This is a genomic window from Streptomyces sp. NPDC048496 (assembly GCF_043200055.1).
Lineage (GTDB): Bacteria > Actinomycetota > Actinomycetes > Streptomycetales > Streptomycetaceae > Streptomyces.
In genome coordinates, this window is the sequence record NZ_JBICXB010000005.1 from 109,968 (window position 1) to 167,257 (window position 57,290).

Below are 57,290 nucleotides of genomic sequence, written 5' to 3' on the forward strand. Positions count from 1 at the left end.
CCGGGTGTAGTCGCCGGGCACCTCGTCGAACTTGGCGGCGTCGGCGTCCCGCACGATCACATGCCGGACCCGGCCGCGCTCCACCCGGTCGCGCAGGTCGACGGGGCCGAGGAGCGGGGTGGCGGGGATGACGACGGCCCGCAGCTTCATCGCGGCGAGGGCCGTCTCCCACAGTTCGACCTGGTTGCCGAGCATGACGAGGATCCGGTCGCCGGCGCGTACCCCTTGGGCGCGGAGCCAGTTCGCGGCCCGGTTGGAGCGGGCGGACATCGCGGCGAAGGACACCTCGGTGCGGCGGCCGTCCTCCTCCACGATGTGCAGGGCGGTGCGGTCGTTGTTCTCCGCGATGGCGTCGAACCAGTCCAGCGCCCAGTTGAAATGGTCGGCCCGGGGCCAGCGGAAGCCCTCGTACGCCGTCGCGTAGTCCTCGCGGTGCTGCAGCAGAAAGTCCCGGGCGGCCCGGAACGATTCCGTCGCGCTGGTTGCCGACATGTGCCCTCCTTATTGCGGACCGGACCGGTCCCTTTAACATCATGTAAACAGTGACCCAGGTCTCACCACCCCCGAACGGGGGTACGCAGGCAGGGCAGAGAGGCGACAGCGTGCCGGAACCGGTCGATGCGGGCGAGATGCAAGCGGCCCTGCTGCGGTTGCGCCGGACGAGCGGGCTGCCCGTGGCGTTCGGCGGACTGCTGTCGGATGCGCGCCACGCCAGGATCGCGGAGCTCAACGGGGCGCAGACCGCGGCGCTGCGCGGCCTTGTCATCACTGCGGGCAGCGGACTCGGCGGCAAGGCGATCGCCCTGTCCCGACCGTGTGCGGTGACCGACTACCCGTCGTCGCGGCACATCAGCCACGAGTACGACACCGCGGTCGCCGCGGAGGGGCTGCGCTCGGTGGTCGCGGTGCCCGTCGTCGTACGCCGCAAGGTACGGGGCGTGCTGTACGGGGCGCTGCGCGAGCCCCTCACCCTCGGGGACCGTACGTTCGACGCGGCCGTCGCGGCCGCCCGCGACGTGGAACAGACGCTCGCCGTGCGCGACGAGGTACAGCAGCTCCTGGCCCTCACCCGGGACCAGGTGACGGACCCGCGGGCGGCGCCGGGTGCTTGGGAGGACGTCCGCGAGGCGCACCGTGAGCTGCGCGCGCTGGTCCCGAGGGTGGCCGACCCGGTGCTTCGCGAGGAACTCCTCTCGGTGTGCGGGCGGCTGGCCTCGGCGTCCGGGACAACGGTGCCGGGCGCCCGCGGGGTGCAGCTGGCGCCGCGCGAGATCGATGTCCTCGCCTGCGTGGCCGCGGGCGCGACGAACGCGGTGGCGGCCGATCGGCTGGGGCTGCGGCCGGAGACGGTGAAGGGGTATCTGCGCGCGGCGATGCGGAAGCTGGGGGCGCACACCCGGCTGGAAGCGGTCGTGGCGGCGCGCCGGGCGGGGCTGCTGCCGTAGGTGCGCGCCGGGCGTCCGCCTCGGCGCGCACCTGACGTCCGCCGGGGTCTCTGCCGTACGGTCGGGGCCAGGGGGTGACGGACATGGTGTCCACGCATCAATATCTTGCCTTCGCGGCGATGTCCCTGCTGGTGATCGTGATCCCGGGGCCGAGCGTCCTCTTCGTGATCGGCCGGGCGCTGGCCCACGGCCGCCGCACCGCGCTGACCACGGTGCTGGGCAATGTCGCCGGTTCGTACATCCTGGTGGTGGCGGTTGCGCTGGGCATCGGTTCGCTGGTCGAACGCTCGATGATGGTCTTCATGGCAGTGAAGCTGGCGGGTGCGGCGTATCTGGTCCTCCTGGGGGTGCAGGCGTTCCGGCACCGCAAGGAGTTGACGCTGGGGGCTGTCGAGGCGTCGCCGGAGCGGCCCGCGCACGGTGATCTGCGGACGCTGGTGGACGGTGTGGTCGTCGGCGTCACCAACCCCAAGGGCATCGTCTTCTTCGCCGCGGTACTCCCCCAGTTCGTGGACCCGTCGACCGGTCATCTCCCGGTGCAGATGCTGCTGTTGGGGCTGGTGCCGATCGCGATCGGGCTGGTGACGGACACGCTCTGGGGGCTCGGCGCGTCGGCGGCCCGGAGCTGGTTCGCCCGGTCGGACAGGCGGCTGTCGCTGATCGGCGGGGCGGGTGGCTTCGCGATGATCGGTCTGGGTGTGACGGTGGCGGCGACGGGCCGCGCCGACTGACGGCCTCCCCCGCGACAGGGAGTGGATCAGCGAGCGGCGTCATGCGGCTTCGATGGCAAGGCGGAGGACGGAGTCGACGCGGAGCGTCGGTGGCCGACGACAACGCCGAAGGGGGCCCCTCCCTGCTCGAGCGAAGCCGAGAGCTCGGGGGAGGAGTCGCAGGACGTCGCGAGCCCACTCCCTGTCGCTGGGGAGGCCGTAAGCCCCGCTCCCGGTCAGTCCCCGAAGTCGACGAACGGGGCGAACCGGATGTCGTGTGCGGCCGGGTCCGCGGGTCGCATCGTGGCGAGCATCCGCAGCCCTTCCTCCGTGACGGCTTCGCGCTCCGCCGGGCTCAGCCTCCCCAGCGCCTGCACGGTGACGGTCCCCTCGCCGCCGGGCTTCTGCCCGGGCGCGCCGAACCGCCAGATCGCCGCGAGGAAGCCGTCGACGAGCACGGCTCCGTACGCCTGATTGCCGTTCCCGTTGCGTCCCTTGAACCGCGACGGGATGACGCGCGTGCGGTCCGCATGGCCGAGCAGGACATTGTCGAACTCGGGCAGGAAGCGCGGCGGGGCGGGGGTGTCCGGGTCGGGACGCGGGGCGTCCGGCAGGTCGAAGAGTTCCACGCCGTGCTCGTCGCGGAAGGTGGTCAGCCGCGGCCGCAGCCGCTCGAAGACTTCCCGCAGCCGGGTCAGTCCGGCCCACATCTGCATGTCCTTCACGGAGGCGGGTCCGAAGGCGCCGAGGTAGCGCAGCACGGTTGCGTCGGGCGTGGGTGTCGGCTCCGACGGCCGGCCGAGCCAGTGCTCGACGGTGGTCAGCGCGACCTGTCCGCTCCGTCCCCAGAGCCCGCGCGGGGTGACCTGGACCAGGGGCAGGGTGCAGCGGACGGCCACGGTCAGGGCCTGCGGGTCGGCGTCCGGCCACTGCGCGAGCAGTGCCTCGCGGAGTTCCTTCGGGGTGCGCGGGCGCTCCTCGACGAGCTCTCTGCCCATCGCCGCGAGCCGGTCCAGGTCCACCCCGCCGAGCCCCTGCCGGAATATCTTCAGCTCCCGGCTGCGGGCCGGCTGGACCAGCGGACGCAGGGTCAGCGCGTCGTCGGCGGTGTGGGTGTGGATGGTGGAGCGGAGGGTGACGATGCGGACCAGCTCGCGGGACCCCATCAGTGCGGAGAGCTCGGCCGGGTCGAAGCCTTCGAGCCGGGCGAAGAGCTGGTAGTACGGCGGCTTGGTGTTCTGCGCCTGGAGCCCGACGAGATGCCCGACGGCTTCCTTCGCGGACATCGGGGTCCGGCGCAGGAGCAGTTGGCGCTCCAGGGTGGCCCGGCCCAGTGCGCGGGGCGTGAGCCGCGGGGGCTGGGCGGATGCGGCTCGTGCGGCGGGCTTCGTCTTCGCGGTCATGAACGGCACGGTACGCGGATATGCGGACAACTCCCGTCCGCAATCGCATCTTCTCGTTCCTTCCCGCGGTCGCCGCACCGCAGGGCGGCAGGACCCCGGATTGCGCGCGGGCCGCCCGCATCATGGTCGGGTGATCAGCGTCCTGTTCGCCATCCTGACCGCACTCAGCAACGGCGCCGCGTCCGTACTGCAACGCCGTGCAGCCCTCGCCGTACCCGACACGAAGGCGATGCGCCTGTCGCTGATCGGCCATCTGCTGCGCCAGAAGGTGTGGCTGGCCGGAATCGGGCTGGTGATCGTCGCCGCCGTCTGCCAGGCCGTCGCGCTGGCCACCGGGCCGATCGCGGTGGTCCAGCCGATCTTCGTCATCGAACTCCCGGCTGCGCTGCTGCTGGCCGGGATCGTGATGCGGGTCCGGGTACCGGGCGGAGTCTGGTACGGCGTGGCTGCCGTGACCGTCGGGCTGGCCCTCGGCATGACCTCCGCCGCTCCGGGCGGCGGCAGCACGTCGGTGCAGGGCGCGGTCTGGGTCCCGGCGCTGATCCTGACGGGGATCTTCGAGGCCGCGCTGATCACCGGCGCGATGAAGACCCGCGGGAACCCCCGGGCGGCGCTGCTCGGGCTCGCCGCCGCGTGTGGTTACTCGCTCACCGCCGCCCTGATGAAGGACGCCATGGGGCGGCTCGGTGACGACGGGGTGACCGCGCTCATGACGTCCTGGCAGCTGTACGCCACCGCCGCCGCCGGGGTGGGCGCGCTGTTCCTCCTTCAGAACGCGCTCCAGGCGGGCACCCTGGTCGCCGTCCAGCCGATGCTGACACTGGGCGACGCGCTGATCAGCGTCCTGTACGGGGTGACGCTGTTCGGCGAGGAGCTGCGCACGGGCTGGTGGCTGCTGCCGGAGCTGGTCGCGATCGCTCTCATCGCGCTGGGCTGTATCGAACTGTCCCGTTCGCCGCTGGCGTCCGGGAACGCCGTACCGCCGCGGCGCAGCACCCGCGTGACGTGACGGCCCGTACCGGGCCCCGGGGTCGGGCGTCCGGGTTCCGGTGCGCCGGCGAGGTCGACGTCGGGGTGGCCGGCGAACAGCACGACGGCGATCGGGCCGAAGAGGTGGCAGGCGGTGCACGCGGTGGCGGCGTGGCCCTGCTCCGTGCTCACCTGTTCGGCGGAGAGCCCGCCGAGTCCGGCACGACAGGGAGAGCGCGTGTTCCGGACGGTCCCGGACGACGCCCGTCCGCCCCTGCGACGCTCGCCCGGCGCGCGGAACCGGCCCGGGGAAGGAATCCCGCGGGCCGGTTCCTGCCGAGTCGCTTCAGGCGGTCTGCCCGGATCCCGAGCCGGTCAAGGCCGCCGCCTTGATCCCCTTGGTGATCTCGTCCATCACCGAGAGCGCGGGCGCCTTGGGGCCGGCGTCGAAGCCGGACCGTACGACGACCAGCATGTCCGCGGAGTGCGGGGAGGCAAAGGCCAGCGACTGGACGTAGCCGTCGTCGCCCTCCTTCGTGACCACCTTCCAGCGCACCAGATAGCCCTTGCGGCCCGCGACGGTGACCGCCTCGGACTTGAGCTGCTCGTGCGAGGTGATGGCGCCGTAGGCCTTGCCGCCGTACGACGACGTGGCGTTGACGGAGATGTCCGCCTTCGCCGCCGCCTCCGCCGTCTTCGCGGTGATCTTCAGCGCCTGGGCCGGGGCGACGAACGCTCCTCCGCGCTCGCACTTCTGCGAGGCGTCGGCCGGGCATGTGTACGATCCCGTGCTCACCGAGGCACCGATCAGGGCCGACTGGCCGGTCCAGCCGTCGGGCACCGGCAGGCTGACACCAGTGCTGGCGTCCGTGGCATACCCCTCCTCGGACGGCGGCTGCTGCTGGTCGGGCGCCGGACTCCGGCCACCGGGACCACCGGGGCCGCCCTGGCCGTTCCGTCCCCCGGGGGAACTGGGCGTCGGCGACTCGACACCGCGGGAGTTGTTCTCGGAACGGTGGGTTCCATCAGCCAGCAGGACGGCGCCACCCGCGATCGCGGCCAGCACCACCACACCCGCGGTGACGCCGACGCCGATCCGGATCCGACGGCGCCGGACGGCTGCGGGCGGCATCCGGAGCTGATCCGTCCACTGACTCCCGTCCCACCAGCGTTCCTGGACAGGGCCTGTTCCTGTATACCCGGGGTCCGTATGCCAGCCGGGAGGGCTCATCTCGGTCACGACGCCCACCGTAGAGGCGCTCCGTGAAAATCGCATGAAACGGTGCGTTGAACCCGCTCAGGGTCGCCGGCAGTGCGCGGACCACCGAATGGGGGCGTAATGGGCTAGAACCTCTCTTTTCGGATCAGGCTGCGACCAAGGAGTACGGGCAGGACCCGGCGTGCCGGGCACGGTCCGAAGAGAGGCCCCAGGAGCCCGGACCACGACGGGACCGGGCCGTGCGATGGGAGAGCCATGCCGTACATCACCGTTGGCGAGGAGAACTCCGCCGGCATCCATGTGTACTACGAGGACCACGGGACGGGGCAGCCCGTCGTCCTGATCCACGGGTTCCCGCTGAGCGGCGCATCCTGGGAGATGCAGCTCCCGGTCCTGCTGCGCGCCGGATACCGGGTGATCACGTACGACCGGCGCGGCTTCGGCCGCTCCTCGCAGCCCACCACGGGGTACGACTACGACACTCTCGCCACGGATCTCAACGCCGTCATGGAGAAGCTCGACCTGCAGAACACCATCCTGGTCGGGTTCTCCATGGGCACCGGCGAGGTCGTCCGTTACCTGGGCAACTACGGATCCGCACGGGTCGACCGGGCGGCACTGATCGCCCCGATCCCGCCGTTCCTCCTGAAGACCGGGGACAACCCCGAGGGGGTCGACCAGAGCGTCTTCGACGGCATCATGAGCGCCATCGCCTCGGACCGTCCCGCGTATCTGACGACCTTCCTCCATGACTTCAACAACGTCGACAAGCTCGGTGGCACCCGGATCAGTGACCAGGCACTGCAGCTCCAGTGGACGGTGGCCGCCGGTGCGTCGGCCCACGCCACGCTGGCCTGCGTGCCGGCCTGGCTGACGGACTTCCGCGACGACCTGCCCAGGATCGACGTGGAGACGCTGATCGTCCAGGGCGACGAGGACCGCATCCTGCCCATCGAGTCCTGCGGGCGGCGGCTGCCCGGCCTGATCAAGAACAGCCGTCTCGTCGAGATCCCGGGCGGCCCGCACAACATCGGCTGGACCCATGCCGAGGAACTCAACGCGATTCTCATGGGGTTCCTGGGCCGGACAGCCTCCTGAGCGCCGCACGCCGCCGGGGCGTCCGGCCATGACCCGCGAGGTAATCGACGCTTCTTCCCGCGTCGGACATCGTGTTCCTCACGAGCCGCACAGGAGCCCGGCCGCAGGGCCGGGACCGTGACCGAGAGGACAGCACGATGACCGCATACGAGGACGCCGTTCAGCGCTACTTCGCCGCCTGGAACGCGGCCACCCCCGAGGATCTGGCGAAGGCCGTCGCAGCGGCCTTCACCGAGGGCGCCACGTACACCGATCCGCTGGCCTCAGTGCGGGGCCACGACGAGCTGGTGGCCGTGATCAGCGGTGCCCATCAGCAGTTCCCCGGCTTCGAGTTCAAGCTGACCGGCGCCCCCGAAGGACACCACGACATCGTCCGCTTCGGCTGGGACCTGGTCTCCACCTCCGACGGCTCGGCGCCCGTCGCCGGGTCCGACGTCGTCACCCTCGACGAGGACGGGCGCATCACCTCGGTCAGCGGCTTCCTGGACCGGGTCCCCGGAGCGTGACCGGTGCGGATTTCCGGCGCGCCCGGTAGTCGGGCAGTTCGATGTCCGTGACCTTCCTCCCCTCTTCCGGCATCCGGTTGAGGACGAATGTGCGGCTGAGCATCCAGTTGCGCATGCGCAGCGCGAACGCGGAGCCGGGGGCGAGGAAGGGGCCGGTCCGGTCACCGCTCTTCTGGCAGCCCTGCGCGTAGGTACGCAGCAGGCTCTCGTAGCGGGCGAAGGCGGCGGCGTGGTCGCCGCGGTGGGCGGCCAGCTCCCCCGCGAGCACGTACGCGGCGACGATCGCGGTCCCGGTGCCCATGCCGCCGATGGTGGCCCCGCAGGCGGCGTCACCGAGGAGGGCGACGCGGCCTGGTCGAAATGCTCCGCCGTCACCCCTGGCTACTGGAGGCGACGCTCGGCCCGCGTCTGATGGGCCCGAAGGAACTCGGCTGGATGGAGCGGGCCCTCTCCGCACTGGACGGCACCGGGCTGACCGCATCCTGGACGGCCTGGAGGTCCTGATCGCCGAGCGCGCCCGGAGCTGATCCACGCGAGGGCCCGCAGCAACACGGCTGCCGCAGGGCCGTGACGGGCGGATGTCTTCCATACGGTCTTCGGCTACCGCGACCCCGAGCCCTGCACCGGCGGACACGTCGCGTTCCGCACCGTCCTCAGCCACATCAGGACCAGTGACGTCAAGGTCAGCGAGCTCGCGGTCCGGCCGTAATCCGAGTTCGGGCCCGGGGATCGTCGGAGCGTTTTCTGGAATTAACCTCTGATCCCTTGTCACAGCCAGGTCTACGCGCATAGCTTGTGGCCCCTCATCACACTTTGAGGGGCAGTTCATCGTGCACATATCCCGACCCCGTTCCATCCTGCTGGCCGGCGCGGTCGCCGTGACCCTCTCGGCGACCGCGCTGCCTGCCGCCTTCGCGGCCCCGTCCTCGACCGCCGTGATCTCCGAGGTGTACGGGGGCGGGGGCAACTCGGGTGCGACGCTCACCCGCGACTTCGTCGAACTGGCCAATGCCGGCTCGGCCGCGTACGACCTCTCGGGCTTCAGCGTCCAGTACCTGCCCGGCACACCGTCCGCGGGTTCGCTCTGGCAGGTCTCCGCGCTGACCGGGTCCGTCGCGCCCGGCGGCCGCTACCTGGTCGCCCAGGCCGCGGGCACCGGCGGCACCGTCGCTCTGCCCACCCCGGACGCCACCGGCACCGTGGCGATGTCCGCGACCAGCGGCACCGTCGCCCTCGTCTCCGGGACCACCCCGCTGACCTGCAAGACCGCGGCCGACTGCGCCGCCGACACCCGCATCGTGGACCTCGTCGGCTACGGCTCCGCGGTCGTACGGGAGGGCAGCGGCCCGGCGGCAGGCGCCTCCGCCACCGCCTCCGTGGCGCGCGGTACGTCGCTCGCCGACACCGACAACAACAACGCCGACCTGGCCGCGGGCGCCCCGACACCGGTCAACTCGGCCGGTGAGACGTCCGGTGGAACGGGACCCGGCGACCCCGGCAACCCGACCGAGCCCGGCACCGTGCGGGTGCACGACATCCAGGGCACCACCCGCGTCTCGCCGCTGAACGGCCAGTCGGTGACCGGGGTCCCCGGCGTCGTCACCGGCGTGCGGACCACCGGTTCGCGCGGCTTCTGGATCCAGGACACCACGCCGGACGCGGACCCCCGTACCAGCGAAGGTGTCTTCGTCTTCACCGGCTCCACCGCACCGGCCGTCGCCGTGGGCGATTCCGTGCTGGTCAGCGGCAAAGTGGACGAGTACTACCCGTCGGCCACCACCCAGTCGATCACCGAGATCACCGCCCCCAAGGTCACGGTCCTGTCGTCGGGCAACGCGCTGCCCGCGCCGGTCGTGCTCGACGCGGCGTCCGTGCCCGACACGTACGCCCCCTCGGCAAGCGGCGGTTCGATCGACGCGCTGGCCCTCGACCCGACGAAGTACGCGCTCGACCGGTACGAGTCGCTCGAAGGTACCCGTGTGCAGATCGCCGACACCCGGGTCACGGGTGCGACGACCGCGTACGACGAGGTCTGGGTGACGGTCAAGCCGAACGAGAACCCGACGCAGCGCGGCGGCACACTCTACTCCTCGTACACCGACCAGAACACCGGTCGCATCAAGGTGATGTCGCTGGACACCACCCGCCCCTTCCCCGTCGCGAACGTGGGCGATGAGCTGTCCGGCACCACCACCGGTGTCATGGACTACGCCTCCTTCGGCGGCTACAACCTCCAGGCGACCGAGCTGGGCACGGTCACCGACCACCACCTGCGGCGCGAGGTCACCCGGAAGCAGCGGGACAAGGAGCTCGCGGTCGCCACGTACAACGTGGAGAACCTGGACGCGCTCGACGAGCAGGCCAAGTTCGACACGCTCGCCGCGGGCGTCGCGGTCAACCTCTCCTCCCCCGACATCGTGTCTCTGGAGGAGATCCAGGACGACAACGGTGCGGTGAACGACGGCACGGTCGGCTCCGAGGCGACGCTCAAGCGGTTCACCGACGCGATCGTCGCGGCGGGCGGTCCGCAGTACGCATGGCGCTACATCGCCCCCGAGAACGGCAAGGACGGCGGCGAGCCCGGCGGCAACATCCGTAACGTCTTCCTCTACAACCCCGAGCGCGTCGACTTCGTGGACCGCGCGGGCGGCGATGCGACCACCGCCGTGACCGCAGTCAAGACAAAGAAGGGCGTCGCTCTCTCGGCATCGCCCGGCCGCATCACCCCGGCCAGCGACGCGTGGGCGGACAGCCGCAAGCCCCTGGTCGGCGAGTTCCGCTTCCACGGGAAGACGGTGTTCGTCATCGGCAACCACTTCGCCTCCAAGGGCGGCGACCAGCCCCTGCACGGTCGCTACCAGGAGCCGAAGCGCAGCTCGGAGACGAAGCGCGTCAAGCAGGCGGCGGAGGTCAACACCTTCGTCAAGTCGCTGCTGGCGGCGGACAAGTCGGCGCAGGTCATCACCCTCGGGGACCTCAACGACTTCGCGTTCTCGCCGACGATGGACGCGCTGACCGACGGCCGGGTACTCAAGCCGCTGATCACCACGCTGCCGGTGGGCGAGCAGTACAGCTATGTGTACGAGGGCAACTCGCAGACGCTGGACCACATCCTGACCAGTCCTGGCGTGCTCCGCTTCGACTACGACGTGGTGCACATCAACGCGGAGTTCGCCGACCAGGCGAGCGACCACGACCCGCAGATCGTGCGCGTGGACGTGAACGCACCGCACTGATCGCGTAAAGCAGGAGGGGGCCGCCCGGTCGACGGGCGGCCCCCTCTGTTCGACCGGTCGTATCGCTGTCGCCCCCGCCCATGAGCGCCGGACCGATACGCCCGAGCAGCACCGCGCACACCGTGCTGCACCCCGTCACCCCTGCCCGGATCAGCGGCGGCTTCCGGGCCGCCCGTCGCCGTACCGACGCGGAGGCGAGCATCCCGCAGGGGCCCCGCAGGCTCGAAGAGGCCGGAATCCTGGGGAACCTGCGCGTGGCCGCGACCGGGAACGGCGCCTTCACCGGGGACTTCCCGTTCCAGGACTCCGACGTCCACAAGTGGCTGGAGGCAGCGTCCTGGCGACGGCCAACTCACCTCCGATGTGGACCGGTTGACAGCTTCCGGTGGGGTGGCCGCGGGGCAACTTCGGGCCGGTAAGGCGGCGCCCGGTGGCCGACGTCATCCACCGCGAACGCTGGTAGGAACGGCGAACGGCCGCCCCCCGCGCCCGTGCCGGCCGGGGCGGGACCTGCCGACAGAGCCTGCGATCGCTTGCACCGGACGACGCTCCTCATGGGGCAAACATTGCCGGTCACGGCACCTAGGATTGCCGGGTGAACGACAAGCCGGTTCCCGACAAAACCTCCTCCCGCACCACCGGGTCCCAGGCCCTGGCCCGGGGCCTGAGCGCGCTCGGACTGGTGGCCGGGACGCCGCACGGGCTCGCGGTGCAGGACGTGGCGGACCGCCTGGGCGTGCATCGCACCATCGCGTACCGCATCCTGACCACCCTGGCGGAGTTCCGGCTGGTGTTCCGGGGCACGGACGGCCGCTACCGGGCGGCGTCCGGCACCGCCGCGCTGGCGCGTGGCTATGCGGCCGGGATCCGGGAGGCATCGCTGCCGGTGCTGCGGCGGGCCGCAGACCAGCTGAGGGCCACGGTCGCGCTGATCGCCGCGGAGGGCGACGACGCGGTGGCGGTGGCGGTGGCGGAGCCGCAGTCGGTGGACTACCACCTCTCCTACCGGGTCGGCAGCCGCAACCCGATCGGGGTCGGCGCGGCCGGTCTGGCGCTGGCCTCGTTCCGGCCGCCGTCGCCGGACGATTCGGCCGAGCTCGCCGAGGTGCGCGAGCGCGGGTACGCCATGACGTTCGGGCGGGTGGAGCCGGGTGCCTTCGGGGTGGCCGTGCCGCTGCGTTCGGCCGATCCGGCGATGCAGCTGTGCGTCAACCTGATCACCACCCGGGAAGAGGTGGCGCGCGCCTCGGTCACCGGCATGCTGGCCGCCGCCGAGGAGCTCTCCCGTAGCGTCTGACCTTCTGTTCTCTTCACCCTGAGGGCCCCTTGCGCAGCCGCGCGAGGGGCCCTTTGCCCACCTGTTCGCTGACCGGGGGAGGTCGCCCGGCCGTTCGTCCCGCGGCTGCCGTACACCGACCGGGCGGCGATCACGCAGGGGGCTCGTCGCGGAGCGGGAGCGCGGTGCCATGCACATCTGACGCCTTGCCACGCCGCCCGGCGACCGGTCGCGCCGTCGCCTGGGAGCTTGCCGTATCGCCTGTCAATTCTGCGGGAGTGAAAGGGAGTTCGACACGCAGGTAAATGTTTTTCATGCCCTGGACGCATGGATAGCCTGAGCCCGCTTCGCGGCCCTCGACCCACCCCACTCGGGTCCGGGGCCGTTCTTTCTCCCCCACACAGCAGGAGCAGGTATGCCCAGACGCGCCGCAGCCCACACGAGGGGCCGCGCATCCGTGCTGGCGGCTCTCACCGCCACCGCGCTCGCCGCGACCGGCACGCCGGTCCTCGCCGCACCCCCTCCGGTCGCCGCCGACTACTCCATGAACCAGGCGTTCGCGCAGGCGGCACGGAAGTTCGACGTACCGCGCGACCTGCTCGCCGCCGTCGGCTACGGCGAAACGCACCTCGACGGCCACGCCGGGCGCCCCAGCCAGGCGAACGGGTACGGCGTGATGCACCTGGTCAGCAACCCCAGGAACCACACGCTGGAAACGGCGGCCGCACTCACCGGCGCGCCGCTGTCGAAGCTCCGACGGGACACCGCGGCCAATATCCTCGGCGGCGCGGCCGTGCTGCGCGCGTACGCGGACCGCATCGGCCTCGACGGCGACGAGCGCGGCGACATCAACGCCTGGTACCCGGCCGTGGCGCGGTACAGCGGCACGACGGACCGCGCCGCCGCCCTCTACGCCGACACCGTCTACACGTTCCTCGCGAACGGGATCGTCACCACCGTCCCCGGCGGCGAGCGGGTCTCGGTGACCGCCCGCCCGGTCGCCCCGGAGAAGGGCACCTTCCCCGGCAGCGGGGTACGCACCCAGAGCCCCGACTACCCGTCGGCCCTGTGGGTCCCGGCCGACCCGAACAACTTCGCCAAGGGCCGTTCGGCGCCGATCAACAAGGTGATCATCCATGTCACGCAGGGCTCGTACTCGGGCTCGGTCAGCTGGTTCCAGGACCCCACGTCCGAGGTGAGCGCCCATTACGTGATCCGCTCCTCCGACGGGCAGATCACCCAGATGGTCCGCAACAGCGACACCGCGTACCACGCCCGGGGCGCGAACGCGTCGGCGCTCGGCATCGAGCACGAGGGATTCATCGACGACCCGTCCTGGTTCACGGATGCGATGTACCGCTCCTCGGCCGCCCTGACCAGCGCCCTGTGCGACAGATACGGCATCCCGAAGGACCGGGCGCACATCATCGGCCACAGCGAGGCAGCGGGCAGCGACCACACCGACCCGGGCCCGTACTGGGACTGGGCCCGCTACATGAGCTTCGTCGGGGGCGACGACAGCGGCGGCAGCAGCAGCAGCAGCAGCAGCAGCAGTGACGGGCTGAGCTTCGCCTCGTACGCCACCCAGCAGAGCGGATCGACGGGCGCCCAGGTCACGGCGGTGCAGCAGCTGCTGACCGCGCAGGGCTTCGACGCGGGCGCAGTGGACGGGAGATTCGGCCCGGCCACACTGACCGCGGTCAAGACGTTCCAGACGGCCCGGGGACTGAGCGCCGACGGCATCGTCGGCGCGAGGACCTGGACGGCGCTGCTGTCGGCCGGGACCGTTCCGACGCTGGAGCAGGGGGGCTCGGGCGCGGACGTGAAGCGGCTCCAGCGCTCGCTGACCGCGGCGCTCGGCACGACCGTGGACGCCGACGGCACCTTCGGCCCGGAAACGGTGACGGCGGTGCGCACCTATCAGAGCGGCCGCGGGCTGACGGTGGACGGGATCGTCGGCAGCGGCACCTGGGCGGCGCTGCAGGCAGGACGCTGATCTGACAGGACGTCAGCAGACGCCGGTACGGGCGGTGCGGCGAGGATTCCGCCCGCACTGCCCGTCCGCATGTCACGCCCGGCCGAGATGGACAGTGCCATGACCAAACCGTGCGGGTGAGATGTGCGATGCCCACTCTGCCCTGAGTGTGCCGCTCGCCGGCCTCCTGCTAAATTTGCACGCATGTTCCTCCTCTGTGCCTAGGACCCGCACCGACCGCGCCCGTCACACCGGGTGCGGCGCTCCGGTGTCCCTGCACGCACACAGCGCGCCAGGTCCGCGCTGCCTTCCCGAGGAACGATCCTCATGCTTTCGCCTTCGCCCACGCCCTCCCACACTCCCTCCTACGCAACGGTCCTGCGCACCCGTCATGCCTCCCGCACCTTCGGCGCCGCGCTGCTGGGACGGCTGTCGTACGGGATGATCTCCCTCTCCCTGACGCTGGCGGTCAAGGACGCCACCGGTTCGTACTCCGTGGCGGGCGCCGTCATGGCCCTGTTCGGGGCGACCAGCGTCTTCCTCTCCCCCGCCCGTGCCGCGCTGATCGACCGGTACGGGGCACGACGCGCGCTGCCGCCCCTGGCCATCGCGTATGCGCTGCTCCTCTCGGTCCTGGCCCACGTCACCTGGCAGCCCGGTGCCTCGGGTTTCCGGCTGGGCGTGTGGGCCGTGCTCGCCGGTGCCTGCACACCACCACTGGGGCCTGTGATGCGGACCCTGTGGAGCAGCCTCCTGCCCGACCGGGAACTGCTCCAGCGCGCCTACAGCCTGGACGGCGTGGCCGAGGAACTCCTCTTCGTCACCGGGCCCTTGCTGGTGGGGCTGCTGGTGAGGTTCGCCGAACCCGCGGCCGGTGTGGCGGTCAGTGCCGCGCTGGTGCTGGTCGGGGCGTTGGCCCTGGTGACCTCTCCGGCGGTACGCGGTACGGGCCCACGTCCGCCGAGGACGAAGCCGCTTCCCGCGGCACCGTCCGCGAAACCACTGCTCTGCGTGGCCGGGTTGCGTCACGCGGTGGTGTGCATGGCCGGGGTGGGGCTGTGCCTGGGGGCGCTGGATCTGCTGGTGGTGGCCTTCACCGACCGGCACGACCAGGATGCGGCCGTGGCCTGGGTGCTGGCGGCGCTCTCCGCGGGGAGCGCGGTCGGTGGCCTGGCCTACGGCGCCGTCTCGTGGCGCGCGTCGAGTCGGCTGCGACTGACGGCACTTGCCGTCGCTCTGGGGCTGTGCCTGCTCGCGGCCGGGCTGTCACCGAACCTGTACGTGCTGGTCGGCACGGTCGCCGTCGCCGGGCTGTTCGTCGCCCCGGCCATGACCACGGCGTATCTGATCGCGGACGAGTCCGTCGGCGCGGGCAGCCGTACGCAGGCCGGCGCATGGGTCAACACCGCCATCAATGCCGGGTCCTCGATCGGAACAGCCGTGGTCGGTCCGGCGCTGGGGCATCTGCCGCTCGCGGCGTGCTTTGCCCTGGCCGCGACCCCGGTGCTGCTCTGCGCGGCGTTCACGGCCCGCGGCGACCGCCGATGAGGTCCGCCGCCCGGAGGCACGCGTCGAGTTCGTCCGCCGGATAGGGCACGAGCACGCCGGACGCCTGTCGGTGAGGTGACCGGAGACATGAGGAAAGGTGGCTCCACACCCCTGTCGGGGATGCGGAGCCACCTCGTGGAAGCCCTCCGGAGGAATCCTCAGGAGGAACTGTCAGCAGGTCGGTTCAGGCAGCAGGTCACTTCAGACCGAACGCCCGGACGATCTCCTGGTCGATACCGAGCCCGTTCCCGTCCTCGGCGTGCGCCTTGAGGGAGACGAAGCCGCCGGCCTTCTTGGGCGTCTTGAACCTTGCGGTCCAGTTGCCCTCGGAGGTCCTGCGCAGATCCGTCGTGCTCCACGTCCTGCCGTCGTCGTAACTGACCGACAGTGACGCCTTCTTGGCCTTCACCGCACCGTCGAGCCACTCCTGCGTGCCGGCGGAGAGACCGACCTCCGTCCACTTGCCTGACTCGACGTCACCGGAGAGGTCGGTGTCGACCTTGTAGTCCAGCTGGAGCAGCGGGAGGTCGGCCCGCCAAGGGCCGTTCTGGTCCATCTGGCCCGAGACGAAGTTCCACTCCGTGTGCGTGCGGGTGGATGTCTTCCACACGTCGCCGTCGCGGGTGGAGTCGAGGACGAAGCGGTACGGCAGCTTCTCCGGCGCCAGGTTTCCGATGTATCCGGCCCGGCCGGCGACCTTCCGGATCAGCGTGTCGCCCTGGTAGAAGGCGGTGGTGGTGGTGTCGTACTCGTCCTCCGGCATGGCTCCCGAGTGGCCCGCGCCCGAGTCCGTCCACGGGGTGAAGTTGAACTGCATGTCGTTGTAGACGGTGCGGAACGGACCCCAGTAGCCGGTGCCCAGCCGCGGACGACTGACTGGCGCGAACCACTCGGCGGGGTAGGTGCGACCCGCGGTGTAGTCCAGGTCGCCGCTGCGCATCTCGTGCGCGAAGCCGGTCTCCGTGGCGTTGAAGACCGAGTGATCCTCGTACCAGAAGGAGGCGCCCGGGAGCGGGGTGACCCACTCGTCGCGGGTGCTGGGGAACTTCTCGTACTCCGCGAGGCCGATACCGAAACCGTAGTCCGGAATGTCGTAGCGGTAGCCCCCGCCGAGCATGGCCTTGTGGCCGTAGAAGGTGTTCTCCACCTTCGCCAGCTGGGAGGCCGTCGGAGCGAACGCGAGCGAGCGGTCCGGGACGGTATCGTTGTGGCGGTCGACCAGGTCGTACAGGTACCGGGCGAACCTGCGCTGGGTCATGGTGAGCTTCTCGCCCCGCGTGGCCTCCTTGATCAGGGACTCGCCGGCCAGCTGCTGGACCGAGGCGACCGGGATGGTGGTCGTGGTGCCGTACTCGGTGTACCACTCCATCGCCACACCGCGACCGTCGTTGACGACGAAGAGCGCCTTGGCGCCCGCGGCAAGCGCGTTGGTGAGCCGCTCGGCCGCGGAGACCGCGTCGCTGCGGCGGACCACGACAGCCTTGCCCTTGACGTCCAGGCCCTGGTAGTCGGCCTCGGCACCGTTGCCCGCGAAGACACCGGTCAGTTTCTGGCTGCTGTCCTCGGCGACGGGCGAACCGCCCTGCACGGCGACCGGCACATCACGGCCGTCGACCGACAGGTCGATCCGCTTCTCGCCCTGGCGCCAGCGGGTCAGGAAGCTGAAGCTGCCCTGGGTGACCTTCTGGGTGGGGCTTGCCCACAGCTGGTCGTACGCCACCGGGATCGTGTACGCGTCGCGCTGGACGACGCCGTTCGGTGCGGTGCGCGCCATGTCGAACCGCAGCTGTCGGGTCTCGGTCGCCTTCGGCGTCTTCACGCTGACCTTGTGGGCCTTGGACGCGTCGAGAGTGATCGTGGTCGGCTTGTCGAGAATCGTCTCGGGGGCCGCGAGGAAAGCGATGGCCTTCGAGTCGGCGCGGTCACCGGCGATGTCGGCGGTGGACCAGGCGGTGTAGTTGCCCGGGGGCAGCCGCAGCGTGATGTCGCCGGACACCGCGACGACGTTCAGGCTCTGGTGGCCCAGCAGGCCGAGGACGACGTAGCCGTCCGTCGGCTCGCCCGCGCGGTCACGGAGCTTGAGGGTGAGGTCGTAGAGCTCCTGCTCCTTGTTCAGGGCGAAGCCGGTGTGGGCGACGGTCGTACCTGCCGCGTCCTTGGCGATGACCTGACCGGAGAACGTGGTGTTGCTCGGAACCTTCGCCGGGTCCAGCGAGAGGACGGCCTCGGCGGTGGAACCGGCCGGGACAGTGAGCTCGGACGTGGAGAGCGTGTACGCGGCCGAGTCCGTGTCGGTGGCCAGCTTCAGCGTGACGTCCTTGGTACCGGTGTTGCGGTACGTGATCTTCCGCTCGGCGACCGGGTCGGAGGCGCTGTGCGGCCAGTCGTACGCGGCGACGGCGACGGAGCCGGTGGCCTCGATCGTCGTGTCGATCGCCGCCTTCACGTCGAGCCGGCCGGTGCCCTGCTGGTACGGGGTGTAGTCGGGCAGCTGCCTCGACGAGGTCATCAGCGCGTCCTTGATGCGCTGACCGGACCAGTCGGGGTGACGCTGCTTCAGGATCGCCGCGCCGCCCGCGACATGCGGGGTCGCCATTGAGGTACCGGACATCTGCTGGTACATGCCGCTGATGCCGGGGACCGCCTGCGAGGCGGCGGCGTTGATGTTCACTCCGGGTGCGGACAGGTCGGGCTTCAGCCCGTACGACCGGGTCAGCGGGCCCATGGAGGAGAACTCCGCGCGACCGTCCCGTTTGTCGACGGCGGCGACGGTGAGCGCCTTGTCGGCAGAGCCGGGCGAACCGATGGTGCCCGCACCGTACGCGTTGCCGGCGGCGATCACGAACAGCGGACCGCCGTCCGCCGAGAGGGCGTCGACCGCCTGCGACATCGGATCGGTGCCGTCGTCCGGGATGCTGGAGCCGAGACTCATGGAGACGACGTCGGCGCCTTCGGCCTTCGCCCACTCCATGGCGGCGATGATCCCGGAGTCCGCGCCGGAGCCCTCGTTGCTGAGGACCTTGCCGATGATCAGGTCCGCGCCCGGGGCGACCCCCTTGTTGACACCGTCCGACGCGGCGCCGGAGCCCGCGATGGTGGAGGCGACGTGGGTACCGTGGCCGTTCCTGTCCAGGACTTCCTGACCGGGCACGAAGCTCTTGGACTCGAGGATGCGGTCCTTGACGTCCGGATGGGTCGGGTCGATGCCGGTGTCGAGGACGGCGACCTTGGTGCCCTTGCCGTCGTACCCCTCGGCCCACGCCTGCGGGGCGTTCACTTGCGGCACCGAGTCCTTGAGCGCTGCCTCGGCACGGCCGTCGAGCCACAGCTTGGCGATGCCGTTGTCCAGGGAGCGCGCGGTGGGCGTACGCGCGATGTCGTTCCAGAAGGAGCGGGTGGTGTCCTTGTCGGCCTTCAGCGCGACGCCGTGGATGCTGTCGAGCTGACGGACCGTCTTGGCACCGCGGGGCGCGGCCGGCAGCGAACGGGCCTTGCTCGCCGGGTAGGTGGCGATCAGCGGGATGCCGCCGGTCTTCTTGTCGTCGTAGCCCATCGTGGCGAGGGTCGAGACATTGAAAAGCCGGCGGTCCAGCTTCCCGGCGGCGATGAGCGCGGTCGCCTCGTCGGGCAGGACGTAGATGTCGTCGCCGGCCTGCTGTACATGCACACCGCCGACCGCTCCGTCGGGTCGGTCCACGGTGACGGTGTCCTGCTTGCCGACGCCGTCGGTGTAGTGGACGACATCACCGGTGACCAAGGTGATGTCGTACTGCTGGACGGGGGTCCCGGGGTGTCCGGTGGCAGTGGGTACGGCCTGGGCTGCCGATGCGGAACCTGCCGCGGGCAGCAGGGCGCCACTCACGAGAGCGACCGAGGTCGCTATGAGCAGGGCCCTGCGTCCCGCGCGCGCGGGTCTCGCACGGCCGGAAGCGGAGGAGGCTGTGAATGTCATGAGGTTGATTTACCGGCACATTCGCACCCACGTCTGCGTCTATTTCTGGCGGGATGCCGCCGTGGCGGCATCCCGCCCCTTCAGGAGTTCCGGCGGAAACCCAACTGCACCTGTTTCAGTCGGTTTCACCCGGCCGTCGAGCTACGGCTCCCGCTCACTCGCCGGCGTCGCGCCACGTTCCGGTGAGCCCGCACGCCTTCGTGGTCCGAGAGCCGGTCAGACCACCGAGGAGATGCGGCCGGCCACCGGCCGGCCGCCCTCGTGGTGGATCGGGGTGTGCGCGCCGGTGAGCGGGACACCGCTGCCGCCGCGCCGGTCGGCGACGATCTCGGCGGCGATGGAGAGCGCGGTCTCCTCGGGGGTGTGTGCTCCGAGGTCGAGGCCGATCGGCGAGTGCAGCCGGGCCAGTTCGAGTTCGGTGACGCCGACCCCGCGCAGCCGGTCGTTGCGTTCGAGATGGGTGCGGCGCGAGCCCATCGCGCCGACGTACGCGACCGGAAGCTTCAACGCCCTTTCCAGCAGCGGAACATCGAACTTGGCGTCATGAGTGAGCACGCAGAGCACGGTGCGCGCGTCGACGGCGGTCGCCGCAAGGTAGCGGTGCGGCCAGTCGACGACGATCTCGTCGGCGTCGGGAAAGCGGGCCGCCGTGGCGAAGACGGGACGGGCATCGCACACGGTGACGTGGTACCCGAGGAATTTGCCGGCCCTGACCAGGGCGGCGGCGAAGTCGATGGCCCCGAAGACGATCATCCGGGGCGGCGGAACGCTCGATTCGACGAGCAGGGCGAGAGGGCGGCCGCAGCGTGAGCCCTCGGCGCCGATGGTGACGGGGCCGGTGCGGCCCGCGTCCAGCATGGCGCGGGCCTCGGCAGCGGCTGTGCGGTCCAGCCCCGGATGTCCGCCGAGCCCACCCTCGTACGAACCGTCGGGGTGGACGAGTTGGGGGCGGCCGAGGAGTTCGGCGGGGCCGTCGGTGATCCGTACCATCGCCGCCGCCCGCCCTGCCGCCGAGGCGGCGAGCGCGGCGGCGAACACCGGGCGTGCGGGGTCGTCCGCGCGGACCGGTGTCACCAGGATGTCGATGATGCCGCCGCAGGTCAGACCGACCGCGAAGGCGTCCTCGTCGCTGTAGCCGAACTGCTCCCGTACGGTGATGCCGTCATCGAGGGCCTGTTGGCACAGCTCGTACACCGCACCCTCCACACACCCGCCGGAGACCGAACCGATCGCGTTGCCGTCGCGGTCGACGGCGAGGGCGGCTCCCGGCTGCCGGGGCGCGCTCCCGCCGACCGCCACGACCGTGGCGACGGCGAACTCGCGTCCCTGCCCGACCCACCGGTGAAGCTCTTCGGCGATGTCCAGCATGGCGTATCTCCTTAGACCGACCGGCAAATGGGGGCGGCGGACGTGCGACGTTCCTGGAATGCACGCACCGCCCGGAGAATTCGGCGGGAGCTGTCGGTCAGGTGCCGGTGAGGTGCTCGGGGCGCACCGGCGTCCTGTTCAGCTCCAGACCCGTCGCGTTCCGGATCGCCGCGAGGACGGCCGGTGTCGACGACAGGGTCGGGGCCTCGCCGACGCCACGGAGCCCGTACGGGGCGTGGCCGTCGGCGAGTTCGAGCACATCGACCGGGATGGTCGGCGTGTCGAGGATGGTGGGGATCAGGTAGTCCGTGAAGGACGGGTTGCGTACCTTCGCGGTCTTCGGGTCGACGATGATCTCCTCCATGACGGCGATGCCCAGGCCTTGGGTGGTGCCGCCCTGGATCTGTCCTTCGACGGACAGCGGGTTGAGGGCCTTGCCGACGTCCTGGGCGCAGGCCAGTTCGATGACCTTGACCAGGCCGAGTTCGGTGTCGACCTCGACGACCGCGCGGTGTGCGGCGAAGGAGTACTGGACGTGGCCGTTGCCCTGGCCGGTGCACAGGTCGAACGCCTCGGTGGGCCGGTGGCGCCACTCCAGCTCGATGTCGACCGCCTCGTCCTCCAGTACGTCGACCAGATCGGCGAGCACCTCGCCGCCGTCGGTGACGACCTTGCCGTCTTCGAGGAGCAGCTCGGCAGTGGCCCAGGCGGGGTGGTATGTACCGAACTTGCGGCGGCCGATCTCCAGGACGCGTCCGCGGACGGCCTCGCAGCAGTGCTTCACGGCGCCACCGGTGACGTATGTCTGCCGGGAGGCCGAGGTGGATCCGGCCGAGCCGACCTGGGTGTCGGCCGGGTGGATGGTGACCTGGGCGACGCCGAGCTCGGTGCGGGCGATCTGGGCGTGGACGGTGACGCCGCCCTGCCCGACCTCCGCCATCGCGGTGTGCACGGTGGCGACCGGTTCGCCGCCGACGACCTCCATGCGGACCCGGGCGGTCGAGTAGTCGTCGAAGCCCTCGGAGAAGCCGACGTTCTTGAGGCCGACCGCGTAGCCGATGCCGCGTACGACGCCTTCGCCGTGGGTGGTGTTGGACAGGCCGCCGGGCAGCGCCCGTACGTCGGGCTGCTCGCCGGCGACCTCCCACTGGCGCTCGGGCGGCAGCGGTCTGGCCTTGACCCGGCGCAGCAGCTCGGCGACCGGGGCGGGCGAGTCGACGACCTGCCCGGTCGGCAGGAGGGTGCCCTGCTCCATGGCGTTGAGCTGCCTGAACTCGACCGGATCCATGCCGAGTGCGGCGGCGAGCTTGTCCATCTGCGCCTCGTACGCGAAGCACGCCTGGACCGCGCCGAAGCCGCGCATGGCGCCGCACGGCGGGTTGTTGGTGTAGAGCGCGATCGCTTCGATGTCGACGTCGTCGATGACGTACGGGCCGACGGAGAGCGAGGAGGCGTTGCCGACGACGGCCGGGGAGGCGGAGGCGTAGGCGCCGCCGTCCAGCACGATGCGGCACTTCATGTGGGTGAGTTTGCCGTCGCGGGTCGCGCCGTGCTCGTACCAGAGCTTCGCGGGGTGGCGGTGGACGTGTCCGAAGAAGGACTCGAACCGGTTGTAGACGATCTTGACCGGCTTGCCGGTGCGGAGCGCCAGCAGGCAGGCGTGGATCTGCATCGACAGGTCCTCGCGGCCGCCGAAGGCGCCGCCGACGCCGGAGAGCGTCATGCGGACCTTGTCCTCGGGCAGGCCGAGGACGGGGGCGATCTGGCGGAGGTCGGAGTGCAGCCACTGCGTGGCGACGTACAGATCGACACCGCCGTCCTCGGCGGGGACCGCCAGGCCGGACTCGGGGCCGAGGAAGGCCTGGTCCTGCATGCCGAAGACGTACTCGCCGCTGACGATCACATCGGCGCGGGCCGCGGCGGCGTCCGCGTCACCGCGGACGATGGGCTGGCGGTGGACGATGTTCGGGTGCGGGACGTGTCCGGCGTGGTGGTCGCGCCGGCCCTCGTGGACGAGGATCGCGTCGGGCGCCGTGGCGGAGGCCTCGTCGGTGATGACGGGCAGCTCGCGGTAGTCGATCCTGATCTTCGCGGCGGCTCGGCGGGCGGTCTCCGGGTGGTCGGCGGCGACGAGCGCCACCGGTTCGCCGTGGTGACGGACCTTGCCGTGGGCGAGGACGGGGGTGTCCTGGATCTCCAGGCCGTAGTTCTTCACCGAGGTCGGCAGGTCGTCGTAGGTGAGCACGGCATAGACGCCGGAGGTGGCGAGCGCCTCGGAGGTGTCGATCGAGACGATCTCGGCGTGCGCGACCGTGGAGCGCAGTGTGTGGCCCCAGAGCATGTCCTCGTGCCACATGTCCGAGGAGTACGCGAACTCGCCGGTGACCTTCAGGACGCCGTCGGGGCGGAGCGTGGACTCGCCGATGCCGCCCTTGGTGCGGGTGCCCTGGTTGATGTTCGTGGGGGTGCCGGTAACGCCCATCGTCAGACCGTTTCTTCCGCACGGGCGGCCGCGAGGCGGACCGCGTCGAGGATCTTCTCGTAGCCGGTGCAGCGGCAGAGGTTGCCGGAGAGCGCCTCGCGGATGTCCGCGTCGGACGGCTCCGGGTTGCGCTCCAGCAGCTCATCGGCGGCGACCAGCAGACCCGGCGTGCAGAAGCCGCACTGGACGGCGCCCGCGTCGATGAACGCCTGTTGGATCGGGGCGAGTTCACCGGTGTCCCGGGGCTGCTCACCGGTCGGCTCGGCCTCCCACCGGCGGGCCTGGTCGAGCGTGGTCCCGCAGGCGCCGGAGGCGCAGCCACTGCCGGGGTGCGCCTCGGAGCGGTGGGCGGCGAAGTCGGCGAGGCCCTCCACGGTGACGACCTCGCGGCCCTCCACCTGACCTGCGGCGACCAGACAGGCACAGACCAGGACGCCGTCCAGGCGGACCGTGCAGGAGCCGCATTCGCCCTGCTCGCAGGCGTTCTTGGAACCGGGCAGGCCCATCCGCTCGCGCAGCACGTAGAGGAGGGACTCGCCCTCCCAGACGTCGTCGGCCTCCTGCATGCGTCCGTTGACCGTGAAATTGACGCGCATGATCAGGCAGCTCCTTCGGTGCTGCGGCCGTGGCCGCGGTACGACTCCCAGGTCCAGCCGAGGGTGCGGCGGGCCATGATCCCCACCGCGTGCCTGCGGTAGTTGGCGGTGCCGCGCACATCGTCGATCGGGTTGCAGGCGCCGGCGGCGAGCGCGGCGAACTGCGCGGCGATGGACGGTGTGATGATCGTGCGGCTGTCCCAGAACCCGCCCTCTTCGAGCGCGGCGTTCAGAAATTCCTCGGCCTCCTTCGCCCGGATGGGTGTCGGGGCGGCGGAACCGATGCCGGTACGGACCGTGCGGGTCTCCGGATGCAGGGCCAGGCCGAAGGCGCAGACTGCGATGACCATCGCGTTGCGGGTGCCGACCTTGGAGTACTGCTGCGGCCCGTCGGCCTTCTTGATGTGCACGGCCCGGATCAGCTCGTCCGGTTCGAGGGCGTTGCGCTTGACGCCGGTGTAGAAGGCGTCGATCGGGATCATCCGGGTTCCGCGTACCGACTCGGCCTCGACCTCGGCGCCCGCGGCGAGCAGGGCCGGGTGGGCGTCACCGGCGGGCGACGCGGTACCCAGATTGCCGCCGACGCCTCCGCGGTTGCGGATCTGCGGGGATGCGACGGTGTGCGAGGCGAGCGCCAGGCCGGGCAGCTCGGCCCGCAGGTGCTCCATGATGTGGCTGTACGGCACGGAGGCGCCGAGCCGCACGTTCTCCTGGCCCACCTCCCACTCGGACAGCTCACCGATGCGGTTCAGGTCCAGGAGGTACTCGGGCCGCCGGTGGTCGAAGTTGATCTCGACCATCACATCGGTGCCGCCCGCAATGGGCACAGCCGTCGGGTGCTCGGCCTTGGCGGCGAGCGCCTCCTCCCAGCCGGCGGGGCGAAGGAAGTCCATGAGTGGCTCTCTTCTTCTCATTCGAGTCGTTCGCTGGGGCTGGGGACGGCCGGCCCTCGATCGGCTTGTCCATGTGCTGTTAAGACCGACCGGCACATGGGCGGTGGGTCTCACGCGATGTGTGACCCAGTACACAACCGGGACTCCACACGGTGCAGTCACCGAAACCATGAAGGAGTTGGCTGGTCGCCGTCCTCGTCTTGTAGATTCGAACGAATAGCGGGGATCAGTAACCTCACCGCAATACCCAGTTTTCACCCGCACCAACGAAAGAGATCGGCGGCAACGAGATGCGGCTGCGCGCACTGCTGGAAACCGATGCGCTGGGTCTGCGGCTGCTCGGTGGCGAGGACGAGCTCGACCGGTCCGTCCGCGGCGTCATGACCACCGACCTGCGGGACCCGAGCCGCTACCTGGCCGGCGGGGAGCTGGTCCTGACGGGCCTGGCGTGGCGCCGGGACGCGGCGGACTCGGAACCGTTCGTACGGATCCTGGCGGGCGCCGGGGTCGCCGGACTCGCGGTCGGCGAGGCGGAGCTCGGTGACATCCCCGACGATCTGGTCGAGGCCTGCGCGCGGCACCGGCTACCCCTCTTCGCCGTTCATGAGACCGTCGCATTCGCAACGATCACCGAGCATGTGGTGCGCCAGGTGTCCGGCGAGCGGGCGGGCGACCTGGCGGCGGTCGTGGACCGGCACCGCAGGCTGATGACCTCGGGTCCGACCGGCGGCGGCCCGGAGGTGGTCCTCGATCTGCTCGGCTCGGACCTCGATCTGCACGCCTGGGTTCTCTCCCCCACCGGCCGGCAGATCGCGGGCGCCGGTGCGCCGCTGCCCGGCCGGGTCCGCGCGGTGCTGGCCGGCCGGCATCTGGCCGCCACCCGCACCGGCCGCCGGGGTCCACACCGGGCCACGGTCGACGGCACCACGTATTCGCTGTTCCCGATCCGGAACACCGGCAGGGGTGCCGCCCCCGCGTCCCGCGATGTCCGCGAGTCGTTCCTCTCCGACTGGCTGCTCGCGGTGGAGGCCGACGCGAGCGACTGGCCGACTGCCCGGCTGGATCTGCTCCAGGGCGTCACCCAGCTGATCGCGGTCGAACGGGACCGGCGCGACGCGGCCCGCACGGTACGCCGCAGGCTCGCCCAGGAGGTCCTGGAGCTGGTCCAGACGGGTGCCGCGCCCACCGAGATCGCGGCCAGGCTGCGGGTCGCCGCCCCCGTCCTGCTGCCCGGCCTCGGCACCGCCCCGCACTGGCAGGTCGTCGTCGCCCGGGTCGACTGGGACGTGGAGGGCGCGCCGGGCTCCGCGGGCGGCGCGGCCACATCCGGCATCGCGGGCGGTCCCGTCGCCCAGGCGCTGCTGGAGGAGATTCTGGTCGACCCGGCGGTCACCGGCCCCGACTCCGCCGACCGGATCGCGGTCGCGTACACGGGCGACGAGGCGGTCGCCCTCGTACCGCTGCCCGCTGCCGCCGGGCCGGTGCCGGACCTCACGGACGCCGAGAACCCGGACGCCGGGGACGCCGCGGCCGGCGCCGAGGACGACCCGGCGCTGCACGCCGACGCGCTGCTCGCCGCCGTCAGCGAACCGCTCTCCGCGGGCCTCGCCGACGACGGCCGCCTGACACTGGGTGTCAGCGCCGCCGTGCACTCCCCCGAGGGGTTGCGCGGCGCCCTGGAGGAGGCCCGGCACGCCCGCCGGGTGGCGGCGGCCCGTCCGGGCCGGGTCTGCGCGGCCGGCCACCACGAGCTCGCCTCGCACGTCCTGCTGCTGCCGTTCGTCCCGGACGATGTGCGCCGCGCGTTCACCGCACGGCTGCTCGACCCGCTGCGCGACTACGACCGGCGCCACCGGGCCGAACTGATCCCGACCCTGGAAGCGTTCCTGGACTGCGACGGTTCCTGGACCCGCTGCGCGACCCGATTGCATCTGCACGTCAACACCTTGCGCTACCGGGTCGGGCGAATCGAGCAGTTGACGGGGCGTGACCTTTCGCGCCTCGAGGACAAGCTCGATTTCTTCCTCGCCCTGCGTATGAGCTGACTCCACGCGTCTACCACAGCCCTCCCCGCGACCGGCCGATTGTGAATTCATTCACCTGACCCCTTGGCCCGGCGTGCCATTCCGTGCTGAGATGCCGCCAGACTCAATGCCTGTCGTCGAACCCGGGTCGGGCCCCGGTTCGAGGACAGGTCCTCAACAGCTCAATGGCGCGCTCGGGGAGGGCAATGTGGCGTATACCGCCATGTCTGGTTCCGGAACGACAGCAGATGACGATCCGCCGCTCCAGACAGCGGTATGGCGGCTGCGGTCACGCGCCTGCTGGACGGACGCCGCCGCTCTGCTCGAACGCGACGCCACGACCGATCCGGCCGCGGCACTCCAGCGGACGGCTCTGCTGATCGAACGCTGTCTGTACACCGGCGACGGCTGGACCGACGCCGAGGACGCCCTGCGCACCGCCGAGGCCCTCGCCCACGACGACGCCGAGCGCGGCGCCGCTGCCTGCGAACGGGGCCATCTGGCATACGCGTCGACCCTCCTCGGGGTACGGGACCGGGCCGACGAGGCCCGGGTCGCGCTGAGCCGGTCCGCCGCCCTGCTCTCCCCCGCGGCCCCGGGCCGCCCGCTGCTCGACTTCCGCCGCGGCCTGATCGCGCAGAACATCGCCGACTCGCCGCAGGCCGCCCGTGCCGCGTACCGCAGGGCACACGCCGGCGCGACGGCCCAGGGCGACGAGCTGCTGCTCTCCTCGACCTGGCGTCAGCTGGCGCTGCTGTCGCTGCGCGAGGGCGAACTGGCCGAGGCCCGGCACGGGTTCGCCGAGTCGCTGCGGATAAGGGAGGAACTGGGCTATCTGGTCGGCACGGCCCCGGCGCTCATCGCTCTGGCGGACACCGAACCGGAACCGGAGGCGGCGGCGCGGCTGCGCGCCGAGGCGGGACGTCTCTTCCGCCTCCTGGGCGGCGTACCGACCTGGCTGGCCCCGCACCTGGAGCCGCCGGCTCCCGGAACTGCCGAGGTGAACTGACGGCCTCCCCGCGACAGGGAGTGGATCGGCGAGCGGCGTCGTGCGGCTTCGATGGCAAGGCGGAGGACGGAATCGACGCGAAGGGGGTCCCCCCATGCCTTTCGGGCTATGGGGGAGTCGGTGACCGACGACAACGCCGAAGGGGGCCCCTCCCTGCTCGAGCGAAGCCGAGAGCTTGGGGGAGGAGCCGCAGGACGTCGAGAGCCCACTCCCTGTCGCGGGGGAACCCGTGAGCACGGGTCCGCCGCGGAGGGCCGTCAGGTACGGTCCTCGACCGGATCGCCGGGCTGCCGTCCCGCGTCGCTCAACTCGGGGGTCGGCGTCGGACGCGGCGGTCCGTGGAGCTGACGGCGGCCCCGACCGCGGTGTCAGCGGTCCGCGCCCGCGAAGTGTTCGCGTACGAGCGACTGCACGACGACGAGATCCTGGGCGATCAGCGCGTCGAGCAGCGCGGTGTGCTCCGCGGCGTCGGCGAGCAGATCGGCGCGGCGGGTGGCCGGGTTGTGCTCCAGGGGCCACTGGGAGCGCCGGTGCAGATCGTCGGCGACCATCACGAGCTGCTGGTTACCGGAGAGCGTGAGGACCGCACGGTGAAAGGCGCGGTCGGACTCGGCATAGCTCGCCCGGTCCCCCACCGCGGCGGCCGCGACGGTGGCCTCGGCCAGCGGACGCAGGGCGGCCCAGCGGGCCTGCTCCACGGTGCGGGCCAGCCGCAGCATGACGGGCACCTCGATCAGGGCGCGCACCTCGGCCAGCTCGGCGAGCTCCTGCGGGCCGCGCTCGGCGACCCGGAAGCCGCGGTTCGGCACGACCTCGACGGCACCCTCGATCGCCAGCTGCTGCATCGCCTCACGGACCGGCGTCGCCGACACGCCGAAGCGGGCGCCGAGGACCGGGGCGGAGTAGACCTGTCCGGGCAACAGCTCGCCGTCGACGAGAGCGGCGCGCAGGGCGTCCAGGATCTGGCCGCGCACGGAGTGCCGCTGCACCACGACGCGGGGCGCGGGCGGCTCGCTGTGGGTGTGCTCGCCACGCACCGGCTCGGCACCGGCCCGCTCGGCGCACGGCTGATTGCCGCGCCCCTGGTCCGGCATCCGGACGGGCGGTACCGACGGCGGCGTGGTCGCGGACGAGGACGCGGCGGACGTGTACGGCACCCGCGCCTGCTCACGCGCCCTGCCCTGCTCCACTCGGACCTCCTCGGCCGGCCGTGGGCCGGCTCCCATGCGCCATGCCCGTTGTGCACGATAAGCGGACGAGGCCGCAGTTCAAACACCGATCAGTTCGGATAAGGTAAGGCTTACCTGCAAACGATCGCGATTCGGTGGTCCCTGCATGACACTCCCCGCACTCCTCCCCGGCACCACCGCGTCCGCCGTGACGGACGCGTACGCGCGCCTGGCCGAGGTCTTCCCCGGGCTGCGCGCAAGAGTGCTGGCGGACGACGAGAGCGCCCCCAGCGGCGTGGGTTGGGTGGGCGCGGACGAGCTTGCGGCGGGTGGCCCCGCACTCGACGCCTTCCTCGCCTGGGACCATGCGCAGGTGCTGCGGGACTACGGTCAGCAGCCCCGCCCCGATGTGGCCGCCGGCTTCGGGCTGCACCGGTACGCCTGGCCCGCCTGTCTGCTGGTGACAGTGCCCTGGTTCCTGCACCGGCGGGTGCCCCGGATCCCTGTCGGCGACGTGGCCTTCCAGCGGGCACTGGGCCATCTGACCCTGCGCGTGCGGGAATTCGCCTGCCTTCCCGACGATCCGGCAGCCGGACTGCCGGGCGCCCGGGTGGTCCCCGACGAGGCGGCGCTGCGGGCCCAGGTGCTCGCCGCCGTGGCCGACCACATCGGCCCGGTCCTGGACGGCTTCGGACCGCGGATGCGGCGCGGCAGGCGGGCGTTGTGGGGCATGGCGACGGACGAGATCGTCGAGGGCCTCTGGTACATCGCCCATCTGCTCGGCGAGGAGCGGCGGGCGATGGCCGAGCTGGAGGCGCTCCTGCCCGGCACCACGAAGCCGTACGTCGGCACGGCGGGCTTCCGTGAACTGACCGGACCGAACGGCGAGTCACTGCCCACGCGCGACCGCACCAGCTGCTGCCTCTTCTACACGCTGCGGCCCGAGGACACCTGCGTCACCTGCCCGCGCACCTGTGACACCGAGCGGGTACGGAAACTGACGCCCACTCACTGACCCACACCGCTCGTACGAGTAGTACTATTCGAACGCAGATCATTGGCCGTGTACGGATACTCGATCAAATCCCGGCTATCCGTATGCCTTGCCAACCCAATGGCGTTCTCTTGCCCCGAAACCCCCTGAGCGTGACGGGGTTTCGGCAATCATGGCGCCCGAAATGCCCTACGCGATGCAAGGGACCGCGCATGAGACTGACCGACATATCGCTGAATTGGCTGCTTCCGGGCGCCGTGCTGCTCGTGGGGGTCCTGGCGGCGGTGGCGGTGGTCGCACGCGGCAAGCGCGCCGCTGACAATCCCGCGGCCGAAGACAGCTGGGAGCGCAGCGAGGAGCGTCGCAGACGTAAGGAGGCGCTGTATGCCACCGCCTCGTACGTCCTGCTGTTCTGCTGCGCGGCGGTCGCCGCCGCCCTCTCCTTCCATGGGCTCGTCGGCTTCGGCGAGCAGAACCTCGGCCTCTCCGGGGGCTGGGAGTATCTCGTTCCGTTCGGCCTCGACGGGGCCGCGATGTTCTGTTCCGTACTTGCGGTGCGCGAGGCCAGCCACGGTGACGCGGCGCTCGGATCACGGCTGCTCGTATGGACGTTCGCCGGCGCGGCCGCCTGGTTCAACTGGGTGCACGCACCCCGCGGAATCGACCACGCGGGCGCTCCCCACTTCTTCGCGGGGATGTCGCTCTCGGCAGCCGTGCTCTTCGACCGGGCGCTGAAGCAGACCCGCCGGGCCGCACTGCGCGAGCAGGGCCTGGTGCCCCGTCCGCTGCCGCAGATCCGGATCGTACGGTGGCTGCGCGCCCCCCGTGAGACCTTCGGCGCCTGGTCACTGATGCTGCTGGAGGGCGTACGCACCCTGGACGAAGCGGTCGAGGAGGTACGTGAGGACCGGCGGGAGAAGGAGCAGAACCGTCTCCGCAGGAAGGACCAGGAGAAGCTGGACCGTGCCCACATCAAGGCGCTGAACCGGCAGAACCGGGCCTGGCGCCGGGTCGGCCGGGGCGGCACCCAGGTGGACGTCCAGGCCATCGCCCCCTCGGCTGTCTCCGCGCAGTCCGCCGTGGAGCCCGCCATATCCGAGCCGGGACAACTGCCCTTGCGCCCCCGGCCATCCCTGCAGGCCGTGACGGGGCCGAGTTCGAGCGCCTCGGACCGGAACCCCAATGAACCGTTCACCGTCGACCTCACCGCCGAGGACGACACCCAGGCACTGCCCCGGCTCGATTCACTGGAGCGGAAGCTGAAGGACCTGGAGCAGCAGTTCGGCTGATCCGTCGCAAAAGGCCCTGAGGCCCGGTCCCTTCCGGGCTCTCAGGGCTTTTCGCCGTCCAGCTCGAACCAGACCACCTTGCCCAGCGCGTGCGCCGTCACCCCCCAGGCGTCCGCGAGAGCATGCACCAGGACCAATCCCCTGCCGTGCGTACCGTCGTCGGCGTTCGGTACGTACGACATGGGCAGTCCGGTGACGAAGTCCCGGACCTCGACGCGCAACGTCGCCGGCGTCACCTTCACGGTGACGACCGCTCCGTGATCCGTGTGGACCAGTGCGTTGGTCACCAGTTCGCTGAGCAGGAGCTCCGCCACTTCGACTGAATCCTCCTGCCATCGATATCGCAGGAACTCCCTCAGCGCACGCCGCACTTCGGCCACGGCCGACAGGTCGCTGCGAGCCAGTTTGCGGCGCAGCTGAACATCGTGCTGACGCTCCATCGTCTCCCCCGCGTGCACAGTCGATCGCCCCCTTCTCGTCGAACATCCTCCCGGGATGCATGCCCCGCACAGGGGCTGTCACGCTTGTCGACTCATCAATATGTGCACAGGGGGCGGGCGCACTACGGATTCGCGTGACACCCGGCTGCTGCATTCGCACCGGTCCGGTCAACTTCCACAACATTCACAAGGGTTGGCATTGACGTGACCATGTCTACGCGCGTCATCATGGTGGACATGCGAATCCCCCCACGGATCACCATGTTCGGCGGCGTCGCCGCCCTCCTGTCCGTCCTCTTCGTCGGCGGCCCGGTCACGGCGTCCGCCACCGCCGCGGCCACGTCGGTCGGCAGCATCTGCTACTCGGACCTGCCGCCCCAGGCGCACGACACCCTCGATCTGATCGAGGCGGGCGGACCCTTCCCGTACTCGCAGGACGGCGTCGTCTTCCAGAACCGTGAACGCGTGCTGCCCAGCCGGAGCACCGGGTACTACCACGAGTACACGGTCATCACCCCGGGCTCCCCGACCCGCGGCGCGCGGCGGATCGTAACGGGCGAGGCATCCCAGGAGGACTATTACACCGCCGACCACTACGCGACGTTCGACCTCGTCGACCACGGCTGCTGAGTCCCGGCGGCCCGCGCACGTAAGTCCGCACGACGCGCTGACCGCCGACGGGGTTCGCCGGCACACGGAGATTCACCCAGACAAGGGCCACATGGTCGACCTCGCAAGCCCCGAGATGTCGGACGGCGCCTTGGGCGCACCATCTGTTGCGCCTACTGTTTCGGCCATCTGTTGCGCCAAGGGTTGCGCCAGCCACGGCTCCGCGGCCCGCCCGAAGACAGAGGGCGCCATCCCGCTGACGGTCCGCTTCGACCCGAGCGAGTCCCTGGAGATCGGCCGGTGGATCCTGGAGCTGAGGGTTCAGACCGGCATCCGCTGGGACAAGGCCGAAGTGGTGCGTGAACTGCTGCGCATGGCGCGCACGCCCGAGCATCTTGCGCGACGTGCTGACCGCCCGCGCCAAGAGGTTCGGCACCTGAGACAGCGAGGGGGTCCGTGCCGACTCCGGCACGGACCCTCGCATGGTCTCTGACGTGGCTACGCCGCCGCCCACTCCAGTCCGAGGTCGGCAAGCTGCCGGAGTTTGTCCGCGGTGGATGCCGACCAGCTCGTGTACGACCCAGAGGCGGACTGGCGCGGCGAGCGGATCACCAACCTGAAGAAATTGCTCACCCTCGTCTGTCCGGGACCCGGCGCAGCTGTCCATGCGATGACCGCGTGATCGTCGGAGAGGCCGCCCCGCCCGTGCGGCGGACCAGCCCCTCCAGGTGGTCAGCGCACTACTCGGGTGACGTTCAGCTCGGCGGCCGTAGTCCACGGTCCAGCGTGAGAGGACGTGGCGACGAGCTTGAGGTAGCGGGCCGGCGTGCCGTTCAGAGTGACGGTCTGCTCGGCCGTGGTGTTCGCGAAGGTCCCGGTGGCGACCTTGGTCCACGCGGTGCGGTCCGTGCTCACCCAGACCTCGCATCCGGCTATCCGGCCGTTGGCGCTCTGCTGGCGGGGCAGGTAACGCAGGTCGGCGACCTCGAGATTTTCACCGAGGTCGAGCACGATGTGGTGAGGCAGCGGGTCGGTGCCTCCGTACCAGCGGGTGTGCCAGAAGGTGGCCGGGTCACCGTCCAGGACATTCGCTGCACCGCCGTCCTCCCCGACGGTCTCCTCGCTGTCGACCTCGACCACCCGCATCTGCCCTTGAGGGACTATCGCCGGGTGGAACGTGGTGCCGGTGCCCTTGTCGGTGCTCTTGGCGTTCTTGTAGGTGGCCTGTGCGGACAGTGTGTAGGCACTGGGCTTTGCGTCCGCGGGTGCGGTGACCGCCCAGGTGGTCTTCACCGACTTGTCGGGCTCGACCTTTCCTGAGCGAGGTGGGGGAAGCAGTGGCGGAGCGTAAGAGACCTCTTGTATTGGCAAGCGCGCTCCTGCTGGCGGCAACTGTGGTCACCGGCTGATCCCCGGACCGCCGAGGAGTTACCCTGCGCCCATGACCGTGACCTATGTGATCGAAGGCTCCGAAGTCACCGGCCTGGAGCGATTCTGGCAGGTGATCGGCGAGGCGGTGAACGGTCCCGGCGGCTACTTCGGCCGCAATTTCGACGCCTTCGCGGACTGTCTCGGCGGCGGGATGGGCACTCCGGACGACGGCGACTTCGTCTTCGAGTGGCGGGACCACTCTCTTTCCGCACAGGCATTGGGCCACGAGGAGACAGCGCGGTATCTGCGGCAGAGCCTGAGCCGGGTGCACCCCACCAACCGACCGGCGGTCCAGCGGCGGCTCGACGACGCCCTGGCCGGGCGGGGACCGACACTGTTCGACCTGCTCGTGGACGCCCTGACGAGCGGAACGGCGCCCGGCACACTACGGCTGATGTGAGAGCCTGTCGGGTGACCTCTGATCGGGCGGCCACGCCCTGGCACGCACGCTTCCCGCGTTGCGGATATCGGCCGGTGAGGCGCTCGACGCCGACAACGGTTTCTACCGCCGGTACACGCTCTGCAGCAGCGGCCACATGCTCGGCATGGATCTTCACGACTGCGCCCAGGCGCGCGCCGACAGGTACCTGGACGGGCGTCTGGAAGGCGACCCGCTTCCGCCGGCCGTCCCCGCGAGGGCGGCCGACGGAAGGCGGAGAACCGTAGGGCTGCAGTCGGAGGGCGGAGAACAGTGAGGCGGAAGGGAAAGAGCGGAGCGACTTCCGGGCCTCCGGGACGGGGTCGGTGGTTCAGGCCTCTGCGACCGGCAGCGACACCCTTCTGATCCGGGCACCTCCAGCGCCCGTGTCGTCGCCCTCCTCCTCGGCCCAGAGCGACCTGACATGTGACATATGGGCCAGCATGCAGGTCTCGGCCCGCTGGGCGTCACCGGCGATCAGAAGGTCGAGCAGTTGCACATGCTCCTCGGCCGATGTGACCAGCTGTCCCTGCTCGGCAAGTCGGTTCAGCCCGAAGAGGCGCGATCGCTTGCGCAGGTTGCCGACTTCCTCCACCAGCCTGCGGTTGCCGGCCAGTCCGAGCAGTTCGAGATGGAAGCGACGGTCGGCCTCCAGATAGCCGATGATGTCGTGCTCGGCAGCGGCGGCGACGATCGCCAGGGCGAGCGGCCGCAGCGCCTTCAGCTCCCCGGTCTTGCCCATCCGTGCGATGCGGCCGACGGTGGGGACCTCGATCATGGCCCGGAGTTCCGTGAAGTCGTCGAGGTCCTGATCGGTCAGCTCAGTGATCCGAAAGCCCTTGTTGCGGACCGCTTCGACCAGGCCCTCACGCGCCAGGTCGAGCATGGCCTCACGGACCGGGGTGGCGGACACGCCGAATTCGGCGGCGAGCGCGGGAGCGGAGTAGATCATGCCCGGACGGAGGTCCCCGGCGATCAGGGCCGCTCTGAGGGCATTCGCCACCCGGTCGCGCAGGTGCTCTTGCGCCGAGATGGCGCCGAGCGTCGTCAGGCGGGCCATTTTGTTCCTCCAGCGCCGTACGGGCCCTCAGAATACAGTGGTGTGTTTCCGCTGAGGCCCGTCGTTCCCGGCCTGTGGACAACCTGGTCAGGGCGCTAACGGCCTCCCCCGCGCTAGGGAGTGGATCAGCGAGCGGCGTCGTGCGGCTTCGATTGCAAGGCGGAGGATGGAGTCGACGCGGAGCGTCGGTGACTGACGACAACGCCGCAAGAGGAGTCGCAGGGCGTCGGGAGCCCGCTCCCTACCGCGGGGCAGGCCGTGAGTTACGGTGCACCGCCGCGGCGACCGCCAGGTCTTCCCAGCCCATTCCGACACTTTTGAAGAACCGGGGACGCTCGAAGGGAGCCGCCTTCGCGTCGGGGATCCGACCGGTCACCAGGTCGGCGAGGTTGCCGGTGATGTCCTCGGCGCTGAAGGCTCGTTCCGCCATCGGGATCAGCAGATCGCCCGCCTCCGACAGAGCCGCCACCCTCGATTCGACGATCACGGCGGAGCGTGCCACGAGAGCGGTGTCGACCTCCCGGGCATCCGGGGTGTGCGAGCCGACCGCGACAACCGTCGCCCCGTCCGGTACGAGGGTGCCGTCGAACAGCGGAGTGGCGGACGTGGTGCAGCAGAGCACCAGATCTGCCGTGGCAACCTCCCCGGCGCCGTGCTCCTCACCCGCGCGGGCGTTCACACCGAGTTGACGGGCGTGCTCGACCAGTGCGGCAACCCGGTGCGGGGTACGGCCGATCACGGTGACGCGTTCGACGTGCCGTTCCGCAAGCACCACGGCAAGGTGTCCGTACGCCTGGGGGCCGGTTCCGAAGAGCACCAGATGACGCAGGACGGGCCCGGTGAGGTGGCGGATCGCCAGTGCTGACACGGCCGGTGTGCGCAGGGTGGTGAGCGCGGCCCCGTCGAGCAGGGCGAGCGGCAGCAGGGTGGGGCCGTCGAGCAGCAGATAGCTTCCGGTGATCCGGGGCAGGTCGCGTGCCGGGTTGCCGGGGGCGACTCCGGCGATCTTCACTCCGGTCACGTGCTGGGTGGTGGCGGGCATGATCAGCAGTTCTCCGCCGGGCACTGTGACATGGTGCCGGGCCGGGCAAATCTCCGGATCGAGTCCCCCGCTCAGCGCCGCCTCCAGGGCGTCCACGGCTCCGGTCGGCCCCAGGGCCTCGATGTCTTCGGCGCCGAGCAGGGGCAGGTTCACAGCAGGAATCCTTCGGGGAAGGGGTCGGACGGGTTCAGGAAGAATTGTGCGGTACCAGTGATCCAGGCCCGGCCGGTGACGGTGGGGACGACTGCGGGCAGCCCGCCCACGGTGGTCTTCTCGACGAGACGTCCGGTGAACGACGTTCCGATGAAGGACTCGTTCACGAAGTCGGTGTCCAGGGGCAGTTCGCCGCGTGCGTGCAGTTGGGCCATGCGTGCCGATGTACCGGTTCCACAGGGCGACCGGTCGAACCAGCCCGGGTGGATCGCCATCGCGTGCCGGGAGTGGCGGGCATCGGAACCGGGTGCGATGAACTGCACGTGCTTGAGGCCGTGAATGTCCGGATCCTCCGGATGGACGGGGCGGTCGGCGGCGTTGACCGCGTCCATCAGGGCGAGTCCGGCCGCGAGGATGTCGTCCTTGCGCGCCCGGTCGAAGGGCAGGCCGAGGTCGGAGAGATGCAGCATCGCGTAGAAGTTGCCGCCGTAGGCGAGGTCGTAGCGCACCGGTCCGTAGCCGGGTACGTCCACCGTCCGGTCGAATGCGACGCTGAACGCGGGAACGTTTGTCAGTGTGACGGCGGCGGCCGCGCCGTCCCTCACCCGGACGTCGACGCAGACGAGTCCGGCCGGGGTGTCCAGCCGCACGGTGGTGACGGGTTCGGTGACCTCGACCATGCCGGTCTCCACCAGAACGGTCGCGACTCCGATGGTGCCGTGCCCGCACATCGGCAGGAACCCGGAGACCTCTATGTAGAGGACGCCGAAGTCCGCGTCGGGCCGGGTGGGCGGCTGGAGGATCGCGCCGCTCATGGCGGCATGGCCGCGCGGTTCGTACATGAGCAGGGTGCGCACGGCGTCCCGGTGCTCCTGGAAGTACCTGCGCCGTTCGGCCATCGTGGCACCGGGAATGGTGCCGATGCCGCCGGTGATGACGCGGGTGGGCATGCCCTCGGTGTGTGAGTCGACCGCATGGAATATGTGACGTGTCTGCAAGGCTCTCCCTGGTTTGTCACTCGGGCGCTGACCGGACGTACGACGGTGGGAGCATCGCTCAGCCGCGGCCCCCGGCCACCACCTTCTCCGTCGCGGCCCGTACGGCGGCCGCGTCGTCGGCGGGCAGGGGGAGGCGCGGCGGACGGGTGCGGCCGCCGTGGCGTCCGGCAACGTCCATGGATGCCTTGATGGCCTGGACGAATTCCGGCTTCGAATCCCACCGCAGCAGAGGGTGCAGTTCACGGTAGAGCGGCAGGGCGGTTGCCAGGTCACCTGTCACAGCGGCCCGGTACAGCTCCACACAACAGGACGGCAGCATGTTCGGACAGCCCGCGATCCAGCCGACGGCCCCGGCGAGCGCCAGTTCCAGCAGTACGTCGTCGGCGCCCACGAGCAGGTCGAGGCCGGGCGCCTGTTCGGCGATCTCGTACGCCCTCCGGACGTCGCCACTGAACTCCTTGACCGCCACGATGCTGCCCTCCTGGTGGAGAGCGGCGAGCAGGCTCGGGGCCAGATCCACCTTGGTGTCGTAGGGGTTGTTGTACGCGACGACCGGCACCCCGACTTCGGCCACAGCGGCGTAGTGGGCGCGGACCGCCGCGTCCTCGCAACGGTAGCCGTTGGGCGGCAGGAGCAGTACGGAACCGGCGCCCGCCTCTGCGGCTCGTTCCGCCCAGCGTCGTGACTCGGCGCTGCCGTAGGCGGAGACGCCGGGCATGACGCGGCTGCCGTCGCCGGCCGCCTCGACGGCGACCCTGACGACCTGCTCGCGTTCGCTGTCGGTCAGGGTCTGGTACTCCCCCAGTGACCCGTTGGGTACCACACCGTCGCAACCCGCCGCGATGAGCTGCTGGACGTGCGTGGCATAGGCGTCGTAGTCGATCGTGCAGTCATCGCGCAGGGTCAGCGGTGTGGCGACCATGACACCGTGCCAGGGGCGGGTGCGCAGGTGGGCGTTCGTCAGCATCGTGGCTCCTTATGAGGTGTGACATGTCATGGCAGGCGGAGCATGGGCAGCAGCCGACGGCGAGGAGCGCCGAGGCGCGGCAGGGAGTGGGTGCAGGTCTACCCCGGGTCGGTCGGCTCGGCGAGCGTGGACAGCTTCACGGGGCAGGCCAGCGGCCGCCGGTCGGGTCCGTCCGGCCCTTCTCCGGTGCCGCGTACCGTGTTGTGTGCGGTGCCGTGCGCATCGGCCAGTTCGCGGACGGCGAATCCGCAGGTCCGGCCCTGGCACCACCCCATCCCGGCCCGGGTGAGCAGTTTGACGGTCCTGGTGTCACCGGCTCCGAGCTCCTCGCACGCGGCACGGATCCGGCCCGCGGTGGCCTCTTCGCAACGGCAGACCTCCGTGTCGTCGGCCAGCCATTCGCTCCACCCCGCCCCCGGCCGGTGCACAGCACCCATCAACGCGGCGAAGGCCCGCAGGCTGCGCCCGGAACGAAGCAGAGCGACGGCTCTGCGCGCCACTCCCCGCCGTACCCCACCCCGAACCTCGCGAAGGACCGACAGCGCAGCCAACTCGCCCTCACACAGGGCAAGTTCGACACCACCGATACCGCCCGTCTCTCCTGCCGCCCAGACCCCCGGCACGGTGGTCCTGAGCTGCTCGTCGAGGACGACCGCGTGCGTACCGTCCGCGCACACGCGTGTACCGCAGCCCACCGCCACGGCGAGTTCCAGCTGAGGAACGAGCCCGTGTCCGACGGCGAGTGCATCGCAGGCGATCCTGCGACCGGTCCCCGGCAGCGGACGCCATCGGTGGTCCACCTGGCTGACGGTCACCGCCTCCACCCGGTCTTCGCCGTGCACGTCGGTGACTGCCCGGTGGGACAGAACCCGGACTCCGGCGCGGGCCAGCGCCACCCCGTACCGGACCGCTTCGGCCGCCTTGCCGGGGTTGACGGCCAGCACGAGGGGATTTCGCGCGTACGCGCCGTATCCGGACGCTTCGACCAGCGCCGGAACGCCGGCACCGGCGCGCGTCAGCGAGAGAGCGACGGCCTGAAGAAGCGGACCGCTCCCCGCGACCACGATCCGGCGGCCCGGCAGCACCAGGCCGGACTTGAGCATGGCCTGGGCCCCGGCCGCACTCACCACACCTGGAAGTGTCCATCCAGGAAACGGCAGTTGGCGTTCATGGGCCCCCGTCGCCAGCAGCAGTCGGCGGGCCGGGACAGCAATGCGGTGATCCCCTCCGGATCCGGTGACGGCGTGCAGGATCCAGTCGCCGTCACCGGCTCGTTCGACCGTCCACACGTGGTGGTCGGCGAGATGGCGGATCGCGCCGGAGTCGCGGTGCGCCGCAAGCCGTGCCGAGAGTTCGGCGAAGACGGACCAGCCGTGGTGAAAGGCGCCGGGCCGGGCGGCGCCGAGCCCGTCGGCCGGGCTTCGGTAGTACTGTCCGCCCGGCGTGACGGCCGAGTCCAACAGGACTACGTCGAGCCCGTGATCGGCCGCGGTGACGGCTGCGGCCAGGCCGGCCGGCCCCGCGCCGACCACGGCAAGTCCGGCACGGTCCGCTGCCTGTGGCCGGCGTTCAGCTGTCGAGTGCGGCATGCCCGTCGCCCTCCTGCGTGGTGATGGTGTCGCCGGGCCGGGCGGGAAGCAAACATGCGCGCTGGTTGGGCCGGCCGTTGACGGTGGCCAGACAGTCGTAACAGGCACCGATGCCGCAGAAGGCTCCCCGCGGCCGGCCGTGGACGCGAGTGGTACGCCAGGTCAGGATGCCCGCCGACCAGAGTGCCGCGGCGATGCTCTGGCCCGGCAGTCCACTGATCGGGCGCCCGTCGAAGGTCAGCTGGTATGCCGGTCCCGGCTCCGCCGCGACGAGCTCGGCCGGGGTGCGTGCACGGGTGCGTCTCACAGCATCCTCTCCTTGGGCACGAGGCCCCTCCACCGTCATGTGGTCCGGCCCATGGTGTGGAACCGGTCCGGGGCGAACGGTCCGAGATCGATTTCCGGCTGCCGCCCGGCGATCGCATCGGCGATCAGCAGCCCGGTCGCGGGGGCCAGCCCGATCCCGGCCCCTTCATGGCCGCAGGCATGGAAGAGACCCGCCACCCGGGGGTCCGGGCCGATCGCCGGCAGATGATCGGGAAGATAGGGGCGGAACCCGTGGTAGGCGCGTATCACCCGCACATCCGCCAGTACGGGGAAGAGAGCGGCGGCCTGGGCGGCCAGTCGGGCGATCACCGGAACCGACAATGTCCGGTCGAAGCCGACCCGTTCGCGGCTGGCCCCGATCAGCACCGGTCCCGAGGGGGTTCCCTCCACCACGGGTGAGGTCTGCAGCGCCGCGGACCCGCTCGACACATCGGCCACGTACTCCGCCGCGTAGACCTTGTGCCGGATCAGCCGGGGCAACGGCTCGGTGACGAGTACGAATCCCCTGCGCGGCAGGACCGGCAGGTCCACTCCGGCCAGCGCGGCCAGGTCACCGCCCCAGGTGCCCGCCGCGTTGACGACCGCCGGGGCGAGCAGTTCGCCGCGTGTGGTGCGCACCCCACGTACCGCGCCCTCTCGGTCTCTGAGGATCGCGACGACCTCCTCCCCCGGGCACAGGCGTGCCCCGGAGCGGCCGGCCGACCGTAACAACTCGGCTGCTGCCACTGCTGGTTGGACCTGCGCATCCTGCGGATAGTGGAAGCCTCCGGCGAGGTGCGGTGCGAGATGGGGCTCGAAGTCGCGGAGCCGGTCGGATGTGACGTGGTACGCCTCGACTCCGGCCGCCCGCTGGCCGGCGGCCGTCGTGGACAGGGCGGTCAGGGATTCCTCGGACGCCGCCACGACCAGGCCGCCCTTGTGCTCGTACTCGATGCCAACAGGCAGTTCCTCCGCCAGTCGGCGCCACAAGGAGGCGGAGAGCAGGGCCAGTTCGAGTTCGGGTCCTGGAACTTTGTCGGAGACCAGGAGGTTTCCCTCCCCGGCTCCGGTGGTGCCTCCGGCGACCGGTCCGCGGTCGACTACCGCTACGGACAGTCCGGACCGGGAGGCGTAGTAGGCGCAGGCGGCACCGACCACTCCGGCCCCGACGATGACGACATCCAGGGTCTGTCTCATGAGCACGGCAGTAATATGTCACATTGCTTCAGGGGCGCCAAGGGTGCGCACAGGGCCAGTTGAACAGCTGTCACCCCCTCGCGCCGCTCGCAGGGGTGCCGGTTCCGCCGCCGGGGAAGTGGAGCCATGGACACCCCGAAGCGCCGATCCCGAGGAGCCGTGATGCACGACGACCGCACGCTGGTGGAGGGCCGCCTGGAGCGTGCCCTCCACCAATTCATCCGCCCCGCCCAGTACGCGGACCGGTTCCCGCTCACCCTCTCCGTGTGGCACGCGCCGGGCGAACCGGTGCCGGTGGCGGAGGCGATGAAGGGGACGTACGAGGCGTTCGAGGCCGGCACGGAGTGGGGCAGGCCCTGGTCGACCAGCTGGTTCAGGCTGGAGGGCACAGTGCCCGAGGCGTGGGCGGGGCGCCACGTCGAGGTGGTCGCCGACCCCGGATTCTCCGGTCAGGGTCCGGGCTTCCAGGCGGAGGGGATGCTCTACGACGCGGAGGGCGTACCGCTCAAGGGCATCCACCCCCGCAATCGCCATCTGAGGGTCGCGACCGCGGCGTCGGGCGGTGAGCCGGTCTCCTTGCTGCTGGAGGCGGCGGCCAACCCGGCCGTACTGGAGCACGGCTTCGCGCCGACCCCGCTCGGGGACGTCCTCACGGCGGGCGACCGGCCGCTGTACCGGTTCGTCTCCGCGGACCTCGCCGTACTGGACGAGGAGGTCTGGCATCTCGTCCTGGACATCGAGGTGTTGTCGGAGCTGATGTACGAACTGCCCGCCGACCGGTCACGACGGCACGAGATCCTGCGGGCGCTGGAGCGGATGCTCGACGCGCTGGATCTGCATGATGTGGCGGGCACGGCGTCCGGAGCCCGGGCCGAGCTCGCCGAGGCACTCGCCCGCCCCGCGTCGGCGAGCGCGCACCGGATCTCGGCCGCCGGTCATGCACACATCGACTCGGCGTGGCTGTGGCCGCTGCGCGAGACGGTACGGAAGGCCTCGCGCACGTTCGCCAATGTCACCGCGCTCGCCCAGGACTATCCGGAGCTGGTCTTCGCCTGTTCGCAGGCCCAGCAGTACGCCTGGGTGCGTGACCATCAGCCGCACATCTGGGAGCGGATCAAGCAGGCGGTGTCGGAAGGACAGTGGGCGCCCGTCGGCTCGATGTGGGTGGAATCCGACGCCAATATGCCGGGCGGTGAGGCGCTGGCGCGGCAGATCGTGCACGGGAAGCGTTTCTTCCAGGAGGAGCTGGGGGTGGAGACGGAGGAGATCTGGTTGCCGGATTCCTTCGGCTACACGGCGGCATTCCCGCAACTCGCCAGGCTGGCCGGGGTGAAGTGGTTCCTGACGCAGAAGCTCTCCTGGAACCAGACCAACAAGATGCCGCACCACACCTTCTGGTGGGAGGGCATCGACGGGACCAGGGTCTTCACCCATTTCCCGCCCGTCGACACGTACAACGCGCAGTTCCACGCCCGTGAACTCGCCCATGCGGAGAAGAACTTCTCCGACAAGGGGCGGGCGACCCGCTCGCTGGTGCCGTTCGGCTGGGGCGACGGCGGCGGCGGTCCGACCCGCGAGATGCTGGAGAAGGCGCGCCGGCTCCGCGATCTGGAGGGTTCTCCGCGGGTCACGATCGAGAAACCGTCGGCGTTCTTCGCGGCGGCGGAGGAGGAGTACGCCGAGCAGGCCCCGGTCTGGTCCGGCGAGCTGTATCTGGAGCTGCACCGGGCGACGTACACCACCCAGGCCAAGACCAAGCAGGGCAACCGTCGCAGTGAACACCTGCTGCGGGAGGCCGAGTTGTGGGCGACGGCGGCAGCGCTACGGGCGCCCGGGTACGCCTATCCGTACGAGACGCTGGACCGGGTCTGGAAGACGGTCCTGCTGCATCAGTTCCATGACATCCTGCCCGGCTCGTCGATCGCCTGGGTGCACCGCGAGGCCCGCGACACCTACGAACAGGTGCGGGGGGAGCTGGCCGACCTGGTGACCGAGGCGGTGACCGCGCTCGGCACCGCAGAGGGGTTGATGGCGCTCAACTCCTCCCCGTACGACCGACGTCAGGTGTTGGAGCTGGACGCAGAGGCGAGCGCGGCGCTGCCGCCCGGCGCCCATGTCCAGCAGCTGGCCGACTGGCGCACGGCGGTGCTCGCCGAGGCGCCGGGACTGGGAGCAGGACCGATCGACGGGTCCGCGGTGCCCGAACGCGAGGTCACGGCGGGCCGCACGTCGGACGACGGATTCGTCCTCGACAACGGGCTGCTGCGCTTCACCGTCGACCGCGACGGGCTGATCGCCGCCGTCCGTGACCTCGGCGCACGGCGTGAGGTCCTCGCCCCGGGTCACCGGGCCAATCTCCTTCAACTGCACCCGGACCACCCCAACCATTGGGACGCCTGGGACATCGACCGGCACTACCGCCGGTCCCGCACCGATCTGACCGATGCCGACTCGGTCGAGCTGGTCGAGGAGGGACCGCTGCGGGCGGCCGTGCGGGTGGTGCGCTCGTTCGGGAGCTCACGGATCGTGCAGGAGATCCGGCTGGCGGCGGGCAGCAGGCAGATCGACATCGAGACCGAGGTGGACTGGCAGGAGTCGGAGAAGGTCCTCAAGGCCGCGTTCCCGCTCGATGTGCATGCCGAACGGTCCACGTCCGAGATCCAGTTCGGGCATGTCCACCGCGCGACGCACGACAACACCGGCTGGGACGCGGCGCGTTTCGAGATCTGTGCACACCGCTGGCTGCGGGTCGCCGAGCCGGGATACGGGATCGCGGTGCTCAACGACTCCACGTACGGGCACGACGTGAACCGGACCCCGCACAGGTCGGGGCTCGCCACAACCGTACGGCTGACGCTGCTGCGCGCCCCGCACAGCCCGGATCCGGAGACCGACCTCGGCACGCACCGGTTCCGGTACGCGCTGGCGCCCGGGGCGGAGGTCTCGGACGCGGTACGCGAGGGGCTCGCGCTCAATCTGCCGCTGCGCGCGGCGGTGGCCCCGGCCGTGCCGTCACTGGTCACCACCGGGCATCCGGCGGTGACCGTGGAGGCGGTGAAGCTCGCCGAGGACCGAAGCGGCGATGTGGTCGTCCGGCTGTACGAGTCGGCCGGCGGCCGGGCGGAGGCCACGCTCCGGGTCGGCTTCCCCGTCGTGCGGGCGCAGATCACCGACCTGTTGGAACGACCCCTGCGCGACGCGACGACCGATGAGCACGGTCTCGTACTGGCGCTGCGGCCGTTCCAGATCCTGACGGTGCGACTGACCCCGGCCTGAGCGGCCGCCCCACCCCGGAACGGCCCAGGGGGTGTCCGGCCCCGATCCGCCGGTCAGGGGCGGGGCACGTTCCGCAGGTTGGAGCGGGCCATCTGAAGCATCCGGCCCACGCCGCCGTCCAGCACGATCTTGCTTGCGGAGAGCGCGAAGCCGGTCACCATCTCCGCGCTGATCTTCGGCGGGATGGAGAGCGCGTTGGGGTCGGTGACGACATCGACCAGGGCCGGTCCCTTGTGCTTGAAGGCGTCCTTGAGGGCGCCTTCGAGCTGCTTGGGCTTCTCCACCCGTACGCCGTACGCCCCGGAGGCCCGGGCGATCGCCGCGAAGTCCGGGTTCTTGTTGGTCGTACCGAACGACGGCAGACCCGCGACCAGCATCTCCAACTCGACCATGGAGAGAGCGGAGTTGTTGAACAGGACCACCTTCACCGGAAGGTTGTACTGGACGAGGGTGAGGAAGTCGCCCATCAGCATGGTGAATCCGCCGTCGCCGGACATCGACACGACCTGCCGGCTCCGGTCGACGAACTGGGCGCCGATCGCCTGCGGCAGCGCGTTGGCCATCGAGCCGTGACTGAACGAACCGATCACCCGGCGCTTGCCGTTGGGGGTGAGATAGCGGGCCGCCCACACATTGCACATGCCGGTGTCGACGGTGAACACCGCGTCGTCGTCCGCGAGTTCGTCGAGCACCGAGGCGACGTACTCGGGGTGGATCGGGATGTGCTTCTCGACCTTGCGGGTGTACGCCTTGACCACGCCCTCCAGCGCGTCGGCGTGCTTCTTCAGCATCCGGTCGAGGAACTTGCGGTCGGTCTTGACCTTCACCTGCGGCGTCAGACAGCGCAGCGTCTCACGGACATCGCCCCAGATCGCCAGATCCAGCTTGGAGCGGCGGCCGAGGTTCTCGGGGCGCACATCGACCTGGACGATCTTCACATCGGTAGGCAGAAAGGCGTTGTACGGGAAGTCGGTGCCGAGCAGGATCAGCAGATCGCACTCGTTGGTCGCCTCGTACGCGGCACCGTAGCCGAGCAGTCCGCTCATGCCGACGTCGTACGGGTTGTCGTACTGGATCCACTCCTTGCCGCGCAGCGCATGACCGACGGGGGCCTTCACCCGCTCGGCGAACTCCATGACCTCGGCGTGGGCGCCCGCCGTGCCGCTCCCGCAGAACAGCGTCACCCGCTTCGCCTCGTCGACCATCCGGCAGAGCTTCTCGATCTCCTCGTCACCGGGCCGGACCGTCGGCCGCGCGGTGACCAGGGCGTGCTCGATCGACTTCTCCGGCGCCGGCCGGGAGGCGATGTCGCCCGGCATCGAGACGACGCTGACCCCGCCGCGTCCGATGGCGTGCTGGATCGCGCTCTGGAGCAGCCTGGGCATCTGCTGCGGGTTGGAGATCATCTCGTTGTAGTGGCTGCACTCCTGGAAGAGCAGATCCGGATGGGTCTCCTGGAAGTAGCCGAGACCGATCTCGCTCGAAGGGATGTGCGAGGCAAGGGCGAGGACCGGGGCCATCGAGCGGTGGGCGTCGTAGAGGCCGTTGATGAGGTGCAGATTGCCGGGGCCGCAGGAACCCGCGCAGGCGGCCAGGGTCCCGGTGATCTGGGCCTCGGCGCCGGCCGCGAAGGCGGCGGTCTCCTCGTGTCTGACCTGGATCCACTCGATGGCCGCGTTGCGGCGAACGGCGTCGACGACCGGGTTGAGGCTGTCGCCGACGACGCCGTACAGGCGCTTGACGCCCGCCCGGACGAGAATGTCGACGAACTGCTCCGACACGTTCTGCTTGGCCATGGGTGCGTTTCCTCTCCGCGCTAGGAGTCCATCAACCCATGGCGCGTGCGGTTACGCCTCCCAGACGCCGACACTTGTACGGTCGTCGGCGTACCCCTTCACCCTGAGCTGGGTGTCCGCGAGGAACGCCGCCAGGCCGGGCGGCTCCTGGGGCGTCCAGCGTTCGGCGAGCTCCTCGGCGAGGGCGGGTTCGCCGCGCAGCGGCTCGGCGAGACCGGTACTGCACAGGAGCAGCGTGTCCCCCGGGCGGGCTACCGAGGCGCGGAACCGGAACGGCTGCGCGGGTGGCGGTGGCAGGCTCTCGACGTACGGGGACGGGGGCGTCGCGATCCCCAGGTCCATGGTCAGCGGGTCGACGTCGGGCCCGCTCCCGGGGGACACGGACCCGAAGCCGACGACGGCCTGCCCGGTCATGGCCCCGGGGTCCGGGACGTCCGGTTCGAGGTCCTGCCAGACGCCGTCCCGCAGCCGGAAGAGCCCCCCACCGCCCACCCCGAAGAAGACCCGGGTCCGGCAGGCGGGATCGGCCGACAGCAGCAGACACCGCAGCCCCGCGGTGTACTCCTCCGGTTCGATCCCCAGCTCGACGGCGCGGGCGCGGAGTTTGCCGTAGCTGCGGTCGGTGAGGCGGTGCAGACCGGACTTGAGGTCGCCGCGGCGGCCCGCTCTTATGTCCTCGGAGAGCCGGGGGTGGCTGCGGCCGACGGCTCCGCCGATCCAGCGGCAGGCGTCCGCGGCCGCGAGATGGGCACCCTCGGTGGCACGGGCGCCGCTGGCGACGGCGACGAGCACGAGGGCGTTCTCGGCGGCACCGAACCGCACGGTGAGCAGGGCGTCGCGCCGGGGCTCTCCCCGGAACCGGGCGGAGTCGCCACGCACGGAGGCGGCGCGCAGCGTGTATGTCCCGTACCGGGCGCCGTCGAGCACGGTGTCGGCGACGAGTCCGTCCAGTTCCTGGGGGACGGTGGCGGGAAGAGCGGTCGGCTCGGCGTCGTAGGTGGGCGGACGGTCGCCTACGTACGAGGGGCCGGGGCGGGCCGCGGGGGCGGGAGGGGCTTCGGGAGCGGTCCCGGGGGCAGGTGCGGCCGGGAGCACGGTGGTCGGTCCCGCCTCGGGCGCCGCCGGCTCCGCGGCGACCGGCCGTCTCGGAAGCGGCGGAACGGAGGCTGTGGCCGGCGCTTCGACAACGGACGGCGGCGTGGCCGGCGGCGGCGTGGTGAATGTCCTCGGCCGCGAGGGGCCGGCCGGCGGTTCCCACGGCGCACGCGCCTGCACGGATCGCACGGGCGGCGGAGGTGGAGGTTCCGGTGCCGACGGAGGCCGAGGCGGAGGCGAAGGTGCAGGTGGCGGCGGAGGCGGCACGGGCGGACCGTCGGCGGGCGCCACGCGGGGTGGTTCCGGCAAGGCGACGTCCGCCCCGGGCCCCGGCGGACCCACCGCCCCCGAAGCCGAGTCGAATCGGTCGTCGAGACTGTCGGCCGCGTTACTCGCCCCGGCGTCCGGGGCGGTTTCGTCGTACAGCTTGCGCCACCAGTCGTCCTCGTGGGCGGCGGGCCTCTCCCCCTGCTGACTCATGCCCTTATTGTCCACCGCACGGGCCGTACGAAAACGGGTCATCAGGAAAAAAGAGGTCCGCCGGGCGACCCCACCCCCCACGGGAAGGTCGCCCGGCGGACCGGTCATGGTGTGGCCGAGGTCAACGCACCGCGTACGCGTCGACGACGGTCTGGACGACGGAGTTTCCGTTGGCGTCCGTCAGTTCCGTCTTCAGCGTGACCGGCTTGCCGGCCGCACCCGCGTGGTTCACGGTCGCGGTCCAACGCCCGTCCTGCTGTGCGGTGGTGGCCTGGGTCCAGGTCGTGCCACCGTCGTACGAGTACGACACCTTGGCCGCGGTCAGCTTGCCGGGCGTGTAGCCGGCGTGGCCCGTGACACTCAGGCCGATCTGCTGACCGTCCTGCGCCGCCAGGGTCTTCATGCCGTCCGTGGCCAGGTCGTATCCGGGGAACAGCAGCGGAATACCCTGAGAGTACGCGTTCTCGTCCCGCTTCGAACGGAACTTCCAGGTGGTCTCGGTCCGGGTGGACCGCTTCCACACGGCGGCGGGCTGACCCAACCTCATGGTCCGCATGGTGAGTTCGTACGCCGCGTCCCCGGCCGGGACGGTGAACACCCCGGACGGCCAGTAGGACTCGCCGAGCACCTCGCCACCGCTGGTCAGCGTCATGTTGCCCATATCCCCGAAGGAGCCCTGGATGCCACGGTGTTCGCTGTCCGCCCAGAAACCCGGGGCGACGCCGATCAGGTTGTCCTGACGCTCGGCGGCGAGCACCTCCTTGCCCTGGGCGTCGCGCGGAGTCGACGGGCCGAGGATGCCCCGGTACCAGTTCTCCGTGCGCTTCGAGCCGGCCGTGTAGGTGTGCGCCGGATCGGCCATGGCCTCGCCAAACGGCAAGCTGGAGGAGACGTAGCGCTCCCAGGCGGTGTCGCCCGCCGTGTAGTACTCGGTGCGCTTGCCCGGGACGGCGACCGAGTCGAACGGTGCGGAGTAACGCCCGCCGTACGGCCGGCCGAAGACCATCATATCGACGTAGTCGGCCGCGACACCCATCGCCTCGTACGTGGCGGTGGACATGCCGAGCTTGCTGTCACGGACCTTGTACGTCCGGTCCGAGGTGACCGGGCCGGTCTCAGGGAAGCTCAGGTTGTAGACGAACGGGCTGGCGGCAGTGCCCTTCCAGCGCAGCTTCACGGGGCCGGCGGCCAGGGCGGCGTTCAGGCCGGCGGCCTCACTCGCTTCGACGGCGAGGGCGGGCAGCGGCGCCGAACCAAAGCCAAAGGACGGCTGCCAGAGGCCCGAGGACGGCCGGTGCACGATGATCGCCTTGGCCCCGGCGGCCTTGGCGTTCCGCGCCTGGACGCTCATGGATCCGTCGTCGGCGACCTTCACCAGGGCGATCTTGCCCGTGACATCGGCGGCCCTCAGCTCGTCGGGGGTGCCGGTGCCCGCGTCGACGAGCGCGGCCTCGCCGGTACCGTCGAGGTTGACGGAGCCGGTGCTCGCGAGCAGCGGGTGCAGTTCGGCGCCGCCGACCACCGCGAGCTTCTCGATCTGCGGGGCGTACGCACGCCAGGCGCTGTCGAACTCGAAGTCACCGTCGGTTGCCCTGCCCTGGATGTCGACCAGGTAGTTCTTGACGATGCGGGTGCCGGTGACGGAGCCCGCGTGCAGCCAGACGTCGTCCCAGCTGCGGCCGAAGGCGAGGGTCGTGGAACGGGCCTCGGACGCGCGGTCCTCGGTCCTCACCTGAATCCGATGGGCCTTGCGGGCGTCCAGCACCAGGGTGGTGTCCTTGGTGACGTTCAGCTGCGGGCGCGCCAGGTATCCGACGGACTCGACGAGCCTGCCGGTGGCGTCCTTCAGGTCCGGCGACATGATGAAGCTGGAGACGAAGTAGGCGCCGGGGCGGACCTGGTACACCTGGTCGGCCGAGCCGTCGTTGAAGCGGCGCTCACCGGTGGCGGTGTCGGTACCGATGACGTCCAGCGAGGAGGAGCCCGCGGCGGGCTTGCCGGTGCGGTCGACGAGCTTGACCCGCAGGGTGACGGTCTCCGCGCCGACGTACAGCGAGAACGGGGTGGACACCTTGACGCCGTCGGCGCCGGTGGCCAGCACACGCCCGGTGACATCACCGTACTGGGCGGCCTTCAGCTGCGCCGTCGGGTCGATCTGCAGCGGGACCTTGACGGTGGCTCCGGCCGGAACGGTGACACTGCTCGCGTCGAGCTTCGCGACGGAGGAGCGGACGGCCGAGCCGTCGTTACCGGTGACACCCTGGACCTTCAGCGACAGCTTCACCGGCTCGGTGCCGGAGTTGGTGTACGGAACGTCGACCGTGGTGCGGTCGGACTTGTCCTGCGGCCAGTTGAACGTGCCGCCCTGGACGGCGGGGGCACCGACGACGGTGGTGTCGATGGCGGCCTTCACGTCGAGGCGGCCGCCGCCGGTCTCCCGCACGTCACCGGGGATGTCGCTCTTCGCGGACGAGACGAGGGCCGCCTTGATCTGCTGTGCGGTCCAGTCCGGGTGACGCTGCTTCACGATCGCTGCGGCGCCCGCGACATGCGGGGTGGCCATCGATGTACCGGACATCGTCCGGTACGCGTAGACACCGCGGCCACCGGCCGCCGCCGCCGAGATGGCGACGCCGGGGGCGGCGATCTCGGGCTTGAGGGTGTGCGATCCGATCACGGGTCCGCGGCTGGAGAACTGGGCCGTGGAGTCGTCGCGGTCGACGGCGCCGACGGTCAGCACGCTGGGGGCGCAGCCCGGGGAGGAGACGGTGTTCAGCGTCGGGCCGGAGTTGCCTGCCGCGATGACGAACAAGGTGTTCTTGCTCTGGGCGAGTTGTTCGGCGGCGATGCTCATCGGGTCGGTGCAGTCGGTCGGCGTCGGGCTCCCGAGGCTCATGGAGACGACATCGGCCTTCTGGTCGACGGCCCACTGCATGCCGGCGATGATCCAGGACTCGGCACCGAAGCCGCGGTCGTTGAGAACCTTGCCGACGAGCAGGTCGGCGCCGGGTGCGACGCCCTTCTTCTTGCCGTCGCTGGCCGCGCCGGTACCGCCGACGGTGGAGATGGTGTGGGTGCCGTGGCCCTGCCGGTCGTCGGTGGTGTTGGAGTCGGTGAAGTTCTCCGAGGCGGCGATCCGGCCCTTGAGGTCGGGGTGTTCGGCGTCGACACCGGTGTCGAGGACGGCGACCTTGGTGCCCTTGCCGTCGTATCCGGCGGCCCAGGCGAGGTCGGCGCCGATCTGCTTGGTCGACTTGTCGAGGGTGGCCTGAACCTTGCGGTCGAGCCAGAGCTTCTTCAGACCGGAGGCCGAGCGGGAGCGGTTGTTGGTGACGTCCGACCAGAAGTCGGCGGCCTTGGCCTTGTCCGCCTTGAGCGCGACGCCGTCGATGGCGTCGAGGGAGAGCCCGCGCTTCGCGCCGCGCGGGGTGGCGGGCGCGGAACGGGCCAGGTTCTGGCCGTAGACCGCGATCAACGGCAGCGACGTGGTACTCGCGTCGTCGTAGCCCTGGCGGATCAGTCCGGTGACGTTGAAGAGCTCCTCGTCGACCGTGCCCGCGGCGAGCGCCTCGGTCGCGGTGTCCGGGTACACGTACAGGTCCTTGCCGGACTGCCGGGTCTGTACGAGGGGGACGGTGCCGTCCTCACGGGGCAGTGCGGTGGCCGACGGGGCCCCCGAACTATCCGTGCTCACCAGGACCTTGTCACCGGTCACCAAAGTGACGGTGACCGGCTTGCCGCCCTTCGCGGCAGCGTCGGCACCGGCTGCCGCGCTGCCGGTCAGCGGTCTCTTCGAAGTGGACTCCGTCGGTGGCGCTGCCACGGACGGTGCGACCACGGTGACGGCCAGGACCGCGGCGGTCGCCGCTCCCAGTGCCGTACGCGATATCGGGCGCATCGCTCTCCCCAGATGAATACGGATCAAGACAGCGCAAGCTGGCTGATTCCGGAGGCTATTGGTGCTGCGGTGGGCGCCACATTGGCATGGCGACGGGCGATGCAGGGATGATGTACACGGCGGGTTTACGCCGTGGCCGTTTTCCGCCACGACCGGCCGGGCCGAAGAGGGCGGAACGATGCGGAACTGACGCGTCCGGGGAGGGGTCCGAGGGTGCTGGGAGCCATAGGTCTCGACGGAAGACAGGAGTCCGCCTATCGCGCGCTCGTCGCGGTGGGCGCAGCGGAGGTCTCCGACCTCGCACACCGGCTGGGACTTCCCGAGTCGGAGACCGAGCGGGCGCTTCGCCGACTGGAGCAACAGGGCCTCGCCGCCCAGTCGTCCGCCCGCACCGGGCGGTGGGTGGCGGCGCCGCCGGGGGTCGCCCTGGGCGCCCTGCTGACCCAGCAGCGCCACGAACTGGAGCAGGCGGAACTGGCGGCGGCGCTGCTCGCCGAGGAGTACCGGGCGGATGCGGCCGAGCCCGCCGTGCATGATCTGGTCGAGGTGGTCACGGGCGCGAGCGCGGTGGCGCACCGCTTCCACCAGTTGCAGCTGGGTGCGACCAGCGAGGTGTGCGCCCTCGTCACCGGGAAGCCGATCGCCGTCAGCGGCATGGAGAACGAGTCCGAGGAACAGGCGGCGACCCGTGGGGTGTCCTTCCGGGTGGTGATCGAGCGGGAGGTCCTCGCACTGCCGTCCGGAATCCTGGAGCTGTCGGCGGCCCTGAGCCGGGACGAACAGTGCCGGGTCGTCGACCGGGTGCCGACCAAGCTGGTCGTCGCCGACGCCTCGCTGGCGATGGTGCCGCTGACCGGCCGGGGCGCCGAGCCCGCGGCGCTGGTCGTCCATGCGTCCGGGCTGCTGGAGTCGCTGATGGGGCTCTTCGAGGCGGTGTGGCGCGAGGCCATGCCGTTGCGGTTGGGCGAGAGCGGCTGGGCTCACGAGGACCCCGTGGGCCCCGATCCGACCGATCTGGAAATTCTGTCGCTGCTGCTGGCCGGGCTCACGGACGCGAGCGTGGCGAAACAGCTGGAGCTGGGACTGCGGACCGTGCAGCGGCGGGTGAAGGGCCTGATGGAGCTGACCGGGGTGTCGACGCGGCTGCAGCTGGGCTGGCACGCGTACGAACGGGGCTGGGTGGCCCGCACGCCGCGGGCCTGAACGAGACGGGTCCGCTTACGGCCTCCCCCGCAGCAGGGAGTGGGGGAGGCCGTAAGGCTTCGGGACCGCCTCATCACCCCTCTGAGCTGCGTCGACGGCGTCCGCACCGAGCCTTGCTGACGGGCGGAACCTGCCGGACTCCGGCAGGCTGGTGAGATGGGTGTGTGGCAGCTCATCGCCGTTGGCCTGGTCATGCTGCTCGGCCTGGTCGGCGTGCTGGTGCCCGGGGTGCCCGGCCAGGCGATCGTCTGGGCCGCCGTGCTGTGGTGGGCGCTCACCGACAGGAGCCCGGCCGCCTGGGGCGTACTGATCGGCGCCACCGCACTCCTGTTGCTGAACCAGGCGCTGAAACCGCTGCTGCGGCCACGCCGCCCGCACGAGGCCGGGGCGCCGCGCAAGACGCTGATGCTGGGCGGGATCGCCGGGATCGTGGGCTTTTTCGTGGTGCCCGTGGTGGGCGGGATCCTGGGATACATCGGGGCGATCTACGGTGCGGAACGCCTGCGGCTCGGCAGCGGCGGAGCGGCGCGGACCTCGCTCCGTTCGGTGATGCGGGCAACCGGCTACTCCGTGCTCGTCGAGCTGTTCGCGTGTCTGCTGGTGACGGGGGCGTGGCTGGGAACGGTGCTCTGGGGCTGACCGCCCGGCTCTTTCCCCGTGACCATCAATGGGCTGTTGAGCCAGTTTCGGGTCGGCCGTCTCGGCCTGGACGGGTGGTAGCCGCTGGTCTGACCAGCTTTTCCACGGTTTCGGTTCCGGTCGGGCCCTGAGGGCTGTCGTTCGGATCAGGCCGATCCGGCATGATGCGAAGGCAGTTCCTGGAGCTCCAGGTGGCGCACGGCGTACGAACGCCAGGGCCGCCACCGCCCCGCCTCGGGGCGCCCGTCCGGATCCACATCGGGGTCACCGAGCGCCCGCATCCTGATCAGCGCCGCGGCCGCCGGTCCGATCCCCGGCAGCCGCAGCAGCGCACGCTCGGCCTCCTCACGGTCCGCCCCGGCGTCGAGCCGTACGTCCCCGTCCGCCAGCGCGGCCGCCAGCGCCCGCAGCGCCGGAGCCTCCGCCTCTCCTGCCAGCACTCCCGGCTCAGGGAACACATGCGTCAGCCCTCCACAGGGCACGTCCAGAACCTTCCCGTACGTCTCCACGAGCCGTTCCGCCGCGTCCCGGCCCACCAGCGTCCGTGCCGCGAACTCCTCCGGGTCCGCCGCCCCCGGCGACCGCAGCCCCGGGCGGGCGGCGACGCGCGATGCCAGCAGCGGGTCGGCGCCGAGCCGCTCGTCGACGGCGTACGGATCGGCGTCCAGGTCGAAGAGGCGCCGCAGCCGCTGCACCGCCGTCGTCAGGTCGCGCAGATCGGTCAGGTGGATCCGGGCGTCCAGCCACGCCCCCGCGGACCGCTCGTCGACGGCGACGATGCCCGTCCCGTAAGGCAGCCGCAGGGTGCGCCGATAGGTACGGGCGCCGGGCTCACCGCTGATCTCCTCGATCCGGGCGACCGTCTCACCGGCCAGCAGATCGAAGACCTCCCGGGCGGCGTACGGCCCGCGGTGGGCGAGCCGGAGCGGGACCCCGGTCGTGCGCGCCTCCCGTACCGCCGCGCCCAGCCCGGTGCCGGCCTCGGCCCGCAGTGCGCTCGGCGTACGGGCGTAGATCTGCCGGATCGTGTCGTTGAACTGGCGCACGCTGGCGAAGCCCGACGCGAACGCGATCTCGGTGACGGGCAGCCCGGTCGTCTGGAGCAGCACCCGTGCGGTGTGTGCGCGCTGGGCACGGGCGAGGGCGACGGGTCCGGCGCCCAGCTCGGCGTTGAGCTGCCGCTGCACCTGGCGCGAGCTGTAGCCGAGCCGGTGGGCGAGACCGGGAACGCCTTCCCGGTCGACCACGCCGTCGCCGATCATCCGCATGGCGCGGCCGACGACATCGGCGCGTACGTCCCATGCCGCGGACCCCGGGACGGCGTCCGGGCGGCATCGTCTGCAGGCCCGGAAGCCGTGGCCCTGGGCGGCGGCCGCGGTCGGGTAGAAGCGGACGTTCTTCCGTTTGGGGGTGACGGCGGGGCAGCTCGGGCGGCAGTAGATGCCGGTGGTCTCGACGGCGAAGAAGAACTCCCCGTCGAAACGCGCGTCGCGGCTGCTCACCGCCTCGTACCTGGTCTGTTCGTCCATCACACCGCCAGTGTGCGCCACCCCCCAGTGGCGCACTCGCGGTTTTCGGACGTGGACCCGGCCCCCTGTGCGTTACCGCAGCCGGCCCCGCTTGGCGTCCATGGCCGCCCGGCCCTCGGCGCCCTTGCGCTTCCAGTCGCGGCGGATCTCGGACCGTACCCGGGCATCGGTCTTGGCGACGATGCGCTGGTTCTCGCGGAGCAGCTTGCGGTAGCTGTCGAGGCGTCGCTCGGGCAGCGCGCCGTCCTCGATGGCGGCGAGCACTGCGCAGCCGGGCTCGGACTCATGGTTGCAGTCGTGGAAGCGGCACTCCTGGGCCAGGTCCTCCACGTCCGAGAAGACCTGCCCGACACCGGCCTCCGCGTCCCAGAGACCGACCCCGCGCAGCCCAGGGGTGTCGATGAGGACGCCCCCCGAGGGCAGGACCAGCAGGTTGCGGGTCGTGGTGGTGTGCCGGCCCTTGCCGTCGACGTCACGGGCTGCCTGCACAGCCATCACGTCGTCGCCGAGCAGAGCGTTGGCAAGCGTGGACTTGCCCGCGCCGGACACCCCGAGCAGCACACTCGTACCGCCGGAGACGATGGCACCGAGCACGTCGAGCCCCTCCCCGGTCGCGGAGCTGACGGGCAGCACCTGCACACCGGGGGCGACGGTCTCGATGTCCTGGACGAGGTACGCCAGCGTGGCGGCGTCCGGCACCAGGTCCGCCTTGGTCAGAACCACCAGCGGCTGAGCGGCGCCGTCCTGCGCGGACGCCCCGTCCCGCAGCAGTGCGTCACCGCTGGAGCTGGACATGGCGAGCGCCAGAAAGCGTTCCACCCGCCCCAGGTCGAGCTCCACGGCGAGCGAGACACAGATGGCGATGTGGTCGACGTTGGTGGCGAGGACCTGTCCCTCGGACCGCTTCGACGACGTCGAGCGCACGAAGGCGGTACGCCGTGGCAGCAGCGTCCGTACGAACCGCGGATCACCTTCGGGGTCGACGGCGACCCAGTCGCCCGTGCAGACGATCCGCATCGGGTCGCGCGGCACCACGAACGCGGTGTCGGCGCGCACGGTGCCGTCGGGGGTGACGACATCGCACTGACCGCGGTCCACCCGCACCACCCGTCCGGGCAGCAGCCCCTGTTCGGCGTGGGGAGCGAACTCGGCGGCCCGGTCGTCGTCCCAGCCGTACGGTGCCAGCGGATGCGACGCGGACGGGCCGGCGAGGGAGGAGAGCGGGGAAAGCGAGGAGAAAGACAAGGGAAACCCTTCAAAGGGTGGCCCCGGCGACGCGCACACGGGCGCGCGGAAGTTACGGAGAAGGTCAGCCGGCGACCACGGGAGTGAGAACGATGCTCTTCGGGTTGTGGGCAGCGCCCACCGCGGCGACAGTCATCAATGTCCTCACCTCCAGGTCCAAACACGGGGCCGACACCGGCGGTTCATGCCCGCCGTCCGGAACGCTGCACACGATAGCCCGGGACCGCCCGACGGCGTCAACACATTTTGATCCGGCCATCCGGGGGGATGCGCGCGGCGGGCGCGCGCGGCCGGCCCGGTCCGGCATTCACATCGGCTGCTTGTCCAGGCCGGCCAGGCGGTGCTGACGCTTCCTCACCTACGCCCGGGTATGCCCGATGCCCACCACCCCCCGTGGAGTGGTGGGCATCGGCGCGTGCGGTCCCGTACGGACACGGGAGTTCGGGCGATCCGGGCTCGGCCCCGGACAGCCCGCACTCAGATGGGTTCCATCCGGAACGAGTTCGACGCTTCGAGGTCATTCACCGAGGTCCTCGCAGGAGGTGCGCGCGGAGGGCACGAGTCCGTCCGCGCGGGGCGGACCCGGCTCGGGACGCGGTGCCCGGTCCCGGTCCCGGTCCCGCCGGGCCGCCTGCCATTCGGCGAGCAGGCGGTCGTAGATCGGGGTGTCGTCCTCCGTGTGCTGGTGCCGGCCCCGCGGGCGTTGGCTGTCGTACTGGTCCATGGGATGCCTGTACCCGGTTCGACGGGTGACGGCC

General features: G+C 70.9%; 47 protein-coding genes and 1 pseudogene (1 of these 48 only partly in view). 23 read left to right on the forward strand and 25 right to left on the reverse strand.

Going from position 1 to position 57,290, the window contains the following annotated elements:
* On the reverse strand, positions 1-492 hold the start of the coding sequence (locus ACGFSA_RS07900) for an AMP-binding protein (protein WP_393301249.1). 1,185 nt of this gene lie to the left of the window's left edge; the window shows 492 of its 1,677 coding nt (coding positions 1-492); its start codon is at positions 490-492; its stop codon lies off the left edge, out of view.
* Between the two features lie 110 nt (positions 493-602).
* Here ACGFSA_RS07900 and ACGFSA_RS07905 point away from each other — a divergent pair, with 110 nt between their 5' ends.
* Positions 603-1,445, forward strand: a complete 843-nt coding sequence (locus ACGFSA_RS07905) for a response regulator transcription factor (protein WP_393301252.1) — start codon at positions 603-605, stop codon at positions 1,443-1,445.
* A gap of 83 nt (positions 1,446-1,528) precedes the next feature.
* A complete protein-coding gene (locus tag ACGFSA_RS07910; RefSeq protein ID WP_393301255.1) occupies positions 1,529-2,176 on the forward strand; it encodes a LysE family translocator in 648 nt (215 codons plus the stop codon).
* Positions 2,177-2,391: 215 nt separating this feature from the next.
* Here the strand turns inward: ACGFSA_RS07910 and ACGFSA_RS07915 are convergent, their stop codons facing one another.
* Positions 2,392-3,558, reverse strand: a complete 1,167-nt coding sequence (locus tag ACGFSA_RS07915; RefSeq protein WP_393301258.1) for a winged helix DNA-binding domain-containing protein — start codon at positions 3,556-3,558, stop codon at positions 2,392-2,394.
* 130 nt (positions 3,559-3,688) lie between these two features.
* On the opposite strand from ACGFSA_RS07915, the gene ACGFSA_RS07920 reads away from it, so the two are divergent.
* Positions 3,689-4,567, forward strand: a complete 879-nt coding sequence (locus tag ACGFSA_RS07920; RefSeq protein WP_393301261.1) for a DMT family transporter — start codon at positions 3,689-3,691, stop codon at positions 4,565-4,567.
* 306 nt (positions 4,568-4,873) lie between these two features.
* Here ACGFSA_RS07920 and ACGFSA_RS07925 read toward each other — a convergent pair whose 3' ends face one another.
* The gene (locus ACGFSA_RS07925) at positions 4,874-5,767 is read right to left on the reverse strand and encodes a DUF2510 domain-containing protein (protein WP_393301264.1); all 894 of its coding nucleotides are present in this window, start codon (positions 5,765-5,767) and stop codon (positions 4,874-4,876) included.
* A 234-nt stretch (positions 5,768-6,001) separates the two neighbouring features.
* Here ACGFSA_RS07925 and ACGFSA_RS07930 point away from each other — a divergent pair, with 234 nt between their 5' ends.
* Positions 6,002-6,844, forward strand: a complete 843-nt coding sequence (locus ACGFSA_RS07930) for an alpha/beta fold hydrolase (RefSeq protein ID WP_393301267.1) — start codon at positions 6,002-6,004, stop codon at positions 6,842-6,844.
* A gap of 137 nt (positions 6,845-6,981) precedes the next feature.
* Positions 6,982-7,350: a nuclear transport factor 2 family protein gene (locus ACGFSA_RS07935; protein WP_393301270.1), complete on the forward strand. Its 369-nt coding sequence runs from the start codon at positions 6,982-6,984 to the stop codon at positions 7,348-7,350.
* Here the strand turns inward: ACGFSA_RS07935 and ACGFSA_RS07940 are convergent.
* Positions 7,316-7,651, reverse strand: coding sequence for a hypothetical protein (locus tag ACGFSA_RS07940; RefSeq protein ID WP_393301273.1), 336 nt, complete (start codon positions 7,649-7,651; stop codon positions 7,316-7,318). The two genes, ACGFSA_RS07935 and ACGFSA_RS07940, sit on opposite strands and share 35 nt — an antisense overlap.
* Positions 7,652-7,710: 59 nt before the next feature.
* Here ACGFSA_RS07940 and ACGFSA_RS07945 point away from each other — a divergent pair, with 59 nt between their 5' ends.
* The 7 genes and pseudogenes from ACGFSA_RS07945 (at position 7,711) to ACGFSA_RS07975 (ending at position 15,385) form a co-directional block, all read left to right on the forward strand.
* On the forward strand, positions 7,711-7,854 hold the full coding sequence (locus ACGFSA_RS07945) for a TetR/AcrR family transcriptional regulator C-terminal domain-containing protein (RefSeq protein ID WP_393301276.1): 144 nt from the start codon (positions 7,711-7,713) through the stop codon (positions 7,852-7,854).
* A 326-nt stretch (positions 7,855-8,180) separates the two neighbouring features.
* Complete coding sequence (locus tag ACGFSA_RS07950) at positions 8,181-10,586, forward strand: endonuclease/exonuclease/phosphatase family protein (protein WP_393301279.1); 2,406 nt, start codon at positions 8,181-8,183, stop codon at positions 10,584-10,586.
* Positions 10,587-10,666: 80 nt separating this feature from the next.
* Positions 10,667-11,005 (forward strand): hypothetical protein, encoded by a 339-nt coding sequence (locus tag ACGFSA_RS07955; RefSeq protein ID WP_393301282.1) that lies wholly within the window; start codon positions 10,667-10,669, stop codon positions 11,003-11,005.
* Positions 10,966-11,049: pseudogene (locus ACGFSA_RS07960) on the forward strand (nitroreductase); the annotation flags it as partial. The gene ACGFSA_RS07955 and the pseudogene ACGFSA_RS07960, both read left to right, overlap by 40 nt.
* A 132-nt stretch (positions 11,050-11,181) precedes the next feature.
* Positions 11,182-11,883 (forward strand): IclR family transcriptional regulator, encoded by a 702-nt coding sequence (locus ACGFSA_RS07965; protein ID WP_393301285.1) that lies wholly within the window; start codon positions 11,182-11,184, stop codon positions 11,881-11,883.
* A gap of 394 nt (positions 11,884-12,277) precedes the next feature.
* Positions 12,278-13,858, forward strand: coding sequence for a peptidoglycan-binding protein (locus ACGFSA_RS07970; RefSeq protein WP_393301288.1), 1,581 nt, complete (start codon positions 12,278-12,280; stop codon positions 13,856-13,858).
* A 306-nt stretch (positions 13,859-14,164) separates the two neighbouring features.
* Positions 14,165-15,385 (forward strand): MFS transporter, encoded by a 1,221-nt coding sequence (locus ACGFSA_RS07975; protein ID WP_393301292.1) that lies wholly within the window; start codon positions 14,165-14,167, stop codon positions 15,383-15,385.
* A gap of 196 nt (positions 15,386-15,581) precedes the next feature.
* Here ACGFSA_RS07975 and ACGFSA_RS07980 read toward each other — a convergent pair whose 3' ends face one another.
* From ACGFSA_RS07980 to ACGFSA_RS08000, 5 genes are all read right to left on the reverse strand, one after another.
* Positions 15,582-19,337, reverse strand: a complete 3,756-nt coding sequence (locus tag ACGFSA_RS07980; RefSeq protein ID WP_393301295.1) for a S8 family serine peptidase — start codon at positions 19,335-19,337, stop codon at positions 15,582-15,584.
* Positions 19,338-19,553: 216 nt separating this feature from the next.
* Positions 19,554-20,705 carry an XdhC family protein gene (locus ACGFSA_RS07985; protein WP_393301297.1) on the reverse strand — a complete coding sequence of 384 codons (1,152 nt, stop codon included), beginning with the start codon at positions 20,703-20,705 and terminating at the stop codon, positions 19,554-19,556.
* A 97-nt stretch (positions 20,706-20,802) separates the two neighbouring features.
* A complete protein-coding gene (gene pucD / locus ACGFSA_RS07990) occupies positions 20,803-23,187 on the reverse strand; it encodes a xanthine dehydrogenase subunit D (protein WP_393301300.1) in 2,385 nt (794 codons plus the stop codon).
* Between the two features lie 2 nt (positions 23,188-23,189).
* Positions 23,190-23,783 carry a (2Fe-2S)-binding protein gene (locus tag ACGFSA_RS07995; RefSeq protein WP_393301303.1) on the reverse strand — a complete coding sequence of 198 codons (594 nt, stop codon included), beginning with the start codon at positions 23,781-23,783 and terminating at the stop codon, positions 23,190-23,192.
* 2 nt (positions 23,784-23,785) lie between these two features.
* Positions 23,786-24,676 carry an FAD binding domain-containing protein gene (locus ACGFSA_RS08000; RefSeq protein ID WP_393301306.1) on the reverse strand — a complete coding sequence of 297 codons (891 nt, stop codon included), beginning with the start codon at positions 24,674-24,676 and terminating at the stop codon, positions 23,786-23,788.
* 290 nt (positions 24,677-24,966) lie between these two features.
* Between ACGFSA_RS08000 and ACGFSA_RS08005 the strand changes: the two genes are divergently transcribed.
* Both ACGFSA_RS08005 and ACGFSA_RS08010 read left to right on the forward strand, forming a co-directional pair.
* Entirely contained in the window at positions 24,967-26,721 is a 1,755-nt protein-coding gene (locus tag ACGFSA_RS08005) for a PucR family transcriptional regulator (protein ID WP_393301308.1), read from the forward strand.
* A gap of 202 nt (positions 26,722-26,923) precedes the next feature.
* Entirely contained in the window at positions 26,924-27,709 is a 786-nt protein-coding gene (locus tag ACGFSA_RS08010; protein ID WP_393301311.1) for a hypothetical protein, read from the forward strand.
* Between the two features lie 368 nt (positions 27,710-28,077).
* Here the strand turns inward: ACGFSA_RS08010 and ACGFSA_RS08015 are convergent, their stop codons facing one another.
* Complete coding sequence (locus tag ACGFSA_RS08015) at positions 28,078-28,899, reverse strand: GntR family transcriptional regulator (protein ID WP_393301314.1); 822 nt, start codon at positions 28,897-28,899, stop codon at positions 28,078-28,080.
* A gap of 145 nt (positions 28,900-29,044) precedes the next feature.
* On the opposite strand from ACGFSA_RS08015, the gene ACGFSA_RS08020 reads away from it, so the two are divergent.
* Positions 29,045-29,893, forward strand: coding sequence for a (2Fe-2S)-binding protein (locus ACGFSA_RS08020; protein WP_393301317.1), 849 nt, complete (start codon positions 29,045-29,047; stop codon positions 29,891-29,893).
* A gap of 191 nt (positions 29,894-30,084) precedes the next feature.
* Entirely contained in the window at positions 30,085-31,161 is a 1,077-nt protein-coding gene (locus ACGFSA_RS08025) for a DUF2637 domain-containing protein (protein WP_393301320.1), read from the forward strand.
* A gap of 41 nt (positions 31,162-31,202) precedes the next feature.
* On the opposite strand, the gene ACGFSA_RS08030 is transcribed toward ACGFSA_RS08025, so the two are convergent.
* A complete protein-coding gene (locus tag ACGFSA_RS08030) occupies positions 31,203-31,601 on the reverse strand; it encodes an ATP-binding protein (protein WP_393301323.1) in 399 nt (132 codons plus the stop codon).
* Between the two features lie 237 nt (positions 31,602-31,838).
* Here ACGFSA_RS08030 and ACGFSA_RS08035 point away from each other — a divergent pair, with 237 nt between their 5' ends.
* Positions 31,839-32,231, forward strand: coding sequence for a ribonuclease domain-containing protein (locus tag ACGFSA_RS08035; RefSeq protein ID WP_393301326.1), 393 nt, complete (start codon positions 31,839-31,841; stop codon positions 32,229-32,231).
* 532 nt (positions 32,232-32,763) lie between these two features.
* Positions 32,764-32,892 (forward strand): hypothetical protein, encoded by a 129-nt coding sequence (locus tag ACGFSA_RS08040; protein WP_393301329.1) that lies wholly within the window; start codon positions 32,764-32,766, stop codon positions 32,890-32,892.
* Between the two features lie 50 nt (positions 32,893-32,942).
* Here ACGFSA_RS08040 and ACGFSA_RS08045 read toward each other — a convergent pair whose 3' ends face one another.
* Positions 32,943-33,602 carry a discoidin domain-containing protein gene (locus ACGFSA_RS08045; protein ID WP_393301332.1) on the reverse strand — a complete coding sequence of 220 codons (660 nt, stop codon included), beginning with the start codon at positions 33,600-33,602 and terminating at the stop codon, positions 32,943-32,945.
* Between the two features lie 49 nt (positions 33,603-33,651).
* Here ACGFSA_RS08045 and ACGFSA_RS08050 point away from each other — a divergent pair, with 49 nt between their 5' ends.
* Positions 33,652-34,041, forward strand: coding sequence for a barstar family protein (locus ACGFSA_RS08050; protein ID WP_393301335.1), 390 nt, complete (start codon positions 33,652-33,654; stop codon positions 34,039-34,041).
* Positions 34,042-34,099: 58 nt separating this feature from the next.
* Positions 34,100-34,336, forward strand: a complete 237-nt coding sequence (locus ACGFSA_RS08055; RefSeq protein WP_393301632.1) for a hypothetical protein — start codon at positions 34,100-34,102, stop codon at positions 34,334-34,336.
* Positions 34,337-34,390: 54 nt separating this feature from the next.
* On the opposite strand, the gene ACGFSA_RS08060 is transcribed toward ACGFSA_RS08055, so the two are convergent.
* The 7 genes from ACGFSA_RS08060 to ACGFSA_RS08090 all read right to left on the reverse strand — a co-directional run bounded on the left by ACGFSA_RS08060 (position 34,391) and on the right by ACGFSA_RS08090 (position 41,371).
* Positions 34,391-35,119 (reverse strand): GntR family transcriptional regulator, encoded by a 729-nt coding sequence (locus tag ACGFSA_RS08060; protein WP_393301339.1) that lies wholly within the window; start codon positions 35,117-35,119, stop codon positions 34,391-34,393.
* Between the two features lie 241 nt (positions 35,120-35,360).
* Entirely contained in the window at positions 35,361-36,314 is a 954-nt protein-coding gene (locus tag ACGFSA_RS08065; protein ID WP_393301341.1) for an ornithine cyclodeaminase family protein, read from the reverse strand.
* Entirely contained in the window at positions 36,311-37,312 is a 1,002-nt protein-coding gene (locus ACGFSA_RS08070) for a proline racemase family protein (protein ID WP_393301344.1), read from the reverse strand. The genes ACGFSA_RS08065 and ACGFSA_RS08070 overlap by 4 nt, the downstream gene beginning before the upstream one ends.
* A gap of 58 nt (positions 37,313-37,370) precedes the next feature.
* A complete protein-coding gene (locus tag ACGFSA_RS08075; RefSeq protein ID WP_393301347.1) occupies positions 37,371-38,279 on the reverse strand; it encodes a dihydrodipicolinate synthase family protein in 909 nt (302 codons plus the stop codon).
* A 98-nt stretch (positions 38,280-38,377) separates the two neighbouring features.
* Complete coding sequence (locus ACGFSA_RS08080) at positions 38,378-39,868, reverse strand: NAD(P)/FAD-dependent oxidoreductase (protein WP_393301350.1); 1,491 nt, start codon at positions 39,866-39,868, stop codon at positions 38,378-38,380.
* Positions 39,849-40,214: a (2Fe-2S)-binding protein gene (locus tag ACGFSA_RS08085; protein ID WP_393301353.1), complete on the reverse strand. Its 366-nt coding sequence runs from the start codon at positions 40,212-40,214 to the stop codon at positions 39,849-39,851. The genes ACGFSA_RS08080 and ACGFSA_RS08085 overlap by 20 nt, the downstream gene beginning before the upstream one ends.
* Entirely contained in the window at positions 40,211-41,371 is a 1,161-nt protein-coding gene (locus ACGFSA_RS08090; protein WP_393301356.1) for an NAD(P)/FAD-dependent oxidoreductase, read from the reverse strand. Before ACGFSA_RS08090 ends, ACGFSA_RS08085 begins: the two co-directional genes overlap by 4 nt.
* A 162-nt stretch (positions 41,372-41,533) precedes the next feature.
* Between ACGFSA_RS08090 and ACGFSA_RS08095 the strand changes: the two genes are divergently transcribed.
* On the forward strand, positions 41,534-44,647 hold the full coding sequence (locus ACGFSA_RS08095; protein ID WP_393301359.1) for an alpha-mannosidase: 3,114 nt from the start codon (positions 41,534-41,536) through the stop codon (positions 44,645-44,647).
* A 53-nt stretch (positions 44,648-44,700) separates the two neighbouring features.
* Here ACGFSA_RS08095 and ACGFSA_RS08100 read toward each other — a convergent pair whose 3' ends face one another.
* From ACGFSA_RS08100 to ACGFSA_RS08110, 3 genes are all read right to left on the reverse strand, one after another.
* Entirely contained in the window at positions 44,701-46,443 is a 1,743-nt protein-coding gene (locus tag ACGFSA_RS08100; RefSeq protein ID WP_393301362.1) for a pyruvate dehydrogenase, read from the reverse strand.
* A gap of 51 nt (positions 46,444-46,494) precedes the next feature.
* Positions 46,495-48,018 (reverse strand): protein phosphatase 2C domain-containing protein, encoded by a 1,524-nt coding sequence (locus tag ACGFSA_RS08105; protein WP_393301364.1) that lies wholly within the window; start codon positions 48,016-48,018, stop codon positions 46,495-46,497.
* A gap of 121 nt (positions 48,019-48,139) precedes the next feature.
* Positions 48,140-51,916, reverse strand: a complete 3,777-nt coding sequence (locus ACGFSA_RS08110) for a S8 family serine peptidase (protein ID WP_393301367.1) — start codon at positions 51,914-51,916, stop codon at positions 48,140-48,142.
* A gap of 213 nt (positions 51,917-52,129) precedes the next feature.
* Here ACGFSA_RS08110 and ACGFSA_RS08115 point away from each other — a divergent pair, with 213 nt between their 5' ends.
* Together ACGFSA_RS08115 and ACGFSA_RS08120 are read left to right on the forward strand one after the other, a co-directional pair.
* The gene (locus tag ACGFSA_RS08115) at positions 52,130-53,119 is read left to right on the forward strand and encodes a helix-turn-helix domain-containing protein (protein ID WP_393301370.1); all 990 of its coding nucleotides are present in this window, start codon (positions 52,130-52,132) and stop codon (positions 53,117-53,119) included.
* A 156-nt stretch (positions 53,120-53,275) separates the two neighbouring features.
* On the forward strand, positions 53,276-53,758 hold the full coding sequence (locus ACGFSA_RS08120; RefSeq protein WP_393301373.1) for a DUF456 domain-containing protein: 483 nt from the start codon (positions 53,276-53,278) through the stop codon (positions 53,756-53,758).
* 146 nt (positions 53,759-53,904) lie between these two features.
* Here the strand turns inward: ACGFSA_RS08120 and ACGFSA_RS08125 are convergent, their stop codons facing one another.
* From ACGFSA_RS08125 to ACGFSA_RS08135, 3 genes are all read right to left on the reverse strand, one after another.
* Entirely contained in the window at positions 53,905-55,287 is a 1,383-nt protein-coding gene (locus tag ACGFSA_RS08125; protein WP_393301616.1) for a DNA-3-methyladenine glycosylase 2 family protein, read from the reverse strand.
* Positions 55,288-55,359: 72 nt separating this feature from the next.
* Entirely contained in the window at positions 55,360-56,532 is a 1,173-nt protein-coding gene (gene rsgA / locus ACGFSA_RS08130; protein ID WP_393301376.1) for a ribosome small subunit-dependent GTPase A, read from the reverse strand.
* 517 nt (positions 56,533-57,049) lie between these two features.
* Positions 57,050-57,256: a hypothetical protein gene (locus tag ACGFSA_RS08135; protein ID WP_393301379.1), complete on the reverse strand. Its 207-nt coding sequence runs from the start codon at positions 57,254-57,256 to the stop codon at positions 57,050-57,052.
* Positions 57,257-57,290: the final 34 nt, after the last annotated feature.

Excerpts from the sequence above, each read along its gene's own strand:
- ACGFSA_RS08075 (WP_393301347.1), bottom strand. The coding sequence starts at position 38,279 with ATGCTGACGAACGCCCACCTGCGCACCCGCCCCTGGCACGGTGTCATG.
- ACGFSA_RS07940 (WP_393301273.1), bottom strand. The coding sequence starts at position 7,651 with ATGGGCACCGGGACCGCGATCGTCGCCGCGTACGTGCTCGCGGGGGAG.
- ACGFSA_RS07985 (WP_393301297.1), bottom strand. The coding sequence starts at position 20,705 with ATGCTGGACATCGCCGAAGAGCTTCACCGGTGGGTCGGGCAGGGACGC.
- ACGFSA_RS07970 (WP_393301288.1), top strand. The coding sequence starts at position 12,278 with ATGCCCAGACGCGCCGCAGCCCACACGAGGGGCCGCGCATCCGTGCTG.
- ACGFSA_RS08125 (WP_393301616.1), bottom strand. The coding sequence starts at position 55,287 with ATGGACGAACAGACCAGGTACGAGGCGGTGAGCAGCCGCGACGCGCGT.
- ACGFSA_RS08090 (WP_393301356.1), bottom strand. The coding sequence starts at position 41,371 with ATGAGACAGACCCTGGATGTCGTCATCGTCGGGGCCGGAGTGGTCGGT.
- ACGFSA_RS07955 (WP_393301282.1), top strand. The coding sequence starts at position 10,667 with ATGAGCGCCGGACCGATACGCCCGAGCAGCACCGCGCACACCGTGCTG.
- ACGFSA_RS07935 (WP_393301270.1), top strand. The coding sequence starts at position 6,982 with ATGACCGCATACGAGGACGCCGTTCAGCGCTACTTCGCCGCCTGGAAC.
- ACGFSA_RS08105 (WP_393301364.1), bottom strand. The coding sequence starts at position 48,018 with ATGAGTCAGCAGGGGGAGAGGCCCGCCGCCCACGAGGACGACTGGTGG.
- ACGFSA_RS07945 (WP_393301276.1), top strand. The coding sequence starts at position 7,711 with ATGCTCCGCCGTCACCCCTGGCTACTGGAGGCGACGCTCGGCCCGCGT.
- ACGFSA_RS07995 (WP_393301303.1), bottom strand. The coding sequence starts at position 23,783 with ATGCGCGTCAATTTCACGGTCAACGGACGCATGCAGGAGGCCGACGAC.
- ACGFSA_RS08100 (WP_393301362.1), bottom strand. The coding sequence starts at position 46,443 with ATGGCCAAGCAGAACGTGTCGGAGCAGTTCGTCGACATTCTCGTCCGG.
- ACGFSA_RS07910 (WP_393301255.1), top strand. The coding sequence starts at position 1,529 with ATGGTGTCCACGCATCAATATCTTGCCTTCGCGGCGATGTCCCTGCTG.
- ACGFSA_RS08050 (WP_393301335.1), top strand. The coding sequence starts at position 33,652 with ATGACCGTGACCTATGTGATCGAAGGCTCCGAAGTCACCGGCCTGGAG.
- ACGFSA_RS08000 (WP_393301306.1), bottom strand. The coding sequence starts at position 24,676 with ATGGACTTCCTTCGCCCCGCCGGCTGGGAGGAGGCGCTCGCCGCCAAG.
- ACGFSA_RS07980 (WP_393301295.1), bottom strand. The coding sequence starts at position 19,337 with ATGACATTCACAGCCTCCTCCGCTTCCGGCCGTGCGAGACCCGCGCGC.
- ACGFSA_RS07930 (WP_393301267.1), top strand. The coding sequence starts at position 6,002 with ATGCCGTACATCACCGTTGGCGAGGAGAACTCCGCCGGCATCCATGTG.
- ACGFSA_RS08135 (WP_393301379.1), bottom strand. The coding sequence starts at position 57,256 with ATGGACCAGTACGACAGCCAACGCCCGCGGGGCCGGCACCAGCACACG.
- ACGFSA_RS08085 (WP_393301353.1), bottom strand. The coding sequence starts at position 40,214 with ATGACGGTGGAGGGGCCTCGTGCCCAAGGAGAGGATGCTGTGAGACGC.
- ACGFSA_RS08035 (WP_393301326.1), top strand. The coding sequence starts at position 31,839 with ATGCGAATCCCCCCACGGATCACCATGTTCGGCGGCGTCGCCGCCCTC.
- ACGFSA_RS08120 (WP_393301373.1), top strand. The coding sequence starts at position 53,276 with ATGGGTGTGTGGCAGCTCATCGCCGTTGGCCTGGTCATGCTGCTCGGC.
- ACGFSA_RS08110 (WP_393301367.1), bottom strand. The coding sequence starts at position 51,916 with ATGCGCCCGATATCGCGTACGGCACTGGGAGCGGCGACCGCCGCGGTC.
- ACGFSA_RS08030 (WP_393301323.1), bottom strand. The coding sequence starts at position 31,601 with ATGGAGCGTCAGCACGATGTTCAGCTGCGCCGCAAACTGGCTCGCAGC.
- ACGFSA_RS07975 (WP_393301292.1), top strand. The coding sequence starts at position 14,165 with ATGCTTTCGCCTTCGCCCACGCCCTCCCACACTCCCTCCTACGCAACG.
- ACGFSA_RS08020 (WP_393301317.1), top strand. The coding sequence starts at position 29,045 with ATGACACTCCCCGCACTCCTCCCCGGCACCACCGCGTCCGCCGTGACG.
- ACGFSA_RS08080 (WP_393301350.1), bottom strand. The coding sequence starts at position 39,868 with ATGCCGCACTCGACAGCTGAACGCCGGCCACAGGCAGCGGACCGTGCC.
- ACGFSA_RS07915 (WP_393301258.1), bottom strand. The coding sequence starts at position 3,558 with ATGACCGCGAAGACGAAGCCCGCCGCACGAGCCGCATCCGCCCAGCCC.
- ACGFSA_RS08060 (WP_393301339.1), bottom strand. The coding sequence starts at position 35,119 with ATGGCCCGCCTGACGACGCTCGGCGCCATCTCGGCGCAAGAGCACCTG.
- ACGFSA_RS08010 (WP_393301311.1), top strand. The coding sequence starts at position 26,924 with ATGTCTGGTTCCGGAACGACAGCAGATGACGATCCGCCGCTCCAGACA.
- pucD (WP_393301300.1), bottom strand. The coding sequence starts at position 23,187 with ATGGGCGTTACCGGCACCCCCACGAACATCAACCAGGGCACCCGCACC.
- ACGFSA_RS08095 (WP_393301359.1), top strand. The coding sequence starts at position 41,534 with ATGCACGACGACCGCACGCTGGTGGAGGGCCGCCTGGAGCGTGCCCTC.
- ACGFSA_RS08005 (WP_393301308.1), top strand. The coding sequence starts at position 24,967 with ATGCGGCTGCGCGCACTGCTGGAAACCGATGCGCTGGGTCTGCGGCTG.
- ACGFSA_RS08025 (WP_393301320.1), top strand. The coding sequence starts at position 30,085 with ATGAGACTGACCGACATATCGCTGAATTGGCTGCTTCCGGGCGCCGTG.